This is a genomic window from Dethiosulfatibacter aminovorans DSM 17477 (genome assembly GCF_900142005.1).
Lineage (GTDB): Bacteria > Bacillota > Clostridia > Tissierellales > Dethiosulfatibacteraceae > Dethiosulfatibacter > Dethiosulfatibacter aminovorans.
On sequence record NZ_FQZL01000009.1, the window covers coordinates 57,672 to 115,342 of the forward strand.

Annotated in this window: 52 protein-coding genes, 1 tRNA gene and 1 other annotated feature (2 of these 54 cut by a window edge); of the genes, 46 read left to right on the forward strand and 7 right to left on the reverse strand. The window is 39.1% G+C overall.

Annotated elements, in window-relative coordinates; all coding sequences use genetic code 11:
* The 4 genes from proS to BUB05_RS07490 form a co-directional block, all read left to right on the forward strand.
* Positions 1-285 carry the final stretch of a proline--tRNA ligase gene (proS, locus tag BUB05_RS07475; RefSeq protein ID WP_073048975.1) on the forward strand. 1,161 nt of this gene lie to the left of the window's left edge, so only the last 285 of its 1,446 coding nucleotides appear in the window; its start codon lies off the left edge, out of view; its stop codon occupies positions 283-285.
* A gap of 12 nt (positions 286-297) precedes the next feature.
* Positions 298-1,923 carry a YbaK/EbsC family protein gene (locus tag BUB05_RS07480; RefSeq protein WP_073048976.1) on the forward strand — a complete coding sequence of 542 codons (1,626 nt, stop codon included), beginning with the start codon at positions 298-300 and terminating at the stop codon, positions 1,921-1,923.
* A 96-nt stretch (positions 1,924-2,019) separates the two neighbouring features.
* Positions 2,020-3,873 (forward strand): putative glycoside hydrolase, encoded by a 1,854-nt coding sequence (locus BUB05_RS07485; protein WP_073048977.1) that lies wholly within the window; start codon positions 2,020-2,022, stop codon positions 3,871-3,873.
* Positions 3,874-4,143: 270 nt separating this feature from the next.
* Complete coding sequence (locus BUB05_RS07490; RefSeq protein WP_073048978.1) at positions 4,144-5,160, forward strand: aspartate-semialdehyde dehydrogenase; 1,017 nt, start codon at positions 4,144-4,146, stop codon at positions 5,158-5,160.
* 94 nt (positions 5,161-5,254) lie between these two features.
* Here BUB05_RS07490 and BUB05_RS07495 read toward each other — a convergent pair whose 3' ends face one another.
* On the reverse strand, positions 5,255-5,569 hold the full coding sequence (locus BUB05_RS07495) for a MoaD/ThiS family protein (RefSeq protein ID WP_073048979.1): 315 nt from the start codon (positions 5,567-5,569) through the stop codon (positions 5,255-5,257).
* A 169-nt stretch (positions 5,570-5,738) separates the two neighbouring features.
* Positions 5,739-5,962: a binding site (T-box leader), on the forward strand.
* A gap of 46 nt (positions 5,963-6,008) precedes the next feature.
* Here BUB05_RS07495 and cysK point away from each other — a divergent pair.
* Positions 6,009-6,902: a cysteine synthase A gene (gene cysK / locus BUB05_RS07500; protein ID WP_073048980.1), complete on the forward strand. Its 894-nt coding sequence runs from the start codon at positions 6,009-6,011 to the stop codon at positions 6,900-6,902.
* A 16-nt stretch (positions 6,903-6,918) separates the two neighbouring features.
* Positions 6,919-7,497 (forward strand): serine O-acetyltransferase EpsC, encoded by a 579-nt coding sequence (gene epsC / locus BUB05_RS07505; protein WP_073049099.1) that lies wholly within the window; start codon positions 6,919-6,921, stop codon positions 7,495-7,497.
* A gap of 85 nt (positions 7,498-7,582) precedes the next feature.
* Here the strand turns inward: epsC and BUB05_RS07510 are convergent, their stop codons facing one another.
* The gene (locus BUB05_RS07510) at positions 7,583-8,482 is read right to left on the reverse strand and encodes a fumarylacetoacetate hydrolase family protein (protein ID WP_073048981.1); all 900 of its coding nucleotides are present in this window, start codon (positions 8,480-8,482) and stop codon (positions 7,583-7,585) included.
* A 149-nt stretch (positions 8,483-8,631) separates the two neighbouring features.
* Between BUB05_RS07510 and BUB05_RS07515 the strand changes: the two genes are divergently transcribed.
* Positions 8,632-9,426, forward strand: a complete 795-nt coding sequence (locus tag BUB05_RS07515) for a GTP pyrophosphokinase (protein ID WP_073048982.1) — start codon at positions 8,632-8,634, stop codon at positions 9,424-9,426.
* Positions 9,427-9,461: 35 nt separating this feature from the next.
* Here the strand turns inward: BUB05_RS07515 and BUB05_RS07520 are convergent, their stop codons facing one another.
* Positions 9,462-10,079 carry a hypothetical protein gene (locus tag BUB05_RS07520; RefSeq protein ID WP_073048983.1) on the reverse strand — a complete coding sequence of 206 codons (618 nt, stop codon included), beginning with the start codon at positions 10,077-10,079 and terminating at the stop codon, positions 9,462-9,464.
* A gap of 243 nt (positions 10,080-10,322) precedes the next feature.
* Between BUB05_RS07520 and BUB05_RS07525 the strand changes: the two genes are divergently transcribed.
* The 5 genes from BUB05_RS07525 (at position 10,323) to BUB05_RS18545 (ending at position 15,567) form a co-directional block, all read left to right on the forward strand.
* Positions 10,323-11,723 (forward strand): TldD/PmbA family protein, encoded by a 1,401-nt coding sequence (locus BUB05_RS07525; RefSeq protein WP_073048984.1) that lies wholly within the window; start codon positions 10,323-10,325, stop codon positions 11,721-11,723.
* Positions 11,704-13,068, forward strand: coding sequence for a TldD/PmbA family protein (locus BUB05_RS07530; RefSeq protein ID WP_245819794.1), 1,365 nt, complete (start codon positions 11,704-11,706; stop codon positions 13,066-13,068). The genes BUB05_RS07525 and BUB05_RS07530 overlap by 20 nt, the downstream gene beginning before the upstream one ends.
* Positions 13,069-13,243: 175 nt before the next feature.
* Positions 13,244-13,465, forward strand: coding sequence for a FeoA family protein (locus tag BUB05_RS07535; RefSeq protein WP_073048985.1), 222 nt, complete (start codon positions 13,244-13,246; stop codon positions 13,463-13,465).
* 85 nt (positions 13,466-13,550) lie between these two features.
* Positions 13,551-15,401 (forward strand): ferrous iron transport protein B, encoded by a 1,851-nt coding sequence (gene feoB, locus BUB05_RS07540; protein WP_073048986.1) that lies wholly within the window; start codon positions 13,551-13,553, stop codon positions 15,399-15,401.
* A 4-nt stretch (positions 15,402-15,405) separates the two neighbouring features.
* Positions 15,406-15,567 carry a FeoB-associated Cys-rich membrane protein gene (locus BUB05_RS18545; RefSeq protein WP_175548529.1) on the forward strand — a complete coding sequence of 54 codons (162 nt, stop codon included), beginning with the start codon at positions 15,406-15,408 and terminating at the stop codon, positions 15,565-15,567.
* Between the two features lie 58 nt (positions 15,568-15,625).
* Here the strand turns inward: BUB05_RS18545 and BUB05_RS07550 are convergent, their stop codons facing one another.
* The gene (locus BUB05_RS07550) at positions 15,626-15,904 is read right to left on the reverse strand and encodes a hypothetical protein (protein ID WP_073048987.1); all 279 of its coding nucleotides are present in this window, start codon (positions 15,902-15,904) and stop codon (positions 15,626-15,628) included.
* A gap of 382 nt (positions 15,905-16,286) precedes the next feature.
* Between BUB05_RS07550 and BUB05_RS07555 the strand changes: the two genes are divergently transcribed.
* The 7 genes from BUB05_RS07555 to BUB05_RS07585 all read left to right on the forward strand — a co-directional run bounded on the left by BUB05_RS07555 (position 16,287) and on the right by BUB05_RS07585 (position 26,155).
* Complete coding sequence (locus BUB05_RS07555) at positions 16,287-16,967, forward strand: LytR/AlgR family response regulator transcription factor (RefSeq protein WP_073048988.1); 681 nt, start codon at positions 16,287-16,289, stop codon at positions 16,965-16,967.
* Positions 16,968-17,115: 148 nt separating this feature from the next.
* On the forward strand, positions 17,116-17,814 hold the full coding sequence (locus BUB05_RS07560) for a hypothetical protein (protein WP_073048989.1): 699 nt from the start codon (positions 17,116-17,118) through the stop codon (positions 17,812-17,814).
* Between the two features lie 82 nt (positions 17,815-17,896).
* Positions 17,897-18,256 carry a NifB/NifX family molybdenum-iron cluster-binding protein gene (locus tag BUB05_RS07565; RefSeq protein WP_073048990.1) on the forward strand — a complete coding sequence of 120 codons (360 nt, stop codon included), beginning with the start codon at positions 17,897-17,899 and terminating at the stop codon, positions 18,254-18,256.
* A 155-nt stretch (positions 18,257-18,411) separates the two neighbouring features.
* On the forward strand, positions 18,412-19,656 hold the full coding sequence (locus tag BUB05_RS07570) for an aminoacetone oxidase family FAD-binding enzyme (RefSeq protein ID WP_073048991.1): 1,245 nt from the start codon (positions 18,412-18,414) through the stop codon (positions 19,654-19,656).
* Positions 19,657-19,965: 309 nt separating this feature from the next.
* Entirely contained in the window at positions 19,966-22,707 is a 2,742-nt protein-coding gene (gene secA, locus BUB05_RS07575) for a preprotein translocase subunit SecA (RefSeq protein ID WP_073048992.1), read from the forward strand.
* 44 nt (positions 22,708-22,751) lie between these two features.
* Positions 22,752-23,874 (forward strand): peptide chain release factor 2 gene (gene prfB / locus BUB05_RS07580; protein WP_217683719.1). Its coding sequence is split into 2 segments (ribosomal slippage): positions 22,752-22,826 and positions 22,828-23,874, totalling 1,122 coding nucleotides; the frame shifts between segments, so codons are not numbered across the junction.
* Position 23,875: 1 nt separating this feature from the next.
* Positions 23,876-26,155, forward strand: coding sequence for a Tex family protein (locus tag BUB05_RS07585; protein ID WP_073048994.1), 2,280 nt, complete (start codon positions 23,876-23,878; stop codon positions 26,153-26,155).
* A gap of 46 nt (positions 26,156-26,201) precedes the next feature.
* On the opposite strand, the gene BUB05_RS07590 is transcribed toward BUB05_RS07585, so the two are convergent.
* Positions 26,202-27,239 (reverse strand): FAD:protein FMN transferase, encoded by a 1,038-nt coding sequence (locus BUB05_RS07590; RefSeq protein WP_073048995.1) that lies wholly within the window; start codon positions 27,237-27,239, stop codon positions 26,202-26,204.
* A 196-nt stretch (positions 27,240-27,435) separates the two neighbouring features.
* On the opposite strand from BUB05_RS07590, the gene BUB05_RS07595 reads away from it, so the two are divergent.
* Genes BUB05_RS07595 through BUB05_RS07640 form a run of 10 tightly spaced genes read left to right on the forward strand, consistent with a single transcriptional unit; the run spans position 27,436 to position 34,785 of the window.
* Positions 27,436-27,912: a Na+/H+ antiporter subunit E gene (locus BUB05_RS07595; RefSeq protein ID WP_094762783.1), complete on the forward strand. Its 477-nt coding sequence runs from the start codon at positions 27,436-27,438 to the stop codon at positions 27,910-27,912.
* The gene (locus tag BUB05_RS07600) at positions 27,905-28,159 is read left to right on the forward strand and encodes an MrpF/PhaF family protein (protein WP_073048996.1); all 255 of its coding nucleotides are present in this window, start codon (positions 27,905-27,907) and stop codon (positions 28,157-28,159) included. The genes BUB05_RS07595 and BUB05_RS07600 overlap by 8 nt, the downstream gene beginning before the upstream one ends.
* 1 nt (position 28,160) lies before the next feature.
* Complete coding sequence (mnhG, locus tag BUB05_RS07605; protein ID WP_073048997.1) at positions 28,161-28,451, forward strand: monovalent cation/H(+) antiporter subunit G; 291 nt, start codon at positions 28,161-28,163, stop codon at positions 28,449-28,451.
* Positions 28,451-28,690: a hydrogenase subunit MbhD domain-containing protein gene (locus tag BUB05_RS07610; RefSeq protein ID WP_073048998.1), complete on the forward strand. Its 240-nt coding sequence runs from the start codon at positions 28,451-28,453 to the stop codon at positions 28,688-28,690. The genes mnhG and BUB05_RS07610 overlap by 1 nt, the downstream gene beginning before the upstream one ends.
* Positions 28,687-28,959 carry a hydrogen gas-evolving membrane-bound hydrogenase subunit E gene (gene mbhE, locus BUB05_RS07615; protein WP_073048999.1) on the forward strand — a complete coding sequence of 91 codons (273 nt, stop codon included), beginning with the start codon at positions 28,687-28,689 and terminating at the stop codon, positions 28,957-28,959. Before BUB05_RS07610 ends, mbhE begins: the two co-directional genes overlap by 4 nt.
* A gap of 20 nt (positions 28,960-28,979) precedes the next feature.
* Positions 28,980-29,399: an MnhB domain-containing protein gene (locus tag BUB05_RS07620; RefSeq protein ID WP_073049000.1), complete on the forward strand. Its 420-nt coding sequence runs from the start codon at positions 28,980-28,982 to the stop codon at positions 29,397-29,399.
* Between the two features lies 1 nt (position 29,400).
* Entirely contained in the window at positions 29,401-29,775 is a 375-nt protein-coding gene (locus BUB05_RS07625) for a sodium:proton antiporter (protein WP_073049001.1), read from the forward strand.
* Positions 29,765-31,231, forward strand: a complete 1,467-nt coding sequence (locus BUB05_RS07630; protein ID WP_073049002.1) for a complex I subunit 5 family protein — start codon at positions 29,765-29,767, stop codon at positions 31,229-31,231. The genes BUB05_RS07625 and BUB05_RS07630 overlap by 11 nt, the downstream gene beginning before the upstream one ends.
* Before the next feature lie 9 nt (positions 31,232-31,240).
* The gene (locus BUB05_RS07635; protein WP_073049003.1) at positions 31,241-32,683 is read left to right on the forward strand and encodes a proton-conducting transporter transmembrane domain-containing protein; all 1,443 of its coding nucleotides are present in this window, start codon (positions 31,241-31,243) and stop codon (positions 32,681-32,683) included.
* An 11-nt stretch (positions 32,684-32,694) separates the two neighbouring features.
* Positions 32,695-34,785 carry a complex I subunit 5 family protein gene (locus BUB05_RS07640; RefSeq protein WP_073049004.1) on the forward strand — a complete coding sequence of 697 codons (2,091 nt, stop codon included), beginning with the start codon at positions 32,695-32,697 and terminating at the stop codon, positions 34,783-34,785.
* A 96-nt stretch (positions 34,786-34,881) separates the two neighbouring features.
* Here BUB05_RS07640 and BUB05_RS07645 read toward each other — a convergent pair whose 3' ends face one another.
* Together BUB05_RS07645 and BUB05_RS07650 are read right to left on the reverse strand one after the other, a co-directional pair.
* Positions 34,882-35,289 carry a DUF134 domain-containing protein gene (locus tag BUB05_RS07645; RefSeq protein WP_073049005.1) on the reverse strand — a complete coding sequence of 136 codons (408 nt, stop codon included), beginning with the start codon at positions 35,287-35,289 and terminating at the stop codon, positions 34,882-34,884.
* Between the two features lie 166 nt (positions 35,290-35,455).
* Positions 35,456-35,752, reverse strand: coding sequence for a DUF5320 domain-containing protein (locus tag BUB05_RS07650; protein WP_073049006.1), 297 nt, complete (start codon positions 35,750-35,752; stop codon positions 35,456-35,458).
* A gap of 277 nt (positions 35,753-36,029) precedes the next feature.
* Between BUB05_RS07650 and BUB05_RS07655 the strand changes: the two genes are divergently transcribed.
* The 17 genes from BUB05_RS07655 to BUB05_RS07735 form a co-directional block, all read left to right on the forward strand.
* Positions 36,030-36,608, forward strand: a complete 579-nt coding sequence (locus BUB05_RS07655) for an RNA polymerase sigma factor (RefSeq protein ID WP_073049007.1) — start codon at positions 36,030-36,032, stop codon at positions 36,606-36,608.
* A gap of 15 nt (positions 36,609-36,623) precedes the next feature.
* On the forward strand, positions 36,624-37,919 hold the full coding sequence (locus BUB05_RS07660) for a DUF4349 domain-containing protein (RefSeq protein WP_073049008.1): 1,296 nt from the start codon (positions 36,624-36,626) through the stop codon (positions 37,917-37,919).
* Between the two features lie 197 nt (positions 37,920-38,116).
* The gene (polA, locus tag BUB05_RS07665; protein ID WP_073049009.1) at positions 38,117-40,807 is read left to right on the forward strand and encodes a DNA polymerase I; all 2,691 of its coding nucleotides are present in this window, start codon (positions 38,117-38,119) and stop codon (positions 40,805-40,807) included.
* Positions 40,794-41,411: a dephospho-CoA kinase gene (gene coaE / locus BUB05_RS07670; RefSeq protein WP_073049010.1), complete on the forward strand. Its 618-nt coding sequence runs from the start codon at positions 40,794-40,796 to the stop codon at positions 41,409-41,411. Before polA ends, coaE begins: the two co-directional genes overlap by 14 nt.
* A 150-nt stretch (positions 41,412-41,561) precedes the next feature.
* A complete protein-coding gene (locus tag BUB05_RS07675; RefSeq protein WP_073049011.1) occupies positions 41,562-42,638 on the forward strand; it encodes a hypothetical protein in 1,077 nt (358 codons plus the stop codon).
* A 9-nt stretch (positions 42,639-42,647) separates the two neighbouring features.
* Positions 42,648-44,069 (forward strand): MBOAT family O-acyltransferase, encoded by a 1,422-nt coding sequence (locus BUB05_RS07680; RefSeq protein ID WP_073049012.1) that lies wholly within the window; start codon positions 42,648-42,650, stop codon positions 44,067-44,069.
* 114 nt (positions 44,070-44,183) lie between these two features.
* Positions 44,184-44,268: transfer RNA gene (locus BUB05_RS07685), tRNA-Leu, on the forward strand.
* 218 nt (positions 44,269-44,486) lie between these two features.
* Positions 44,487-45,983: a 4-alpha-glucanotransferase gene (gene malQ / locus BUB05_RS07690; RefSeq protein ID WP_073049013.1), complete on the forward strand. Its 1,497-nt coding sequence runs from the start codon at positions 44,487-44,489 to the stop codon at positions 45,981-45,983.
* Between the two features lie 20 nt (positions 45,984-46,003).
* Complete coding sequence (locus BUB05_RS07695; protein ID WP_073049014.1) at positions 46,004-46,906, forward strand: ROK family protein; 903 nt, start codon at positions 46,004-46,006, stop codon at positions 46,904-46,906.
* Positions 46,907-46,997: 91 nt separating this feature from the next.
* Positions 46,998-47,222 (forward strand): DUF2164 family protein, encoded by a 225-nt coding sequence (locus tag BUB05_RS07700; protein WP_073049015.1) that lies wholly within the window; start codon positions 46,998-47,000, stop codon positions 47,220-47,222.
* A gap of 50 nt (positions 47,223-47,272) precedes the next feature.
* Complete coding sequence (locus BUB05_RS07705) at positions 47,273-48,076, forward strand: sugar phosphate isomerase/epimerase family protein (RefSeq protein ID WP_073049016.1); 804 nt, start codon at positions 47,273-47,275, stop codon at positions 48,074-48,076.
* A complete protein-coding gene (locus tag BUB05_RS07710) occupies positions 48,073-49,278 on the forward strand; it encodes a DNA recombination protein RmuC (protein WP_073049017.1) in 1,206 nt (401 codons plus the stop codon). Before BUB05_RS07705 ends, BUB05_RS07710 begins: the two co-directional genes overlap by 4 nt.
* 20 nt (positions 49,279-49,298) lie before the next feature.
* Entirely contained in the window at positions 49,299-49,787 is a 489-nt protein-coding gene (locus BUB05_RS07715; RefSeq protein ID WP_073049018.1) for a peroxiredoxin, read from the forward strand.
* 299 nt (positions 49,788-50,086) lie between these two features.
* Positions 50,087-52,162, forward strand: a complete 2,076-nt coding sequence (fusA, locus tag BUB05_RS07720) for an elongation factor G (RefSeq protein WP_073049019.1) — start codon at positions 50,087-50,089, stop codon at positions 52,160-52,162.
* A gap of 150 nt (positions 52,163-52,312) precedes the next feature.
* Complete coding sequence (locus tag BUB05_RS07725) at positions 52,313-54,553, forward strand: ATP-dependent helicase (RefSeq protein ID WP_073049020.1); 2,241 nt, start codon at positions 52,313-52,315, stop codon at positions 54,551-54,553.
* A 21-nt stretch (positions 54,554-54,574) separates the two neighbouring features.
* Positions 54,575-56,563, forward strand: coding sequence for an NAD-dependent DNA ligase LigA (ligA, locus tag BUB05_RS07730; RefSeq protein ID WP_073049021.1), 1,989 nt, complete (start codon positions 54,575-54,577; stop codon positions 56,561-56,563).
* Positions 56,564-56,852: 289 nt separating this feature from the next.
* A protein-coding gene (locus tag BUB05_RS07735; RefSeq protein WP_073049022.1) for an ABC transporter permease crosses the window boundary here: on the forward strand, positions 56,853-57,671 show its 5' portion. Its footprint extends 99 nt past the window's final position; only the first 819 of its 918 coding nucleotides appear in the window; its start codon is at positions 56,853-56,855; its stop codon lies beyond the right edge, outside the window.

Sequence of the window (57,671 nt, forward strand, 5' to 3'; positions counted from 1 at the left end):
AAGCTGGAAGAAATGCAGGCGGACATGCTTAAAAAAGCGTTGAAACATAGAGAAGACAATACACATATAATGGAAGACTACGAAGAATATAAAAACAAGCCTGAAATAAGAAAAGGCTTTGCAAAAGCAATGTGGTGCGGATGTGCAGAATGCGAGGCAAAGCTTAAAGAGGATACAGGTGCTACTATCAGATGCATTCCTTTCGAGCAGGAAGAACTCTCTGACAAGTGTCACTTCTGCGGCAAGGAAGCCAAGCATATGGTGTACATAGCCAGAGCATACTAAAGAGGTGGTAAAGTGAATTTGCCCAAAATATTTATTAATACAAAAAAACAGCTGTCCGATTCAACTGATTCAAGAAGCGGGCAGCTTCTTTCTAGGGGAGGATTTACAGCTAAGACATCGAGAGGAGTCTATTTGCTCACGCCTCTAGGGAACAGATTGTTTGACAATATCATGGAACAGGTTGTAGTAATATTTGATGATAGCGGCATCACAAAATGCAGAGTACCTCTTCTAAATCTTAAAAACAAGGTCTGCGATGATTCGAGATTTACTTCAGCGGACAAGGATGGAAAGAATTACCTTTTATCAGATGACAGCTTGTATATGTTTGCAGAAATGATAAAGACAATTGTAAACTCATACAAGCAGCTTCCATTCAATGCATATACCGTAAGAGAAAGGCTTGAAAACAAGTTCAAGCCAGGGCAGGAGCTTCTGAATTCATATGAATACAGCGAAGTGGAAGTGCTTTTTGCTGAAATGACATATGAGGACATTGAAAAGGCTGCAGGAGAAGTTGCGGGAAAAATTATGGAATTGCTCAAATCCTTGAATGTTGAAGCATTCAAGGTTCTTAAATCCGAAAACAGAGGAATGTTTATTGGAACAAAAATGGACTTTGCAGACTCTAAGTTAATAGCGGATTTTTCAGGAGACAAATTTCTGGATGCAGAATACCTTCCAAATAATACTGAGCTAAACCGCGAAGAATCATCCCCTCTGGAGATTGAAGAGATACATACTCCGGATATAGAAACGATAGAGGACTTGGCTGCTTTCCTTGGTGAAGAAAACAAGACCCTCGTAAAGGCCCTTTTGCTGAATTGTAATGGCATAAAGGCAGTTGCCTTTGTCAGAGGAGACAGAACCTTGAGCATTGAAAAGCTTGCAGCAGCACTTGACATTTTGCCTGAAAGGATAGTCCCCATGGACGAAGAAGAAATATTGTCAATAGGGGCATATCCAGGGTCAACGGGACCGGTCGGTCTAAAAAATTGCAGGATATTCATGGACAAGGAAGTCTTGGCAATGAACAATTTCACAGCAGGTGCAAACAGGAAGGATTACCATATCAGGAATGTGAATCATGGAAAAGATTTTACAGCTGATCTGATAGATGACATAATAGTCTGTGAATACGAAGTCAATGAATCTGAAGATTATTTAAAAATAGCCGATTTGGAATTTTTTGGAGATGGTTTTTCGGAAGAATATTCACTTAGATACAAGGACAATGGTTCAAGGGATGCTAATATTGCAATTGGAAGGCTTAAGATAAACATGTATAGACTTATGTCATCTGTGGTATATAATAACTCCATGGAGGATAAGTTGGTTTTGCCTGGAATTGTAGCACCATTTGAATTCTATGTCATTGCTGCAAACAATAAGGAAGATGTACTTGAAAAGGCGGCAGCGGTAGTAGAGATTACAGGTCCTGAAAAGACCATCCTTGATGACAGGAAAGGCAGTATGGGATCAAAGATAAAGGATTCCGAACTTATAGGATGCTCGCATACTGTAATTGTAGGCAAGAAATCAGTTGATGACATATATGAGGTAATAGACAATGGAACAGGAATAAAAAAAGAGTTTTCAATGAAAGAACTCTCCGAATATGTTTCCATAAATTCATAAAAAATATGAAACAATGAATGAGTATTATGATATAATTCTAGCTGATACTATGCAACTCGGTTGCATAATTAAAATAACAACTAAGAGGTGTATTGAATGGTTAAGAGACTAACTGCAATAATACTGGCACTATGCATTATAATGACTCTAGGGGGATGTGGCGACAACAATGCGGATCCTGTAGACAACAATGATACTGTAGATCCGTCAGAAAATACAACAGATGATCCAATAGATGTAGAAGGCCAGGAAGGTAATGCCGAAGACCCTGTTGACCAGCTGACAGAGGAAGAAAAGGCCCGGATTGCATATGAGGCTGCCCTTGCTGAACGGGAAGAGCTCGAGACTGAAAGAAAGCAGGAACTGGGTGAATTCTATATACCTTTGCCTCCGGTAGGTGACGAAACTGAAAAAGTGAAGATTGATGCAAAGGGATTGTTTTGTACCGGAAGTACAGCTGGTAAGAATATTGATACAGCAAATGTAGATGAATATATTGAATATATAGAAGCTGTCAAAGCCAATGACACGGAAGAAATCAACAGGTTGAGTTCCGTGCTGCAAAATTTGAATACCTTGGAAAAGATAATCGGAATTGCAGCCACTACTGAAATAAATGCGGTTGTAATCGATGTAAAGGACGATTCAGGACTTTTGACTTATGAAAGTTCGCTTGAAATTGTAGACAGTGTTGATGCAAACAGGTCTACAAGAATAAAGGATGTTGGAGCTCTTATGGAGGTCCTTGAAAAGTATGACATATATCCTATAGCGAGAATCGTAACATTTAAGGACATGAATTTTGCCTATGCAAAGCCTGAACATTCAATTCAGCTTAAAAATGGCGGGGTCTGGCATGATTACAGCGGCACTCCCTGGGTAAATCCTTTTGACAAGCATGTATGGGATTACAATGTGGCTATAGCTAAAGAAGCGGCTCTGTTGGGCTTCAAGGAGATACAGTTCGACTATGTAAGGTTCCCTGACAATGCAAAAGCCTACAATCCAATCACTAATTTTCCAGGCAGGGAAGGCAGACAGAAGGATGAAGCCATCGGAGATTTTCTTGAATATGCAAAGGCAAGTCTTGAAGATTATAGTGTAAATATCGGGGCGGATGTTTTTGGCCTCATAACGAGAACATGGGATGATTATCCTGAAGACATTGGACAGTCGTGGATAGAAATTGCTCCACATGTTGACTATGTTTGCCCAATGTCATACCCGAGCCACTATGGAGAATATTGGTATGGATATGAAGTCCCCGATGCACACCCATACGGGGTTGTAAGAGGCTCAATGATGGAAGCTCTTGAAAAGAATTCGGCGGTTGCTGATGGAGGAACCATAAGGCCGTGGCTTCAGGATTTCACAGCTACATGGGTTGTGGGACATATATATTATGGGTATACTGAAGTAAGACAACAGATACTGGCGGCCAAGGAACTTGGCATAGATTCATATATGATATGGAATCCTTCTAATGTTTATGATCCTAGAGCCTTCATAGCTTCTGCTGAGGAAAACAGAACAACCTACCCCGTTGATATGGGTGATCAGGACTATAGAGGAAGAACTCCAATGGATGCAATGTTCGAATATTTCAGAGCCGAGAGACATGAGATATTCAGTCAGGTCTTCCTTTTGACTCCTGTTGACGATAGAACCGACAATTTTGATGTATACTATGAAGAAATGTCTACCGACAAGTATGACCTCATAGATTATGATACATTGGGATATGAGGTGTCGGGAGATACTGCCAGGGTTAATGTTTACTACAAGTATCAAGTGACTGAAGGGGAAGCCACCAGATACATTGAAAATGACCAGGATGTGTGGAATCTAGTCAAGGAAGAAGGAATCTGGAAGGTTATAAGGGACATCAAGGAAGTCAAGGTTGAAGAAGAAAGCCAGAATGATGAAACAGGCGATACAACCGTTAATTGACTCCTGGTGACAAATTGAAATGCAATCGGCTTCTGAATTATTCAGGAGCCGATTTTTAATGGTTGCTTTCATGGAGTAAGCAACTTTTTATGGATATAAATTTGCTTATGAGTGTGATTCAATGCGGGTGCAAGGCGCATTTTCCCTGGCGGCAAGCTTTGTTTATAACTCGAAAACAATTGTTTTTTATAAAAACACAAAAAAACCTTTTACAAGTATTTCATTTGTGTTATAATAGCTCGTAAATTACAAAAGTATTCGGAGGAAATTATGAATAAAGTGAACGTGGGTATTTTAGGAGCAACTGGAGCAGTAGGAGAAGAAATGCTCAATGTATTGGCGGAAAGAAATTTTCCTGTCAAGAATTTGAAATTGTTGGCCAGCGCTAAGAGTGCCGGTAAGAATATAAACTGGAATGGAAAAGATTATACGGTAGAAGAAGTCACAGAAGATTCATTTGAAGATATAGACATTCTTCTTGTAGCAGTTGGAAGTGGAGTTAGCAGGAAATTCAGTCCAATAGCAGCTTCGAAGGGTGTTATTGTAGTTGACAACAGCAGCGCATTCAGACTGAATGATGATGTTCCGTTGGTCGTGCCTGAGGTGAATCCGGATGACGTGCTGAAGCACAATGGTATAATTGCAAATCCAAACTGCTCTACAATCATAGCATTGACAGCCATTAACGAGCTTAATAAATACAGCAAGATTAAAAGAATGATTGTATCTACATATCAGGCGGTTTCCGGTGCAGGTGTCAAGGGTCTTGAAGAACTTGAAAACCAGGTAGCGGCACTGGGAGCTGGAAAAGAAGTTGAAATAGATACTTTCCAGTATCAGATAGCATACAATCTTATTCCTCATATCGGACCTTTTTATGACAATGGATATTCAGAAGAGGAGATGAAGATGCAGAACGAGGGAAGAAAGATACTGCACAGTCCCGAGCTTAATGTAAATTGTACTTGTGTGAGGGTTCCTGTTTTCAGAAGTCACTCTGAATCAATCACTCTTGAAACCGAAAGTGAAATTTCTGTTGAAAAGGCAATGGAACTGCTTAAGGATGCTGATGGAGTGAAGCTGGTTGATGATCTGGAAAACAATCAATACCCTATGCCTCTTGATTCATCCGACCAGGATCTTATATATGTAGGTAGAATAAGAAAAGACATAAGTGCAGAAAACTCACTTGTACTGTGGTGTTGTGGAGACCAGGTCAGAAAAGGTGCTGCTACCAATGCCGTTCAGATAGCACAGCTTGTAGTTGAAAAGAATTTAGTGAAGTAGAGCGGGAAAGTAGTTGCTCAAGATATGAAACGAAACAGGAGCTGCTTATTACCGGGATTGTGCCGGGAATGCTGCAGCTCCCTTTATATTGCATTTAAAGTTTTGGTGTCAATATTTTATTGTTAATCAAGTGGTTAGTGTCTGTCCAGTTGCCGCTGGCCGAAATGCAAATACGGTCTTCGGATGCAATCTTTAATTTAAGACTGGAGGAACGGGGTAGAATTTGTCCGTTCAGGAATATATTCACCTCGTCACTTAGCTTGCCATGGTTGTATACCTTTTTGTAGAACATTATTCCAAATTCCGAACATAAATGATTAAGCAAATCTTTCATGGTGCCATTCATTTCAATAGTCTCAACCTGCTTGTGTGTAAGCTCTCTAATGAAATTGACATATCTGACTTCCATTTCAAAATCTCCTTTCGTTTTAGGTTTAAGTTCTTTATCCGTTGTTATTATAGTCCTTTAAAAGTGAACTTTCAAGACGGGTATATGTTTTTTTTGAATAAATTTGATACAAATCCATTGACAAATGTGGAAAAATTGAGTAAAATGATAAAAACCAAGTAAATCAGTAGGAATTACATTGAAGAAGGAAAGTAGCATATAATGAAGTTTTAAGAGAGAGCATCATAGCTGGGAGATGCTTAATGGATTGTATGTGAAGTGCCCTTTGGAGTAGTGCACCGAATACAGTAGGCTGCACCGTGATTCGCACGTTACAGCGATACGGCATGAATGTGCCGGACTAAGAGGGTTTTTCCAATTAGAGTGGAACCGCGAATATACTTCGTCTCTAGCAGTAGACGAGGTTTTTTTGTTTTTTGAAAGTAGAAAGGAGATATGAATGATAATTAGAGACTCACTGAAACTCATCGGCAATACGCCAACGTACAAGATGAAAGACAGCAACATATATGTAAAGCTTGAAAAATTCAATGCAGGAGGAAGCATCAAGGACCGGGCGGCACTGGGAATGATAGAAGATGCTGAAAGAAGAGGAATATTGAAAGAGGACAGCGTCCTTGTGGAAGCGACAAGTGGTAATACAGGGATTGCAATTGCAATGATAGGAAAACTTAAGGGATACAAGGTAATCATTGTGATGCCCGACTCAATGAGTGAAGAAAGAAGAAGGATAATCCAGTCTTATGGTGCAGAGCTTATTCTTACGGAAGGAGCAAAAGGGATGAAGGGCTCCATTGAACTGGCGGATGAAATGGCAGCAAATGATTCCAGATACTTTGTGATGAGACAGTTTTCAAATCCGGCAAATAGGGAAATTCATTATGAAACAACTTCTCTGGAACTGTTGGAAGATGTACCTGATATGGATATATTTGTTGCAGGAGTAGGGACTGGAGGAACATTTTCAGGGATAGCGAAAAGATTTAAGGAACAGGACAGAGAAATACTATGCGTGGCTGCTGAACCGTCCGACTCGGCGGTGATATCGGGAGAGGAACCTGGTCCCCACAAGATACAGGGGATAGGCGCAGGATTCATAACTGATATTTTCCTTTCGGAATACATGGATGAAGTCATAAAGATTGATTATGATTATGCAGAGAGGGAAACTGTAAACTTTGTAAGGGACACTGGAATACTTGTAGGATTGTCAACGGGAGCCAATATAGCGGCAGCGAAAATGCTTGCTGAAAAATACGGACATGAAAAAAAGATCGTTACGATTGCTCCTGATGGAGGAGAAAAGTATATGTCTCTTGGGATATTTGGATAATGGAAAGGAGAATGAAATGAAATTTTTGAAGGAAATAATTTATGATATTGATGCAGCAATTGAAAAGGACCCTGCAGCAAGGAACCGGCTAGAGGTTTTGATACTATACCCTCACATTAAAGCGATAATAGACCACAAGATAGCCAAGGCGCTTTACAAAAGGAAGATGTTTTTCATTGCCAGACTCATATCCAACATATCAAAATTCTTTACAGGCATAGAAATCCACCCGGGAGCCACTATTGGAAAAGGTCTCTTCATAGATCACGGTATGGGTGTAGTCATTGGTGAAACTGCGATAATAGGTAACAATGTCCATATGTACCACGGAGTAACTCTTGGCGGAACCGGAAAGGAAACAGGAAAGAGACATCCTACAGTGGAGGATGATGTTGTAATTGGTGCCGGAGCGAAGGTTTTGGGGAACATATTAATTGCAAAAGGTACGAAGATTGGAGCAAATTCAGTGGTTCTGAGGGATACACAGCCTAATTCTACAGTAGTGGGCATAAGGGCCAAGGAAGTCAGAAGGGAAAGTGTTGTAAACGTAGAGGAGTACCTTGACAAAAAGATCTTTAATGAAATGATTTTATGAGATGAATAATTCGGCCGTGAAGGTTTATGGTGGAAAAAAAGAGAATCGGTAGTTAACCGGTTCTCTTTTTTTGAATCATGCATAATTATAGACACTTTACCTTATTGGTCAAAACTCCTATTTTTTCTACTTCACATTTTACAATGTCTCCATTTTTTAGCATTTTAGGAGGGTCGAAACCCATTCCTACACCTGCCGGAGTACCAGTCAGGATTATGTCTCCAGGATACAGAGTGGTGCTTCTTGAAAGATCTGATATAATATAATCAATGTCAAATATCATTTTGGAAGTTTTTGAATCTTGCCTTAGCTCATCGTTTACCCAGCATTTTATATCCAGGTCTACAGGGTATGGTACCTGAGACTTGTGAATGATATAGGGCCCCATGGGAGTGAAGGTATCAAGGCTTTTTCCCCTGTGCCACTGTCCATGCCTCATTTGGAGATCCCTTGCCGATATATCGTTTACGATGGTGTATCCAAATATGTGGTCAACAATGTCTTCCTTTGCTATGTTTTTTCCTTCCTTGCCGATTATCAGTGCAAGCTCTACTTCGTAGTCTACTGATTTTGTGAGATTTTCATCAATTACAATTGAATCATCAGGGCCTATTGAAGGATAGCAGGTCTTGCTGAAGTATATGGGATATTCGGGAATATCACCCTTTACATTGGGCATGGATTTAACTTCATGGACATGGTCTACGTAGTTCTTGCCCAGACAGAAGAGGTTTCTGAATGAATGTTCTATTGGAGACAATACTTTCACATCATCTATCTGAAGATAGTCTGTAGTCTGGTCAATGAAGAGGGTTATCTTTTCAATATCATCCTCTTTCAATGACTTTATCAAATCGTTCATATCCTTGATGTTGTCAACTTCAAGGATGCCCTCGAGGTTCTCAAGAACAACAACCTTTGACTTATCTATATCCATAACTCCAAGACTTACAGCATCCTGGTACTTGAATCTTAAAAAATACATATGTGACCTCCTAAGTTATAATATTATCAGTATAAATTATATCTTTTAAAAACTCAAATAATTTTATATAATAGACATGAATCACATAGAGGATTTAAGGTAGATTTAAGAATCAAATAAATGGATATTAAATATATGGGGGAAAAGACATGATAAAGAACTGGGACGAATTCCTATTGCCATATGAACAGGCCGTTGAAGAACTAAAGGTAAAGTTTAAGAGTATCAGAAAAGAATATCGCGATATGAATGAATATTCTCCGATAGAATTCACTACGGGCAGGGTGAAGAAAATATCAAGCATTATAGAAAAGGCACACAGAAAAAATGTTGAAATTGAAAGCATTGAAGACATAGCAGGCATAAGGATAATATGCCAGCTCGTTGACGATATCCCTCACGTTGTGGAGCACATAAGGAACAGGGATGGCAAGGACCTTAAAATAATCGAAGAAAGGGACTATATAACCAACAAGAAGGAAAGCGGATATAAAAGCTATCATATAATCATAAGTTATGTTGTGCACACTGCATTCGGAGAAAAGGAGATACTTGCTGAAATACAGATTCGAACTCTTGCAATGAATTTTTGGGCTACTATAGAACATTCAATCAATTACAAGTTTGGGGAAAATATGCCCGAAGAGCTCAAGGAAAGACTTAGGGAATCGGCAGAGGTTGCCGGAAGGCTTGATGAGGAAATGTCCAAAATTAAGTTTGAAATAATGGATGCCCAGGAGGTGTTCATGATAAGGTCGTCTCTTGTAGCCAGGATAATAAAGAAGATTCAGGTTTTATACTTCAGTGGAAATGTTCCCATGAAGGAGATTGAACAGATACAGGAAGATTTCTATACTCTTAGGGAAAGAGGAAGTATTGAAGAGCTTAGAGAGATGAATAGAATGTTGGAGCAAATGCATCAAAGGCTTCATTTAAAAGAATAGATTCCTTTGGGAATCTATTCTTTGTTTTTCATTGGCTATTCGATGGTGTACTGATATTTTATCGATTCATTTTTACTGTCGATAAAGCCGCTTTCTTCAGGGGACTCGTTGCTTGAATAGTCGGCATATTTGGTTTCGACATTGTCAACATACCAGTTCCTGTTTGCCTTTATTATCTTGTATTTTTTGAAAAGTACAATTTGGTCCTTGACTGAATCGGCGTCAGATGATTCTGGAATCTTGACTTTCATGACATAGACGTAGCAAATGTTTTTATCATCCGTATAATATATGTCGGACATGACATGTTCGCTTACAGTGAATTTGTCTGATACATAATAGACTTTTCCCACAAGCATCTGTATTTCACCTGCAGATTTCCCCGAAAGGCTGCTGTAGTTTATGGTTGTATCTGAAGTCTGTATAAAGGGTGTATCTTCAAGATTGTTCTTCTTGTAGTTGTCTGTCAGATATTCGTTTATGTTGTTAAGATAATCATCGTAGGAAATTTGGAAGCTGGTGAACATTTCATCGCTTTTTTCAATGTCTTTTATAGTTGATAGAATATCATTTTTTGCAAAAATAGAACAGCCTGAAATTATCGAACCGATTAGTACAGGCAATAAAATTAAAACAATAACTTTTCTATCCATAACTTACCCCCGAAATATTAACTTTACTTAATAATTTTAACATTATTTTAAATAGAAATCAAATTTCATTTTACCGACAAATATAATATAATTCATGATATAATATCCTATGGGCAATGAGCCTTGGGAAGCACTTGATGTTTCAGTGAAATTTATCATGATAAATATTGACCATGAAAATGACCAAAAATACTTATGAAGTTTTGCTGTAAATATTTAAAATATTGATTGAGGAGTGATATTATGATAGCTGCAGGTCTAATAGATAGAGTCATTGATGCCGCGTTGTCTACAGGAGGGGATTTTGCCGAAGTATTTGTTGAAGACAAGACAAATTCGGGAATAAGCCTCATAGGCGGCAAGATAGAGAAGACCATGTCCGGAAGGGACTATGGCATAGGAATTAGAATATTCGACGGGTTTTTCAGTGTCTACGCATATACAAACAGCATGAATGACGATGACATAATCAACACGGCATTGAAGGCTGCCGCTGCAATAAAAAACAGCAGCAGAACTAAAAAAGCCGGCCTTGAATATATGAAGATAGAAAATTTGATAAACCCTATAGAAATATCGCCTGAGACAGTTAAGAAAAAGAGAAAAATTGAAATCATGAGAAGGGCTTATGATTCGGCAAAAAAATATGATGATATGATTTCACAGGTCACTGTAGGTTTGTCGGATTACAAGCAGAAGATTCTAATAGCAAACAGCGAGGGGCTATACAAGGAAGATACGAGGGTGAGATCCAGGGTGTCAATTCAGTCAATAGCTTCCAGGGATGGAGAAATGCAGACGGGTTATTTTGCACCTGGAGCATCCCGTGGATTTGAATTTTTTGAAAATCTTGATGTGGAATGGTACGGGAATGAAGCGTCAAGGATTGCGAAAACCATGATGAATGCGGAATACTGTCCAAGCGGCAAGATGCCTGTAATCATAGACAACGGCTTTGGAGGAGTGATTTTCCACGAAGCATGCGGACACGGTCTTGAAGCAACTTCTGTAGCCAAGGGCAATTCTGTTTTTGCCGGAAAGCTGGGTGAGAAAGTTGCATCTGATTTGGTAACTGCAATTGATGATGGAACCCTAATGAACGAATGGGGATCTTCAAACATTGATGACGAAGGAAATTCTACAAGAAAAAATATACTTATTGAAAATGGAATATTGAAGGGATATATGATAGACAAGCTCAACGGCAGAAGGATGGACATGGAAGCCACGGGATCCTCCAGAAGGCAGTCATACAAGTTTGCCCCCACTTCAAGGATGTCCAATACCTTCATTGCAAACGGAAAAACAACCAAGGAAGAGATAATTGCCAACACGGAAAAAGGACTTTATGCCAAATACATGGGCGGAGGCTCTGTAAACACTGCAACCGGTGAATTCAATTTTGCAGTAATGGAAGGATATAAGATAGAAAACGGCAAGATCACCGATCCTTTGAGAGGAGCAACTCTTATAGGGACGGGAATGGATGTTCTTCAAAAAATAGACATGGTGGGGAACAATCTTGCCCATGGACAGGGAATGTGTGGTTCCGTCAGCGGAAGCGTACCTGCCAATGTGGGACAGCCAGTCATTAGAGTTTCAGAACTTACTGTAGGTGGAAGGGATGGTGAAGATAATGCTTAAGAAGGGTTTTTCTGAAAAGGTAATGGAATATGGAAAATCAAAGGGATTTACAGACATGGAAATATACTATTCCGCAGGGTCCAACCTTTCAATAAAGGTGTTTGAGCAAAAGATTGACAATTACAGCCTTTCTCAAAGTGAAGGAGTATCGTTCAGGGGACTTTACAATGGAAAGATGGGATATTCATATACCGAGAAGATTGACGATTCTTCAGTAGAGTTTCTGGTTGACGAAGCAATGGAAAATGCCGAAATAATAGACACTGATGATGAGGAAAAAATCTTCGGCGGCAGCAGTGAATATACAAAGATAGACAATTACAATCCAGCACTTGAAGATGTGAAGGAAGAGGACAAGATAAAATTCACTCTCAGAATGGAGGAAGAGGCCAAGAAGCTTGATTCAAGGATTGAATCAATTCAGTACTGCGTATACGGAGATGGTTCCGATGAAATGAGTCTTGCCAATTCCATGGGACTTTCTCTTGAAGACAGGTCCAATGCAGCTTTTGCTTATATCGGTGTGGTTGCAAAGGAGAAGGACGATATAAAAACAGGATTCGGATACAAGGTCACAAACGATTTTACGGAGCTTGATCCCTGTAAAATTGCTAATGAGGCAGTGGAAGAGGCGATATCAATGCTTGGTGCAGAAACTGTAGAATCCGGGAATTACAAGGTTATACTTAGGAATAATGCCGCAGCTGATTTGATAGATGCCTTTTCGGGGATATTTTCTGCCGAGAGGGTGCAGAAGGACCTTTCGCTGATGAAAGGTAAACTTAACACAAAAATAGCTGTTGAAAAACTGACTTTAGTGGATAATCCACATTTAAAGGAAGGTTTTGCATCGTCTTCATTTGATGGAGAAGGACATGCTACATATAGAAAGAATATCATTGAAAAAGGTGTTTTAAAGACCTACATGCACAACCTTAAGACTTCGGAAAAAGACGGCGTTGAAAGCACTGGAAATGCAAGCAGAGGTTCCTACAAGTCGTCAATAGGCATAGCTCCTTCAAATTTATATGTTGAAAAGGGAGATAAGGGACTCGAAGATATGATTAAAGGAACGGATATCGGGATACTGATAATTGACCTTCAGGGACTGCATTCGGGACTGAATTCCTTGTCTGGCGATTTTTCCCTGTCATGCTATGGATACATGATAGAAGGTGGAAAGAAAACCAGACCTGTAAATCAGATTACGGTTTCAGGAAATTTCTTCAATATGATCAATAACATTGAAGAAATCGGATCGGATCTTAGATTTGGGCTTCCGTCTGATGCCTATATTGGATCTCCGTCGATAAAAATAAAATCACTTTCCATAGCAGGAAAATAAAAAATAGGCAGCTGCACCCAATATCTCGTCCAGAGTGGGAATCGGCTGCCTTGATTTTGGGATTTTAAGTAAAGTCAAGTTCGTGATAAGAATACATAGATGTAAAGAAATACTTGTTGACAAACATTATCATTTAGGGTATCATACTTGTAAGAAGATTAATGGAGATGATTCTATGACTAAACTATCAAATTTAAAACCGGGACAATCAGGAATAATAAAGAACATAAACCTTGATGGAAGCGCAAGAAGAAGAATCATGCAGTTGGGGATAACTGAAGGTGAAAGCATAAGAGTGGAAAAGTATGCACCGTTGGGAGACCCGCTGGAAATCTCTATTAGAGGATATAACCTATGCTTTAGGAAATCTGAAGCGGAGAAAATAATTCTGGTATAGAAGGTGGCTGAGCCGCCTTTTTTTTATTAATCAATCGGAATGATTATCTTATCTCTAGAATATTTATCATTGGAGGAAAAGCAACATGATTAAATCTGCTGTTCTTACTGGAAACCCGAATTGCGGAAAGACTACAATATTCAACACCTTGACAGGAAGCTCACAGTATGTGGGAAACTGGCCTGGTGTTACTGTGGAAAGAAAAACCGGAAAACTAAAAAGAAAAAATATGGATATAGATATTGTGGATTTACCAGGAATTTATTCCATAAATCCATATTCGTTGGAAGAAAGGGTCGCCGAGGAGTATATAAGAACCGGCGAATCGGATGTTATTATAAATGTAATCGATGCAACTTCAATAGAAAGAAGTCTTTTTCTGACACTTCAACTTATCGAAACAGGTAAACCTGTGATTTCAGTCCTTAACATGATGGATGTCATAGAAAAGGAAGGAACGGTAATTGATGTCGGCGGACTTGAAAAAGAACTTGGCGTCAGGATTATTCCCGTTTCAGCCAAGAGAAACAAGGGGATGGAAGACCTCATAGGAGGGCTGGAATCCGTCAAGGAGCTAGACAACTCTGCGAAGTTTGAAAAATATTTGAAGAAAGTAAATGATATGAAGGAAAGTGATGAATTTACAGATGACAATATTTCTTCATACAGATACAAATACATTAAGGACCTTGTTGGGAATCATATAGTACCTGGGAGCAACCGGTCAAAGGCTTCCAGAAAAATCGACAATGTATTGACCCACAAGTACTTTGGAATACCAATATTTTTATTGATAATGTGGACAATATACAATCTTTCAATCAACACTGTGGGAGCATATTCACAAGGGGCAGGTGAAAGGTTTCTGAGTTTTATATCCATAAAGCTTGAAGGGTTTCTGGTTTCGGCAGAAGCTAATGAATATATAATAGCTCTTGTTATTGAAGGGATATTAAGCGGTGTGGGTTCTGTACTTTTATTCCTTCCCCAGATAGTGGTGCTTTTCTTTTTCATTGCGCTGCTTGAAGACAGTGGATATATGTCGAGGGTTTCATTCATTCTGGACAGGGTATTCAGAAGGATAGGGCTTACGGGAAAATCGTTCATACCAATGTTTGTAGGTTCGGGATGTTCCGTTCCGGGCATAATGGCCGCCAGGATGCTTGACAGCGACAGGGAGAGGAAAATGACAATCGTACTCACTCCCTTCATATCGTGCGGAGCCAAGATGCCCATATATATAATGTTTGCAGTAGCTTTCTTTCCTGAAAACACCCACTGGATAATAATGGGTATGTATGGCATTGGGGTACTGGCCGTCATGCTGTCAGGATTGTTTTTAAAAAGATTTGTATTCAAGGGTTATAACGAGATATTTATTCTTGAACTGCCTGACTACAGGGCTCCGGTTATTAAAAATGTAATGAGACAGGTGTGGTCTAGAAGTAAATCCTTTGTAACAAAGGCAGGGACAATAATATTTGCCGGATCCGTAGTCATATGGTTCCTTCAGAGCTTCACTCCGACAATGGAGTTGACCGGAAACCCCGGGGGAAGTTTTCTTGGAATAATAGGAACCTTTATGGCTCCATTGTTCAAGCCTCTTGGTTTTTCAGACTGGAAGACATCTGTTGCTTTTTTAACCGGTTTTGTAGCGAAGGAAATGGTGGTAGCAACTCTTGCGGTATTGAGCGGTGCCTCGGAGCATGGAGGTTTTGCACTTCTTGAAGCCATAAGAATGTCATTTACTCCTCTATCGGCATTCTCATTCATGGTTTTCATAGCTCTTGCAGCACCTTGTATTGGAGCAATAGCAGCAGCAAAAAGAGAGTTGAATTCCTGGAAATGGACTGGATTTGCTATTATGTACCAGACAAGCGTTGCATATATAATGGCCTTTTTGGTATATAATATCGGGAATGTGTTCTGGGGGTGATGATTTGATAAACTATATAATTGGAGCTGTAGTTATTATACCGACAATCTATATACTTTACAGTCAGATAAAAAGGGTAAGAAGCGGCAAGTGTTCGGTAAGTGAAAACTGCAACAGTTGTGCTTACAAAGAGTCGTGCAGTGATGATGAAGATGAGGACTTATAGGTAAATTCAAACATAATGAAATTCTCAGGATATCAAACCCTGAGAATTTTTTATTATACTATTGTTTTTTCTCGTCTGTTGAAATAAGATCCACTTCAAGTTTATCAAACTCCACAAATTCAACGAAATCGTCTGAAGAAAAGGTGGCCCTTTTGAATGTTCTTAGTTCGTTGTCATGTTGCATAAGCCACAGAGGAGTGCTTAAATCAAGCTGATAACAGATTTTTTCAACGGATCTTTTGAATTTTTCCTTTGGTGATTCAGTAGATGTATCTATTATATCAATTGATTCCAGGATTTTATTGTTTTTAATGACTTTTCCCCATACTTTAAACATAAACAGCCTCCAAATGTTAGTATCAGCTTAAGAAAGTTGAAAATAAGTAATCCCTTGAAATGTTGGCATTACATAGTCAAGGATACTTTCCTTCGCACCTAGATAAATACATACGTATTTAACGCATCAAAGATGCTTTCTTGATAAGATAATATCAGAAATAATATACATGTCAATACCCTACTTGGTTTTGTATTTACAATGTCTACTTGGTTTTGTGTTTCCAAAGCCGTTGGAAGTTTCGCATGCATAACACCAGTTCATCTTGTGTGTTTATTCCAATTTCCCTAAAAAATAAAAAATGGAATAATAAATAGATGGTATTTTTATTTTAAAAAAGAATATGGTATAATTATTATAAGAAAGAGAAAGGCGGTGCATTATGAAATATAATATTGTAATATTACAAAGTAATGAAATACCGAAACTTAAGCCCATTCTGGATAGTTATGTTGCTGAAAACAATATCAACTCAGAGATCAAGGAAGTTGAGACACTGGAAAGTGTTGAAAAACTCTTCGAAGAAAAGGTTCCTGATCTGGTATTTTTAAGCAATGAATTTACAGCTATTGACACAGCAAGAAAAATCAAGGCGCTAAATGGTGGGACTGCAGTTATTTTTGTTTCTACGAATCCAGACATTAAGATCGGCAAGTATGATGATGTGCTGGACGGGATAATCTACAAACCTTTGAAAGAAGAAGCTATGAACGAAACGTTGAACAAGTCTTTTGAAAAGATGAAGAAAAATCTGAAGCTTTTCATGTTCAAATATAATAATGAAATGCATATTATTCCTTACAGGGACATATTGTTCTTTGAAAAGAGATTATTGAAAATCAAGCTGTATACCAGAAAGGGAGAATATATGATAAAGGAAAGCATGAGAAACTTGCTTTCAAATCTTGATAGTAAAAATTTTGCCAGATGTCACAGCAGTTATATAATAAATCTCAAGAATATTGACACATTGGACAGGGATGGGTGCAGGGTTGCAAACAGTGACAAGACACTTCCGATTGGCAGAAAATACAGGGATAGACTTGTTAAGAGATTCGATTGATTAAGTGGTAATTATCAGAAAACATTGATTTGATAATAAAAATATAGTATAATATTTGATATAATTTCTAAAAGGGGGGTAATTGTATCGAAATAACTCAACCGGTTTTGTAATGAAGCTGGTTTTATTTTATTCAAGGGGGAAATATATGTTAAAAAATGTAAGAAGAACCGAAGTAAGGAAAATTCTTGATTTAAACATGGAAAATGGAAAATGGGAAAATTTGAATTTGGACAAAACTGAAACGACTGAGGAAATCAGTGCGGACAAGCTTTTGCATGATGAAAGCATGCAGTATCTTATTACAAGCTATATTGGAATGCCTTATGAAAATGTGCCGCTTATGTATCCTATGAAAATGGATAAGGTGCAAGGCGAAAACAATGTTTTCATAAAAAAATTGAGCAATATTTTTGAAAGCGTCAGATACTATAAAAACAAGTCAGATTCTACAATCTTATCTCTTAACAACCTTAAGGATAATATTTCAAGAGAATTTGATTCCATGATGGAACTTGGAAACGTTGATAATTTTCTGATAGATTTTTTTAAGATAGGTTTTCAGAAAAGAAGTTTTTCTCAGAAAATCAATGAAGAAGTTGAAGTTTTCGAATATGTCCTTATGGGGGATACAGAGCAGTGTGACTGCGTCAATTTGATAAATTATATCAATGACCATATGTATAATACTGACAACAATTATTTCTACCTGCCTCTTGAAGGTTGGAAAATAGATGAATTCAGGGATAATGGATACTTCAACAATCTTAGTATGCACTATGATAAGATTTTTATTTGTGGTTCAGGGGAAGAATGGACAAGCAGCTCTGCGATTTTTGTTCAGTAGCAACATGTTGTTGACAAATGACAATAACAGGGATACCATATATGAATACACAAAGGATAACATTACTATACGGGAGGGTCTTATGAAAATAGCGGTAGCGAGCAGCAACAACAGTGTGGCTCAACATTTTGGACATTGTGAAGGATTTTATGTATTTGAAGAAGAAAATGGTAAAGTAATAGACACTAAGTTTTATGAGAATCCTGGACACAAACCTGGATTTTTGCCTAGATTTTTGGCTGAACTGGGAGCAACTACAATAATAGCCGGTGGAATGGGCGGTGCAGCCGTTGATTTGTTCAACGGAAACAATATTGAAGTTGTTGTAGGAGCAAGAGGTGATGTCGAAGGAATCGTCAAAGAATATCTTGACGGGAATCTTAAGTCGACAGGAAGCATCTGCAGGGAACATGAAAACAGCGGGGAGTGCGGAGAGCACTAAATATTACACCATCAGCAAAATAATATATTGAGTATTTCACAAAAGGACTGCTGCATGATATGATTTATCTTGTAGCGGTTTTTTTATAGGCTAATGTGCATAACCGATTGAAGTATGATCCTTTAAAAGGATTTTTATTATAAGAGGAGAATCAAATGAAAGACATTAAAGTAGGAATAGTAGGCGGAGGGGCATCCGGCATGATTGCAGCTGTTGCAGCTGCCAGGAATGGAGCTGAGGTAGTAATAATAGAAAGAATGGACAGGGTAGGAAAGAAACTTCTGGCTACTGGAAATGGAAGATGCAATTATACAAATATTTTTGTGTCCCCAGACAGATACCATAGTGCGAATTTGGATATAGCTTTGGAAATCATCAACAGCTTCTCCACTTATGATGCTCAGGATTTTTTCAGAGGGATAGGCATAGAACCTTATACGGATGAAACCGGGAAGGTGTTTCCAATGAGTTTACAGGCATCTAGTGTTGTAGATGTATTGAGGGACGAGTATACAAGATTTGGCGCTGTTGAAAGATGCAGTGAAAATGTTTTAAAGATAGAAAAGAAAAAAAATGGATTCAAAGTAGAAACAGACAGGGAGATTTCAACCTTTGACAGGGTTATTGTTGCAGCAGGAGGAAAAGTAGGGGCCAAATTCGGGTCTGATGGTTCCGGACTTGAGATTCTTGAGAAAAAAGGATACAAGTCCAATGAAACTTATCCTGCCCTTGTAAAAGTCAAGAGTGATTTTCCATATCTCAAGAGTTTGAAGGGATTCAAGATAAATTGCAATTTGAGTCTTTTTAGTGGCAGTGATTGTCTGGAAAGTGACTTTGGGGAGGTGCTTTTTGCGGACTATGGCATTTCCGGTCCTCCCGTACTGCAGCTTAGCGGACGAGCAGTCAAGGAAATCAAATCAGGAAAAAAAGTGCATTTCGAGCTTGATTTTTTTTCTGAAATGAACAAGCTTCAGATGTACGAACTTCTTGAGAACCGATTTCTGACATTGAGACACAAGTCCATAAGAGACAGTTTTATTGGGCTTGTTCATAAAAGATTCATAATTCCTCTTTTGAAAGAATCAAATATTGATGATTTCAATCAGAAATGTACAAAAATAAACAAGAAGAAGATTTATGAAATAATCGGGAATTTGAAGTCTCTGAAAATAAATGTGTTGGATTACCATTCATGGAACGAAGCACAGGTTACCGGAGGGGGGATAATCCTTGAATCAATCAATGCTGACACTATGGAATCCAAAGATGAAAAGGGATTGTACATCACGGGAGAAATACTGGATCTTTATGGTGATTGCGGAGGGTTCAATTTGCATTGGGCATGGGCTACAGGAATAAGAGCGGGAAATCATGCTTCATCTTCGAGTTTTTCAGCTTAAGAAAGTTAGAATATGCAAAAACCAGTGAAGCATTGGTTTTATGCTTCAAGGTAAACTTTCTACGCGTCTTAACAAAGACTTACGTCATTGACGCTGTCAAGCTGCTTTCTTGCTTGAAAATTCAATAAATAGGTGATACAATAAAAATTGCAGGAATTTTCTGCTTTTTTTAGTGGACAAGAAAATTTATCCGTAAATTAAGGTAATATAAAGCAATCAATGAAATAATATGGAATTAATGCATATTGCATAAAAATATTAGGTTAGAAAGTACATTAGTGCGGGATAATCTTTACTGAAGGTGAAAAAATGAAAAAAATGTTTGAGAAGCTTTTTGGTTCTTATTCATCAAGGGAATTGAAAAGGATAGAACCGATAATCGAAGAAATTGAAAGTCTTGAAACTGAAATGGCAGGGCTTACTGATGAAGATCTGAAGAACAAGACAGTTGAATTTAAGAAAAGACTTGACGAAGGATCAACCCTTGACGATATTCTACCGGAAGCATATGCCGTTGTAAGGGAAGCATCCTCCAGGGTTCTTGGAATGAAGCACTACAGAGTTCAGCTTATAGGTGGCATAATACTGCACCAGGGACGAATCGCAGAGATGAAAACAGGAGAAGGTAAGACTCTTGTCGCCACACTTCCTGTTTACCTCAATGCTCTTGCAGGCAAGGGTGTTCATGTAATAACCGTAAACGACTACCTGGCACAGAGAGACCGGGACTGGATGGGAAAACTGTATAATTTCATGGGACTGTCTGTTGGATGTATTGTGAATGGTCTTGACAACGATCAGAGAAGAAAACAGTACAACTCAGACATTACTTATGGTACAAATAATGAATTCGGATTTGACTACCTTCGCGACAACATGGTTGTAAGAAGGGAAAACATGGTTCAGGGAGAACTCAACTATTGTATCATAGACGAGGTTGACAGTATTTTGGTAGACGAGGCAAGAACTCCTCTCATTATTTCAGGAGTGGGAGACAAGTCAACTGATCTGTATCTCAGGGCAAACAGCTTTGTACAGACCCTGAAGGGCAGAAAAAAGGATCCTGATGAGAATATAAGCAAGATGGATCTCATGATGGGAAACATGAAGGAAGAAACTGTTGACTTTGTTGTGGATGAGAAAGGGAAAAGCGTACTGCTCACTGAAAAAGGTATTACTAAGGCAGAGCAGTATTTCAATATAGAAAACCTGGCAGATGAGGAAAATATGGAGCTTACTCATCATATAAACCAGGCCCTTAAGGCGCACAATATAATGGTGGCCGATATCGACTATATAGTAAGAGACGGAGAAGTCATGATAGTTGATGAATTCACGGGAAGACTGATGCAGGGAAGAAGATTCTCCAAAGGCCTGCACCAGGCAATAGAGGCTAAGGAAAGACTGGATGTGAAAAGGGAGTCGAAGACTCTTGCAACCATTACATATCAGAACTATTTCAGAATGTATACTAAGCTTTCCGGCATGACAGGTACGGCAAAGACTGAAGAACAGGAATTCAGGGAAATCTACAATGTAGATGTAATTGAAATACCTACAAACAGGCCTGTTGTCAGAGCAGATGATGCAGATGTTATCTACAAGACTGAAGCTGCCAAATTCAATGCTGTAATAGAAGAAATAATAGAAAGAAACAAGAAGGGGCAGCCTGTCCTTGTCGGCACAATTTCAATTGAAAAATCAGAGCTTCTCAGCAGGATGCTGAAGAAGAGGAATATTACACATAATGTCCTCAATGCCAAGAATCATGAAAAGGAAGCGGAAATAGTTGCCCAGGCAGGACGCTTCGGCAGTGTTACTATAGCCACAAACATGGCTGGAAGAGGTACTGACATAGTTCTTGGAGGAAATCCCGAGTTTACAGCAAGAAACAAAATAAAGGCCAAGTTCCCTGAGGAAATCGCAATGAGAGCCGATGGATACGATGAAACCGACGACGAGGAGGTTTTGAAGGCAAGGGAACTGTACAGGGAGTTAAAGAAAAAAGATGAAGCCGAAATGCTTGAGGAAAACAAGAAAGTCCTTGAGGCGGGAGGTCTTTGTATAATTGGCACTGAAAGACACGAATCAAGGCGGATAGACAATCAGTTAAGAGGTCGTGCGGGAAGACAGGGGGACCCGGGGTCTTCAAAATTCTATATATCCCTTGACGATGACTTGATGAGACTTTTTGCCGGTGACAAGGTAAAGGTACTGGTAGACACATTGAAGCTGCCTGATGACGAACCTCTTCAGCACAGCATGCTGTCAAAGTCAATTGAAACAGCCCAGGGAAGGGTGGAAGGACGTAACTTCAATATAAGAAAGCATGTTCTCCAGTATGACAATGTAATGAACAAGCAGAGAGAGGTCATATATTCAGAAAGAAGAAAGGTTCTTATGGGTGAAGATCTTAAAGACCATATCATGACCATGGTTAAAGAGCAGATAAGTCTTGGAATGGGTGAGTTTACAGCTGAAAAATACCCTGAGAACTGGGATATCAATGGATATGAAGGCTATTTGAGCGAAATGTTTGGAGCCAATATCAAGTTGAAAATTGATGATGTTGAAAGTCTTACAACCGATAAGATGAACGAATTGTCAATGACCCTTGCCCAGAAACTTTATGCTGCCAAGGAAAGGGAATTTGGAGAAGAAAGATTCAGGGAAGTAGAGAGGGTTGTACTGCTTAAGACTGTAGATACAAAATGGATGGACCATATAGATGCAATGGATCAGCTGAGGCAGGGAGTTGCTCTCAGAGCCATGGGAAATGAAGATCCTGTCAGGGCATACCAGAATGAAGGCTTTGACATGTTCCAGGAACTCATTGGAATGATTCAGGAGGATACTGTCAAGTATCTGTACAGAGTCAGGTCACAGGAAAAAATGGAAAGGCAAAAAGTTGCCAAGGAGACCGGAACAAACCTGAACGGCAATGGAGCAAAACCCAAAACAGTAGTTAAAGGCAGGAAAATTGGCAGAAACGAGCCATGTCCTTGTGGGAGCGGCAAGAAGTACAAGAGGTGCTGCGGCAAGGATGCATAAGGAATCGGATTTGGTATAAAAATTTACTTAAAGGAAGTGATTGAATGATAGATTTGTATGAATACAAAGAGAAACTTAAGCTTTTTACAAAAACTATAGAAGAGGTAGGTGTTTCACTTTGACTTGTCAGGTCTGGAAAAGAGAAAATCTGACTATGAGAAGGAAATGCAAAAAGCAGGTTTCTGGGACGATTTAGCAAGGGCTCAGAAAGTTTCAGCTGATCTTAAGAATATACAGAACAAGCTCTCTACATATTATGGAATCAGGGATAAGGTGGAAGAAATCGAACTTATGCTGCAGCTTATCGAGGAAGAAGAGGATGAAGGATATATTTCCGAGCTGAAATCCCTTGAAAGGGAAACCGGTGATGAAATAGAAAAGTTCAGAATTACAACTCTATTAAGCGGTGAATATGATAGAAATAATGCAATACTGACCATACACGCAGGGGCAGGAGGTACAGAAGCACAGGACTGGGCAGAGATGCTCATGAGAATGTATACAAGGTGGGCTGAGAAGTCACAGTTCAAGGTTCAAGTGCTTGACATTCTTTCCGATACTGAAGCGGGAATCAAGAGTGTAACACTTCTTATACAGGGAGAATATGCATATGGATATCTCAAGTCTGAAAAGGGAGTCCACAGACTTGTAAGAATTTCTCCATTTGATTCTTCAAACAGAAGACATACATCTTTTGCATCTGCAGACATCATGCCTGAACTGGATGATGATATTGAAATAGACATCAATCCTGCAGATCTTAAGATAGATACCTTCAGGTCAAGCGGAGCCGGTGGTCAGCATGTAAATACCACCGATTCAGCTGTAAGGATAACCCATGTTCCAACAGGTGTAGTGGTGTCCTGCCAGAATGAAAGGTCACAGCACAAGAACAAGGCTACTGCCATGAAGATGCTTATGGCCAAACTTGTAGAAATCAAGGAGACGGAAAACAAGGAGAAAATCGAGGACATACAGGGCAACTACAACCAGATTGCCTGGGGAAGCCAGATAAGATCTTATGTTTTTCATCCATACAACCTTGTGAAGGATCATAGGACCAATGCTGAAAAGGGAAATATTCAGGCAGTAATGGATGGAGATCTGGATTTGTTCATGAATGAATATTTGAAGATGAAAAGTATAAATAACAAACAGGAGAGCTAAAATGGATATTATAAAAAAACTGTGTGAAGAATTCAACTTGAAGGAATTCCAAGTAAAAAACACTGTGGACCTAATAGATGAGGGTAATACAATTCCTTTCATCGCCAGATATAGAAAAGAAAAGACAGGATCATTGGATGATGTTGTTTTAAGGAATCTTGATGAAAGACTTACCTATATAAGAAATCTCGAGGAAAGAAAAAATGAGGTGGTAAGACTCATTGAGGAACAGGGTAAGCTCACTGAAGAGCTTAAAAAAGACATACTTGATGCAGAGGTTCTCCAAAGGGTGGAAGACCTTTACAGACCATACAAGCAGAAGAAGAAAACACGTGCGACCATAGCCAAAGCCAAAGGGCTTGAACCTTTGGCGGAGATCATAAGGCAACAGGAAGTTGTGGAAGGTACTGCAGAAGAACTTGCCCAGCCATATATAAGTGAAGAAGTCAAAACTGTGAAAGACGCCCTCAATGGTGCCATGGATATAATAGCAGAGGCTGTGTCGGATGATGCCGAATACAGGGAACAAATCCGTGATATTTTCTTGAAAGAGGGGTCGATTTCAACAACTGCCGTGAATGAGGAAGAAAGTACTGTATACGACATGTACTACAAGTTCACAGAGGAGATTTCAAAGATTGCAAATCACAGAATACTTGCAATAAACAGGGGAGAAAAGGAAAAGATATTAAAGGTCAGCATGACTACTCCTGACGAAAAGATAGTGAATTATTTGAAAGACAAGATTGTCAGGAATGAGGATGCAGTTACAGATGAATATCTTAACAATGCCATAGAAGATTCATACAAGAGGCTTATTACACCTTCGGTGACAAGGGAGATAAGAAACATCCTAACTGAAAAGGCTGAGGAGGAAGCAATAAAAGTGTTTTCGAAAAATACAAAAAACCTTCTCTTGGTGCCTCCTGTAAAGGATTCAGTCGTTTTGGCAATCGACCCTTCCTTCAGGACGGGATGCAAGCTTACAGTGCTTGACGAAACAGGGAAGGTATTGGAGTATGATACAATATATCCAAACGAACCTCAAAACAAGGTAAAGGAATCAAAGGCACGAATAAACGAGCTCATAGACCAATATGCCGTTGAAGTAATAAGCATAGGGAACGGTACTGCATCAAGGGAGACTGAAATGCTGGTGGCTGACATATTGCAGGAATCCGGCAAAAATGTTTCGTATACAATAGTAAGCGAGGCGGGAGCTTCCGTTTATTCGGCTTCAAAGCTGGCAACCGAGGAATATCCGGATATAGATGTTTCCATCAGGGGAGCAATATCCATAGGAAGAAGACTCCAGGATCCTCTTGCTGAACTTGTAAAGATAGATCCAAAGAGTATAGGAGTAGGCCAGTATCAGCATGACGTCAACCAGACAAAGCTTGGCAAGGCCCTTGATGGAGTAGTAGAGGACTGCGTAAACAGTGTTGGAGTTGACCTGAATACTGCATCTTATTCTCTGCTTCAATATGTAGCCGGCGTAAACAAATCAGTAGCCAAGAATATAGTTGCATACAGGGAAGAGAATGGAAAATTCCACAGCAGAAACGACCTTAAAAATGTTAAGAGACTTGGAGACAAGGTATACGAGCAATGTGGAGGATTTTTGAGAATCAGTGACGGGGACAACTATTTGGACAAGACGGCGGTCCATCCTGAATCATATGATATAGCGAAGAAACTGCTTGTAAGACTTGGATATGATTTTGAACATTTGGGAAAATTGAAGCTTACAGACTTCAATGAAAGAATATTGTCCATACCTGTAAAGGAAAAGCAGGCCAGTATTGAAATCAAAGGTGGAGGAAGGATGAAAAGCCTTCAGGACCTTGCAAGGTTGAAGGTCAACAAAAAGAAAAAGCCAACAAAGGAAAGGCTAAAAGACAGATACAAGGTTCTTGCAGAAGAACTTGAAGTCGGTCTTCCCACACTTATTGATATCATTGAAGAGCTTAAAAAGCCGGGAAGGGATCCGCGTGATGAAATGCCTAAGCCTATTTTCAGAAATGACGTTCTCAAAATGGAAGATTTAAAGCCGGACATGATAGTTACCGGTACAGTAAGAAATGTTGTAGATTTTGGAGCATTTGTGGATATTGGTGTAAAACAGGACGGACTTATCCATGTTTCGGAAATGAGCGACAAGTATATCAAGTCGCCAATGGAAGTGGTTCAGGTAGGCGATACTGTTTCTGCCAGAATACTTGATGTGGATAAAAAGAGAAACAGAATATCACTGACATTGAAAAAGAACAAGAAGAAGTAATTAAAAATCCCGCAGATTAATCTGCGGGATTTTTTTAGATTTTCAGTTATTCCTTGAATGAATACTTTTCCGATTTCAGTTGAAATATTTCTTGTGCGCCATCTGTAAGGATTATTTCATTGTCCTTTGTAATGAAAATTGCATCGGTATTTTCCTTAGCTTCAATAAATTCAAGACCTTTTTCAAGACCCATGAGGAGTACTGAGGTTGAAAGTGCATCTCCATCAAAAGAATTTTCCGTTATGATGGATACGCTCTTTATATTGCTATCCACGGGGTAGCCGGTATAGGGATTCAGGATATGATGATATTTCACACCGTCCTCAATGAAATACCTTTCATAGTCTCCGGAAGTCACAATGGAAAGGTTCCTTCCTTCCACTATTCCCATATAGCCGCCTGTTGGTTCATCGGGGTCCTGTATTCCAACCTTGAAGTTGCTTCCATCAGGTTTTGACCCTATGAGCAGCACGTTGCCTCCAAGGTTTAAAATAGCGCTGTCTACTCCGAGTTCCTTTGCTTTTTCAGCTGCCTTGTCTGCTATATAGCCCTTGGCTATGGCACCAAGATTTGCATACATTCCTTTACCCTCAATATAAACAGTGGATTCATCATGGTTTATAACAATCTTTTCATAACCGATAAGTTCCAGAGCGGCTTTTATTTCTTCATGAGAGGGGACTCTTTGCTCTTCAGTCCCTATAGCCCACAATGATATGAGGGGGGCAGCGGTAATATCGAAAAGACCTCCTGACAGATTTGAGTATTCTACTGATTTTTCAAATATTGCAAGAGTATCATTTGATACAGCAACAGGTTTTATGCCTGCATTATCTCGTATGAGTGCCAGTTCGCTTCCTTCTTCATGTATGCTGAGTTTATCTTCGAGTTCTGAGATGGTATTGAATATTTCATCAATTGCAGAGTCGTCGTCAGTGCCGTAGAGAGTGAGGGTGATTACCGTATCCAGCATGAATTCACTTTTAGATACCTTTAAATCATCGCTTTTTGAATCGCTGATAGTGCATCCCCACAAGACGAGTGCAAGAATCAGTATTGATGTGATACTGAGTAGTTTTTTCATCAATTAAGTCTCCTTTTGTAATATCTGTAGCAGCTATGGAGATTATACTATTTTAGGACTTGATCTTCAATACAAAATAAAATTTTAACAATGCAAACAATTTTATTGAAAAACATTCTCAAATGTGTTATTATAGCATTGAATTTTTATCCCCTTCAAACATACCAATCTTTATAATTCTCATAGGAGTGATTTAATGCACAATTTAATACATGTCCTGCTTCTGGGACTATGGCTGGTTTTTGCCGAAAGATTTTCCATTGAAGTTTTGCTTGTTGGAATTTTCGGAGTTATTTTGGTTGCCCTGATTAACAAAAAGCTTGTTGAAAAAATACGATTAAGTATAGGATTGAAGAGTATACCATATTTTTTCGAATATCTTTTCATTCTTTTGTATGAAATTATCAAGGCGAATATTCATGTTGCCATGCTTGTTCTTTCACCAAAACCAAAACTGTCACCGTCATTTGTAAAACACAGAATAAGTCTGAAGTCGGATCTTCACAGAACAATCCTGGCAAATTCCATCACATTGACCCCTGGAACCTTGACAGTTTCAATGGAAGATGATGAAATGCTCATACATTGCCTTACAGAGGAATTCGGCAAGTCTATTGAAGAAACAAGGTTTGAAAAGATTCTAATGAAACTGGAGGAACTTTATTATGATTAGTCTTCTGAATTTCACCATATTGATTCTATCGACAACAATATTCCTTTGCGTATATAGAGCAATCAAGGGACCTACAATATCGGACAGGATTATAGCAATCAATCTTGTTGGAACCAAGGTCATATCAATAATAATAATTGTGTCCTTTATTTTTCATGAAAGTTATTTCATTGACGTTGCACTGGTTTATGCACTGATCAGCTTTTCCGCTTCAATAATAATATCAAAAACCATAAAGGAGCAGTGATATGGCAAGAAATATAATAACAGGCTTGTTCCTGCTTTCAGGAATCTTTTTCTTTCTGGTTGGAACAATAGGAATATTGAGATTCCCGGATATTTATACCAGAGCACACAGTAGCGCAAAATGCGACACACTTGGAACGGTGTTCACTCTTCTTGGCCTCTGTATTTACAACGGTCTTGATGCAGTCACATTAAAAATCATAGTGGTTATCGGCTTCATATGGATTACTTCACCAACGGCAACCCATATTATAACCAAGGCACACTATGAAAAAGAAAGAGAGGACAATTAATGGAACTTTTCAGTATAATAATGTTAATATCCTTGATTGTATTTTCAATATCAATATCTGTGATAAAGGACCTTCTATCCACAATCATAGTGTTTATGGTCTACAGCTTGATTATGGCTGTTCTGTGGCAGCAGCTTAATGCTCCCGACCTGGCAATAACAGAAGCAGCTGTAGGTGCGGGAATCACTACATTCCTGTTTATAGCGGCTTTGAAGAAAATAAAAGGAGAGAAAAAATGAGACTTGCAAGTGCGATAGCCATAGCAGTTCTTCTGATAGCGCTTCTTCTGTCAGGTGTAAGTGAACTGCCTCCTTTTGGCAACCCATACAATCCGGACAACAATGAATTGAGCCACTCATATCTTGAAAGAACAACTGAAGAAACAGGAGCGCTCAACATAGTAACGGCAATAGTACTTGATTACAGGGCACTTGATACTTTCATGGAAGCGTCGGTGCTGTTTACAGGAGCATTGATCATACTTTTGCTCTTCAAGAAAGCAGCTTAGTATTTATAAAGAGGTGAAATATGAAATACAAAGATACAATACTTGTAGAAGTATGCAGGCTAATGATACCCATTATCCAGCTTTTTTCCATATACATCATATTCCATGGACATCTTTCTCCTGGAGGAGGATTTGCCGGAGGGGCAATACTTGGCTGCTCCTTCATAATAATGCATCTGGTATTTGGGAAAACATATACCAGAAATCTCATAAACAAAAATGTAATCATGAAAGGAATGAGCATTCCACTTGTCCTTTATGGACTGTTGAAGGGATACAGTTTTCTTTCCTATGATTTGCATCTGCCAAAGATACCATCAGGAACTCCTGGCAACATATTCAGTGCAGGACTGATACTTCCATTGAACATAATTGTCGGAATAGTTGTGTCGCTGATGATGTATTTTGTATTTTCGTTATTTTTGGATGGAGAGGTATGATATGACAGGATTACTGATAAACTATTATGAAACTGCAGCAATAGTACTATTCGGAGTGGGCTTCACGACTCTGATGTTTCACAACAACCTTATTAGGAAGATAATAGGTTTGAATATAATGGATACTGCCATATTCCTTTTTTTCATAGCAAAAGGATATATCGAAGGAGGAGAAGCGCCAATAATAAGGAACGGATTCAAGGGCGTCCTTCACTATGTAAATCCCGTCCCAACGGCACTAATGCTTACGGGCATAGTAGTTGCAGTAACAACAACTGCATTTGCTCTTGGTCTGACAGTAAAGCTCAATGAAAAATACGGAACAATAGACTTGGAAAAAATAATGGAAATGAGAGGAAATAAAAATGACAAATAGCTTTCCCCTGATAAACATACTGGTTTTAATGATAACTTCATTTACAGCCCCCTTGATAAGAGACTATAAAAAGACTTCATTACTTATACTTTCAACAAGCATACTACTGGTTGCCTCAACTGGTATGACCCTTGTGAAAACAATCAGTAATGGATACTATATCCTCAATATAGGACACCCGGATACCTTCCTTGGAATACAGTTCCACATAGGGAATGCGGAAGCTCTGATTTCTTTTGTTTTTGCAATAATAACTCTGATGACTGTAATATACTCCAATTCGTGCATAATGGATGAAATTGAAGAAAACAGGATAGGTCTGTTTTACACACTGGTGAACATACTGGTTGCATCTCTTCTTGGAGTCGTATATTCCAATGACCTTTTCAATTCTTATGTATTTATTGAAGTGTCCACCTTGTCAGCATGCGGGCTTATTGTAATAAAGGACAAAAAGGAAAACATTAAAGCTACAATCAAGTATCTCGTAATGAGTTCAATAGGTTCAGGACTAGTGCTTATGGCAATAGCATATCTGTACTCCATATCAGGGCATCTCAATATGTCTCTTATAAGTGGAGTCATAGCTAATAACCATATGGACTATAAGAACTCCATCCTTATAATACTGACCCTTTTCACGGTAGGTCTTGGAGTAAAAAGTGCACTGTTTCCTCTCCATGGATGGCTTCCGGATGCCCATTCATCAGCTCCGGCTCCATCAAGCGCCCTGCTTTCGTCCATGGTAATAAAGGTGTATATCTTTATGCTCATAAAGATGATATTCAGGATGTTTACCTTGGAAATTGTAGAGAATACAATCATAATGGATGTCATTCTTCTATTGGGATCCTGTGGAATGATTTTCGGTTCTGTAATGGCAATAAATCAAAAAGAGCTGAAAAGAATGATTGCATATTCCAGTATTGCCCAGGTCGGCTATATAGCCTTTGGACTTGGCATCGGAAGTGTAGCTGGAATGACTATAGCTGTTTATCATATTATAGGCCATGCCCTTACAAAATCCGGGTTGTTTCTTCTTTCGGGGCTTATGATAAAGAAAAACAACAGCAAATATATTGAAGATCTGAAGGGGATAGGACGTGAAATGCCTTTTGCCCTGATCCTATTTGCACTGGCATCCTTCTCAATGGTTGGAATACCTGTATTTCCTGGCTTTATAAGCAAATGGTACCTGTCTTTGGCATGTATACAAATAAACAGGATACCTTTGATACTGATTATTCTTGCCAGCAGTCTGTTGAATCTCCTTTACTATTTTCCAATAGTAATCAATGGATTCTTCGGACAGAACAACCTGGAAGGCAAGATATACAATTCGAAGAAGATAGAAACCGCCAAGATAGCGCCTGTAGCAGTTCTTATTATCCTAATGACTTTGACAGGACTGTTCTCAAGCACCATACTTGAAATGATTTCCAAGAGCTTTATTTAGGAGGTATTGATGAAGCTATTAATCTTGACACCAATAATTTTTCCCATCTTAAGTGGGATTTATATTAGATTTTCAGATGAAAAAAAAATAAACAAAACCCTTATAGCATCTGCATTCATCAATTTCTTTCTGACCTTGATCTGTGTATTTTTAATAAAGGATGAAAAGCTCACTATCCTGAGATTCAGTGAAATAATCAATCTATATTTTCTTCCTGATATTTTGGGTAAGATATTTGCAGTTCTTGTATCAACCCTTTGGATATTTACAACCTTCTACTCCATAGATTACATGAGTCATGAAAAAAAGCTTAGAAGCTATTCAATGTTTTTCATGATGACACAGGGAATTACTCTTTCCATAGCTTTTTCGGGAAACCTGATTACCTTGTATCTCTTCTATGAGCTGCTGACGCTGGTAACCTTTCCGTTGGTTATTCAGACAGGGACAGACAGAGCATTGCAGATTGGAAAGAAATATATTATCTATTCATTCGTTGGAGCAACCTTTGTTCTTTTCGGCTTGATACTTCTTTACAGTCAGACCGGAACGCTGGACTTCAAGCCTGGTGGAATAGTTGGAAATATTAAAAATATAGATGCAAGCTATTATCTAATGGTATATCTGCTGCTGTTTGTGGGACTTGGGGTAAAGGCTGCACTTGTACCCTTTCACGCATGGCTTCCAGCAGCAATGGTGGCACCTACTCCCGTGAGCGCCCTTCTTCATGCAGTTGCAGTTGTAAAATCAGGAATATTTTCTCTCATGAGGATGACATACTATGTACTTGGATGGGAACTTATTGAGAATATAGGAGGAAACAGGTATACTCAAATACTGGTCCTTGTTTCAATACTGATGGGATCCTTTCTTGCCATGGGGCGGAAGAATCTCAAGAAAAGACTGGCCTATTCAACCATAAGCCAACTGGGATATATAATGCTGGGTCTGGTGGTGTTTGACGAAAGTTCATTCACTGGCGGCATATTACATATGCTTTTCCATGCTACAACAAAGATAACACTGTTCTTTTGCGTAGGAGCAATAATGCACTACGAAAATAAAACGGAACTGGAGGAAATACAGGGAATAGGGAAAAGGATGCCTGTAACAATGACATGTTTTGCAATTTCGTCAATTTGTCTTATAGGAATTCCTCCGACGAACGGCTTTGTAAGCAAGTGGCATCTGGCCATTGGGGGACTGGAAAGAGGAAATTTCATAGTTCCGGTCATGCTTCTTCTAAGTGCTCTCTTGACTGCCGGTTATCTGATACCTATCATAAGCAGCGCTTTTTTCAGAGGTGCGCCCTCGGCTGAAATTGAAATAAAAGAACCTGGCAATTTTATGCTTGTGCCTATAGTGATTCTGACAGCTATAAACGTAATAGCTGGAATTATGCCTAATCTTCTGATAAATATCATAGACCAGGCTTCTAAATTATTGTTCTAAAGGAGATATCCATGGAAAAACTCTTGCTTTTCATACTGCTCTTCCCATTCATTGGAAGTGTGGTTACGTCTGTTCTGGGCTATAGGAACAACAACATAAGAAACTTTTTAAACATAGTAATAACCCTCATTAACCTGATAGTGATAATATATATGTATCCCATGGTAATAGAGGCTCCCGTTGAATATACAATTCCATATGTCATGGGTACGGGACTTCACCTAAAGATGGATATATTCAGATACATGTTTGTTTTTATTACAGCTTTTGTCTGGTTCATCATCAATGTATATTCGAGCCAGTATCTTATCAATTATATTCACAGGAACAGGTATTATCTGTTTTTCATGATAACATATGCAAGCACCATAGGTGTGTTCATTTCGGAAAATCTAGTGAATCTCTTCACTTTTTTTGAAATCATGTCCATGGCATCTTATCCTCTCATCATCCACGATGAAGATGAGGAAGCTCACAAAGCCGGAGCCACGTACATGGGTATGGCGATAGCCGGTGGTTTGATACTTCTTATGGGAATATTCATACTGTATTCTCATACAAAATCGCTGGACATCGACTATATAGGTCGTGTATTGCCTAACATGGGAGCCATTAAATATCTTATAAGCGCACTCATGATAATTGGATTCGGAGTAAAGGCCGGTATGGTACCGCTCCATATATGGTTGCCGAAGGCTCATCCAGCAGCACCTACTCCTGCAAGTGCCGTTCTTTCCGGTATACTGGTAAAGACGGGTATCTTTGGAATAATCATTACCAGCATATTTCTTATGGATGGAAACAAATATATTTCCTATGCCTTGATATTTTCTGGCCTTGTCAACATGTTCATGGGAGGATATCTGGCGCTGTTCCAGATTAATATAAAGAAGACACTTGCATACAGCTCCATGAGTCAACTGGGATATATAATAATGGGTGTAGGCCTTATGGGAGCAATGGGAGAACATAATGCCATTGCTGTATTCGGCACGCTCTTCCACATATTCAACCATGCCATATTCAAGGTGATGTTGTTCATGGGTGTGGGTATAATATACATGATTACACACAAGCTTAATATAAACGAAATATATGGATTTGGTACCTTCAAGCCGATACTTAAACTTACATTCTTCACAGGCTTCTGTGCGATAATCGGCTTGCCCGGATTCAACGGCTTCACAAGCAAGACAATAATCCATCATGCACTTGCTGAGGCCCTTCATCATTCGAGCCCTGTTCTGGCTTATGGAGCAGAATTCGTTTTTTATCTAAGCAGTGCCTTTACTACTGCATACCTTTTGAAGCTGTACATATCACTTTTTGTTGAAAACAACAGCAGATACTATGCATCTTACAGCAGATACATAAACAGAAGAGCCTTGTTTCCAATGGTAATATCGGCTGCATTGATTTTTGTCATAGGAATAAAGCCAGACTTGTTTTTTGACTATTTCGGAGATATCTACAAGGTTTTCGGCATTCATATGGAGGAAATGGAACACTTCCATTATTTTACATTTGGAAATATTCTATCGTCATTCATTACTATAGGATTGGGAATAGCAATCTATACCAGATTTATTCTTAAAAAGCTGGTTGTACCTGTGAAAGGTAGAAGAAGGCCGGATTTTGTCAATCCTACAACAGAATGGTTTTCGATTGAGAAAAACATATACTTGCCTGTGCTGACGGTTACATACAGAGTATTCAATACAGTATTGAAGGGTCTTGACGATATTCTTCTGTATTCTGTGAAAGGAATAGGAAAAACGGCAAAATACTTGTCGAACATTGAATTTATGGAGGAGTATTCACCAACAAAACGAATGGAGATAATTTGGACGTCACTTAGAAGCAAATCAGCTGAAACGGTAGAAGGAGCAGGGGAGTCAATAAAGCACAATATAAGCGGCAATATAGATGCAATATCCAAGGATATCAAATCAATACAGAATAATGTCAATGGTAACATGACCACATTATCTAAGGATATAAAATCAATCCAGGACAAGTTCAACAGTATAACTTATTCCATCTATCTAGTGGGAGGTTTCCTGGTGATCGTTATGCTCTTTGTCATCATTTTCAGGATGTAATTCAATTAAATCAAAAAAATAAAAAACTGATGTTCAACTATGACATCAGTTTTTTGCAGTTTTGGAGCACGCCCAATAAATAGAATATGGCTGCGGTTATAAACCGTTTTTGTTACCTCTTCCAGCACCTCTGCCGGCACCTCTTCCCAATCCTGCTCTGTTCCTGTTTTTTTCCATGCAGCACGGGGTTGTACAGGCATCCTTGTCAAATTCACACAGTTTGTAGTCTCCACCTTCTATTTTGAAGGCTTTCCCGTTTACTATGCTGTCCGCAAGCTTTCTTTTTACCTCTTCATACATTCTTTGAATGGTTGATCTGGCTACTTCCATTCTTTCTGCACATTCTTCCTGATTCAGTCCTTCCAAATCAATCAACCTTATAACTTCATATTCATCAATGGTTATTACAACCAATTCGGATTCAGTTATTGGTTTTCCTGCCGGCTTGAATAATATTGTTTCCGGCAGTTCGCATACTCTTCTTCTTTTTCTAGGTCTTGGCATTATATCACCTCTTCCTTAATACCTATAGAAAGTCCATTGTATTTATATCCACTTGAAGCATGTGAGCATATTGACTGTAAACTTTCTTGCATGACTTAATAATTGCTTTATTGTCTATAACATTATATTAGAAAAAGAAGGATGAGACAAGTCATCCTTCTAAAATTTATTCACTTTTTTCCATCAGATCTTCAATTTCAGCAAGTCTTCTTTTCAGCATTTCCTTTTCTTCCTTGAGAATAGCTTGTCTATCCACCGGCTGATAATACCTTCTGCCGATACCAGGTCTATATCCTCTTCCCATTCCTCTGCCAAGACCTCTGCCACAACCTCTTCTTCCAAGGCCGTATCCACCGTAATAGCCTGAAGGTGTTGAAATACCTTCCTTGCTTGTACAGTTCCCCAGTCCTCTTCCAGTTGATGGTCCCAATCCTTCAGGGCCTGTTCCATCTCTATATGGCATTTTTAATCCTCCTTCCAATTGGGTATATGTTCCTTACAACTTAAGTATACCACATTTGTGGCATATGTCAATAACTTCGCGAAAAGTTTTTTGTATCCGGATCAAGAATGTCTTTTGAATTGTTAAATAATTGTTATTATTACCCGTTTTATTGTAAATGATTTTTCACTATAGTATAATTGTCTTAAATTGGGGAGGTTTGCCTAGAAAAAAATAATTGGAAATTTGGAACAATAATTAATTATAATCGTCTATATTAACAAATGGGGTGGATATTTTGAATGATGCAGAGATTTTATTGATTAAAATGAGTCAGAAAGGGGACATTGATTCATTTGAAACTCTTATCAAGGATTACAAGAAGGTAGCATACAATATTGCATTGAAATACTTAAGGAACAAAGAGGATGCTGAAGATGTCTCTCAGGAGTCTTTGATTAAGGTGTTCAAAAATATTGGAAAATTCAATATGAATTCATCCTTCAAGACATGGATGTACAGAATCGTTGTCAATACATGCTTGGATTTTAAGAGGAAAAAGAAGGAAAATACAGTTTCTGTCGACCAGCCACTTCATTCAGGGTATGATGAATTCTACATGGAATTGGAAGATGAAAAATCTTCTCCTGAAAATATTGTAGACAAAAAGCTTACATCTGAAATGGTAATGGAAGCAATAGAAAAACTGGATGATGACTTCAAGACTGTGATTATTCTGCGGGATATCAATGATTTCAGTTATGATGAAATTTCAAGGATATTGTCCTGCAATATAGGAACCGTCAAATCAAGAATTAGCAGAGGGCGACAAAAACTGAAGGAAATACTTGAAGAGAACGTGAATGATTATAATTAATTGGATGGTGATCGTATGATTTGCAAAGAATGCAGACAGAAAATTTCACTTTACCTGGACAATGAGCTGACTGAAGAAGAAAAGACGGAATTTGAAAATCATATATCGGAATGTGAAGACTGCAGGAATGAGCTTGAAAAGATAAAAAGAATAGTGAATGAGCTGAACAGCATACCTATGGAGGAGTTGCCGGAAGGCTACTGCAAGAAACTCCACATGAAGCTCAAGGAAGTCCAGCCGGCCGAAAAGAAAGCAAAAAGACGCTTTGGTATAAGGCGGATGTCGGCCATAGCTGCGGCACTGATAGTTGTGCTGATGGTTCCTTTTGCACTCAACAGCGGCAGACTGGGGATGCAGAAGAGTGAAATGGCGATGGACAGTGCTCCTGCCGAGTATTCCATGGAAGTGCCTTCTGAAGAACCGAGAGTGCCGGGAATGGACTATGGAGCAACTGACAACAGTATTACAAAAAGTTTTGACGACGGCGACTATTTAGTAACCGAGGAGATGGACGGTGAGGCCTGGACTGATAGCGTCGAAATTGAAGAAAAGGCGACTGTTTCCGGAAATGGTTACAGGGACAGGGAGCTTAAGATAATCAAAAACGGGTATGTTTCCGTTGAAACAGAGGACTACGATCTGTTTGTGTCACAGGTGAAGGGCAAGGTCGGTTTCTACGGCGGGTATATTGAAGCCTTCGAAACATACTCCAACAACTATTACTACTATGACTATGAAAAGGATGAGAATATAAACCTTAAAAACGGATACATGACGGTGAGGGTTCCTCAGGAGGTTTTCGATGATGCATATGGATTTATTACGGAAGAGGGAGACCTGGTCGAGGTAGTAAGCGAAAGAACAAATGAAACTGATTTGACAAAGTCATACTATGATACTGAAAGCAAGGTTGAGAATTTGGAAGCACAGGAAGCAAGACTTCAGGAACTTTTTGCAAAGGCTGAGAACATACCCGAGATAATGCAGATAGAAAACGAGCTTACAAGGGTAAGGAACCAGATAGACGCATACAGGATCAATCTAAGTGATATAGATTACAGGTCTTCCATGTCGACAATACATATTGAAATAAGGGAAGTATATGACAGGAACAAGATAAAACCAGTTGACGAAAATCTATGGGAAAGAGCCAAGGCAAGTTTCACTCAAACCGTAAACAACCTTATCGATGCACTTGAGGGCTTCGTGGTATTCGTATTTGGATTCATTCCACTGCTCGCAGTGTTGCTTGTAGCTATTCTGGTTGTCTACATCATAGCAAGGGCCATAATAAGAAAAACGAAAAAATAAAATGAAAAGGCGGTAATACCGCCTTTTTCCATGCAAAAAACAATGGGGACGGTTATTTTTGTTTTTTGCATGGAAAGTTTCATTAGACAATAAAAAGATAGTTAGTATAAGGTTTATATGTTAAAATTAATGAATACTGTAATGCGGCTAAAAAACAATCATTGCAAAGTAGCTAAAAAACAAAACGGGAGATATATATGGAGAAGAAGAAATTTTTGATATTAGACGGAAACAGCATACTGTTCAGAGCTTTCTATGCTCTGCCTCCATTGAAAAACAAGAAAGGAATATATACAAATGCAGTCTATGGATTTCTGAGCATGATGTACAAGTTGCTGGATGAATACAAGCCTGATTATATTGTCACGGCCTTTGACCCAAAGAAGCCGACCTTCAGACATGAAAAGTACAAGGAATACAAGGCTGGAAGAGCCAAGGCTCCCAATGAGCTTGTTATGCAGTTCGGTCTCATAAGGGATGTGCTTGAACTTCATGGCATCAAGCATCTTGAGATTGAAGGATATGAAGCGGACGATGTTGCGGGAAGCTTGTCCAAGTTTGCAGCAGCTCAGGGTATAGAGGTGTACATGGTCACAAGCGACAGGGACTACCTTCAGCTTGTTGATGATGATGTGTATGTGCTTATAACCAAGAAGGGTGTAACCAACACTGTCAAGTATACCAGGGAGCTAATGGAAGAAGAATATGGAATGACTCCCAAACAGTTCATAGACCTTAAGGCGTTGATGGGAGACAGCTCAGACAATATTCCGGGAGTAAAGGGTGTTGGCGAAAAGACGGGTATGAAACTTATCCACCAGTTTGAAACCCTTGAAGGAATCTATGAAAATATTGGAGAAGTTAAAGGTAAACTGAAGGAAAAGCTGGAATCTGAAAAGATGCAGGCATATATGAGCAGGGATCTTGCAACCATAGTGACAGAAATTCCCATGGAGTGCTCCATGGAAGATTTTCTGTACAAGGAAGTTGACGGAGACGAGCTTATGGAGATGTACAAGGAGTTCGGATTCAGACAGTTCATGAACAGGCTGAAGTCTGAAGACAAGCAATTGTCACTTTTTTCAATGGGAGAAGGGGATAAGGAAGAAGACAGGAAACCGGAATCTAAAAAGGTAGAAGTTGTTGAAATTGACAGCAAGAAGCTCTACGGTGAAATAAACTCGGCCTCACAAATGGCGATAAAGGTCCTATATGACGGAGAAAGAGCACTTTATTCGAAACCTGTAGCCATGGGTGTAATGATTGATGACAAACGGGTCTTTTATATTGAGGATAATATTGAGGAATCCATTGTGTCAATCAAGGAAATTCTGGAGAATCCGTCTGTTGAAAAATTTAGCCACGATATAAAGGATGAAATTATTTTGTTTGACAAGCTTGGTATAAGCCTGGAAGGCGTGAAATTTGACACCATGATTGGCAAGTATCTGCTGGAGCCATCGGAATCGTCATATTCTATAGACAAGCTTGTGTTTGAATATTTGGATCTTGATATAAAAGGTGAAAAGGATTATCTGGGGTCCGGCAAAAATAAAAAGGTCTTTTCGGGTATTGAACCTGAAGACAGAAAGGAATTTTTGTCCAACCAACTGTCCGGCGTATGGAACATAAAGGATAAAATGGAAAAGCAGATAATGGAAGCGGACATGGACAGTCTGTACAATGAAATAGAACTGCCGCTGGTTGAGATAATGGCATCAATGGAGATATTGGGATTCAAGATCAATACGGAAGAGCTCAAAGCCATTGGCGAGAGGCTGGGCAGAAAGATAGAGATACTTGAAGAGATAATCTACGACTTTGCAGATGAGGTTTTCAACATAAATTCACCAAAACAACTGGGAGAAATTCTTTTCGACAAGCTTGGACTTCCTGTAATAAAGAAAACCAAAACCGGATATTCCACAAATGCCGAGGTCCTTGACAAGCTCAAGTTGAAACATCCAATAGTCTTGAAGATACTTGAGTACAGGCAGCTGGCAAAGCTCAAGTCAACATATGTTGATGGACTGTTGAATGTTGTTGACAAGGAGACAGGAAGAGTGCATTCCTCATTCAAACAGACTATAGCAAGTACGGGCAGGATAAGTTCCACAGAACCCAACCTGCAGAACATTCCCGTCAAGACTGAAGAAGGCAGGGAACTGAGGAAGGTGTTTGTACATGAAGTCGGCAGAAAATTGGTTGACGCGGACTACTCCCAGATAGAGTTAAGGGTGCTGGCACACCTGTCAGATGATGAAAACCTGAAATCAGCGTTCATAAACAATGAGGATATCCACAGAAAGACAGCCGCACAGGTGTTCCATGTTGAAGAGGATGAAGTGACATCAATCATGAGAAGCAGAGCAAAGGCTGTAAACTTTGGAATAGTTTATGGAATAAGTGATTATGGTCTAAGCAGGGACCTTGACATACCTCGCAAGGAATCAAAGGAGTATATAGAAAACTATTTGAATTTCTTTGGAGGTGTAAAGGATTACATGGACAACATCGTCAAGCAGGGAAAGAAGGATGGTTATGTTGATACAATCTTCGGAAGAAGGAGATACATACCTGAGCTGAATTCAAGAAATTTCAATATAAGGGCTCTGGGTGAAAGACTTGCCCTCAACACTCCCGTACAAGGAACTGCAGCGGATATAATCAAAAAGGCTATGATAAATGTTTATTTCAGACTTAAGGAAAACAACATGAAGTCCAGGCTTATTCTTCAGATACATGATGAACTCATCATAGAAGCAGTGGAGGAAGAGCTTGAAGATGTTAAGCTTATTCTGAAAAATGAAATGGAAAAGGCTGCAGAGCTAAAGGTGCCCTTGACTGTAGACATGAATATTGGAGATACGTGGTATGATACAAAATAAAAGACTCATAATAATTACCGGCGGAATAGCTACAGGCAAAAGTACTGTATCCAAGACCTTGATGGAGAGAGGATACAAAGTTCTGGATTCGGACAGGATAGTCCATGAACTGTACAACAAGGGTTCGGTCATTCATGGCGAACTTGTTGAAGCGTTCGGCAGTGGAATACTTGATGACAAGGATGAAATCGACAGAAAGAAGCTTGCAAAAATTGTATTCTCTTCAGATGACAACAGAAATAGAATAAATGGGATTGTACACAAGGCTGTTATTGAAGAACTTGAAAGACAAATTAATAAAAGCGGGGATAATTTGATATTCCTTGATATCCCCCTTGCCATTGAGGAACTGGACCATCTCAAGGAATATGGACTTTCCTATGATGAGATATGGCTTGTATATTCCGACAGGGACACGCAGCTTGAAAGACTGCTTAAAAGAGACAACAGGGGAATGGAGGAATCTGTAAAAATCATAGATTCCCAGATGGACATTGAAGAGAAGAAAAAGCATGCAGACAGGATAATCGACAACAGCACCACATTGGCAAATCTTATGAAGAATTTGGACAGTGTATTGGAAAAACAGGGTGTGAAGAATTAAATAAAAAATGCATATCAGTGGAACTTTAGATAACTTTAAATGGTCTATATAATATGATAAGATATCAGTTATTTAAAGTTTTTCTTTGTCAAGAAGAAGAGGATAACGCTGCAAAAATGAATAAAATGATAGCGCGCAAAGAGGAAAAGTATGAAGCAATATAAAAAAGTCATACTGTATTTTATTTTCTATATGATACTTGTTCAGATGTTTCTGCCTGAAATGGTGGATTCATCAATAATATATGACTATAGGATAGAGTATGATCTAATAAAAAACAAACATGAAAACATAAGGATAGCCCTTGAACAGATAGGTCGGGCAATAAGCGAAGAAGAAGTGGACGATTATATAGTCCTGGTAGGAGATTCTGTAATGTACAGTTCTCCAGGCACTCGAACTCAATCAATCGGATACTATATGGAAAAAATCCTTCAAGAGGATGGAAGGAATATAGGTGTTTTCAATCTGTCAATACCTTCGAATCAGATTGGTGATATATATGCAATACTGCTTTTGATGGATGATTATAATATCTCAAGAGATAATGTTGTCATAGATATTTTATATCAGGGGTTTGTAGGAAGAAATCCTTATCCGGCGCCTGTTTTCTGGTTTGCAGACATCCTTGAGGAAAAGGACCTTGAAGCATACAATCATTGTTACGACCTGGAAGTCATGAATGACAAGATTAGTTCAGTTGGTGAAAAAAGAATTGTTGATGAATTGAAAAAGTCAATTTTCAATAAAATGTCCATTATGAAATACAAGGATATAATGAAGGCAGGGTTTGTGAAGAAGTTCAATGGAATCGATCAAAGTCTGTCAAGTGAAGGAGAGTCATGGGAAGAAAAGGATTTTCTTGTAGGTATGCTGGACGAACCTACCATGTACAGAATTTTCAGCACAAAAGAATTTGACATGACAGAGAAGAACTATCAGATATATTTTCTCGAGAAGATAATGAAGCTTCAGGAAGGAAAGAACACCTTGTTCTTTATGCATCCTGCAAACAAGGCACTTCTTGACAAGGTAAAAGAGACACCTGGATATGATGACAATCTTGAACTGGTACAGGAATATTTTGATTCAAGGGACGCTGAATATTATGATATGACAGGATTTATCGAGAATAACAAATATTCAGACCATCTTCATCTCATACCTGAGGGATATAGAATATTGGCTGAAGAATTGGTAGAAATTACATTCTGCTGGTTTAACTAGGAGGTTGACATGCTGTTTCATTCATTTGAGTTTTTAATATTATTAAGCATTACGGTGCTTGTGTATTATATTTTCCCTAAATCAAGGGTTTATGCTTTAGCCTGGGCAAATTTGCTGTTTTATGGTGCATCAGGGTTCAATTATCTGGTATTATTTGGAATAGTGACCTTCATATCATATTTCCTTGCTTTAAAGCTTCATGAAAGCAAAAACAATCTGTACTATTATCTTGGACTTGGATTGAATCTTTTGAATCTATTGTTTTTCAAGTATTCGGGATTTTTGCTTTCCAATTTGACCAGCCTGCTAAACATCGGATTTCAAAACCAGGATGAATTCATTTCAAGGATAATACTTCCTGTTGGCATTTCCTTCTACACATTTCAGATCATTGCATATATGACAGATGTTAAGAGGGATGAAATAGAGCCTGAAAGATCATTTATCAGGTTTTGGGTTTTTATATCGTTTTTTGGCCAGCTCATAGCAGGGCCAATAATGAGGGGATACCAGTTTCTTCCGCAAATAAATGATGTCAAGAGCTGCATCTGGAAGGAATCCAGGCTCAAGTACGGCATCTATTATATAATGATGGGGCTTTCAAAAAAGTTATTGTTTGCAGACTATCTGGCAACTTATGCAAACAGGTTCTTTGACAGTTATATGAATTTTACCATGTTGGACGGATGGATAGCTGCATGGCTTTTTGCATTTCAGATATATTTCGATTTTTCGGCGTACAGTGAAATTGCAGTAGGGGTAGGTCACCTGTTTGATTTGGACCTTGACATCAATTTCAAGTCTCCATATATCAGCAGGAGTCCAAAGGAGTTTTGGAAGAGATGGCATATAACCCTTTCATCCTGGATAAGGGATTATATCTATATACCTCTTGGGGGCAACAAAAATGGATTTGTCATGCAGTGCATGTTTCTCATGACCGCAATGACCTTGTCGGGAATGTGGCACGGTGCGGCATGGACTTTTATTGTTTGGGGAGCATACCACGGACTTCTGGTTATTTTTCACAATATCTATCTGAGATATTTTTCCGATTTTAGAAACAAGCTGAAAGACAAGAAATGGTACAATGCCTTATCCGTATTTGTTTTTTTCAATCTAACAAGCATAGGATGGGTGTTCTTCAGGGCAAAGTCATTCTCACAGGCAATACAAATAATCGGTAAGATGTTTAATGCAGGCAACTTGACGATTACATCATTCCAGGTGAAATACCTTGTGATAGTCGCAGGCCTCTGTCTCATGCATGTGGTTGAATATCTTGTAAGGAAAAATGAGCAAGAAATTGCAGGGAAAATCCAGAAACATGTACCGGTGCCCCTTCGTGCATTGGGATATACGGTTATGGTGCTGGCTCTTTTGGTCATAGCTCAAACGGAACAAAGCACTTTCATTTATTTCCAGTTTTAGAAAATGAAGGGTTTGTAAAATTATTTGAATAAATTGTTAATTTTTACTTTACAAACCTCTCCTTTTCTATTATAATAATCAAGCGGTCGAAAAAAGGACGCAACAATTAAATATGCGGATGTGGTGGAACGGCAGACACGCTGTCTTGAGGGGGCAGTGCCCAATGGGTGTGGGGGTTCAAATCCCCCCGTCCGCACCAAGAAAATTAACGAGCTTAAGAGCTCGTTTTTTGTTGTTCATTTTACGAGGGATATTTAGTTGTTTGAAAAGATATGGAATTGAGATATAATATTATCAACCTGGAGAACGTTTGTTTGAACAAATGTTATGTATATTGGAAATACAATATGTTATAATGAATTATTCAATATTGATTGAAATTGTTTTTTACAACTAAAAATAGAAGGTGGTATTAAAATGAGATTCCCAAGAAAAAGCGGTATTTTGCTCCATATTTCATCCCTGCCGTCAAAATACGGCATTGGAGACATGGGTGATGAGGCACGTGAATTCATAGATTTTCTTCTGAAGTCAAAACAAGGGCTTTGGCAGGTACTTCCCTTGAATCCTGTAGACGAGTATAATTCACCATACAAGTCACCTTCTGTTTTTGCAGGCAACACTATGTTTATAAGTCCGGAGCTTTTGCTTGAGGATGGTTATTTGCTACCTGAGGACCTGCAAAATGTTCCTGAATTTTCAGACAAGAGGGTTGACTTTCCAGGGGTGGGAAAGTTCAAGGAAGCTATTTTTAGAAAAGCCTTTAATAAATTCAAGCATATGATGGATTTTGGAGAAAAAAGTTTGAAGGAAGATTTTGAATATTTCGTTTCATCAAGTGAATTTTGGATAGATGATTTTGCATTGTATGTTTCACTGTCAAAGATGTTAGAAGCCAGGGACTGGACTAGCTGGAGCAGACATCTCACAGGCAGGGAAGAAAACAAATTGAGTGAGTATAGGGATAAACTCAAAGAAGAAATATTCTATGAAAAGTTTCTTCAATATATTTTTCATAAACAGTGGGATGAACTTAAAAAATATGCGAATGAAAGGGGTATAAGAATAATTGGCGATATTCCAATTTATACAGACCTTGAAAGTGCTGATGTATGGTGTCATCAAGAACTTTTTAAACTGGATTCAAAGGGGATTCCCGTCACTGTGGCAGGCGTTCCCCCTGACTATTTCAGTAAAACGGGACAGCTTTGGGAAAATCCCGTATACAGGTGGGATGAAATGGCCAAGGATGGTTATTTTTGGTGGAGAAAGAGGCTGGAGAATACACTGGAAAAGTTTGATATTATAAGACTGGACCATTTCAGAGGATTTGAAGCCTACTGGGAGGTCTCCTACGGAGAGGAAACAGCTATAAACGGCAGCTGGTCAAAGGGCCCGGGTTATGATTTCTTTTCAAGTCTAAAGGACTGTCTAGGTGAAATGCATGTAATAGCAGAAGACCTGGGTCATATAACAGAAGAGGTTCATGAACTTAGAAACAGACTTGGATATCCAGGAATGAAGATACTTCAGTTTGAAAATCTGGATGATTTTGAAGATGATGCTTTTCTTCAAAATATTGATTCCAATACTGTGTTCTATACAGGGACACATGACAATGATACACTTTATGGATGGTATAAGAAGGAATATGGAGAAGCTGAAGAAGGATATGAAGTTGCGTTAAATGAGTGCAGAATCCTTATAGAGAAGCTTTTCAAATGTAGTGCCGACATGGTGGTTATGCCTGTTCAGGATCTGCTTCTTATGGACAGCAGTGAAAGAATGAATCTTCCCGGAACCAAGCACGGAAATTGGGCATGGAGGCTTTCCAGGAGTCAGTTTGAAAATGACCTTGTAAAAGGACAAACTGAAGCTCTTGCTGAAATGACAATTGATTGCAAACGAAATTGATTGGTTTGTTGGAGGTAGCAATGAATTTTATTGGAATAGATCTAGGCGGTACAAATCTCAGGGTTGGAATAATCGATGAAAGAGGCCGTATTCTAGAAAAAAAGACAGCAACAACAGAGGGAGACAAGGGTCCTGAATTTGTAATCAATAAAATCATTGATACGGTACGAAGCCTAGAAGGATTCTCTGATGCTGTCGCGGTTGGAATAGGAGTGCCTGGAGCCGTAGACTACGAGAATGGGCTTATACCATGCTTTACAAATATACCAGGATGGGAGGATGTTAAGCTTAAAACCTTGTTGGAGGAAGCTTTTGGTAAAAAAGTCTATCTGGAAAATGATGCGAATGCCGCAGGTTATAGTGAAGCCATAATAGGGGCGGGGAAAGGATGCAACATTGTCCAATACATGACCATAAGCACTGGCGTGGGAGGAGGACTGATAATAGACGGAAAAGTAATCAGAGGTCAATCGGGAAATGCTTCTGAAATTGCCAAAATTATCCTTCCCTCAAAATATGACTTTGACAAGGTCGGGGATTCAAATCTGGAAAATCTGGCAAGTGGCACTGCAATCGGCCATTTTGGAAGAAAATTAATAGATGGGGTAGATGACGCCTCTGACGTTTTCAGATTGTATGGAGAAGGGCATTTGCTTGCAATGGATATAATAGACCATGCTTTGGAATCATTGGCCAGAGGGATTTCCAACATATCTTTTGTAGTCGAACCGGATATATTTGTACTTGGCGGAGGAGTCATGAATTCATTGAAGCCCTTTCTAGGGGAATTGATGAACAGGGCAAGGACATATATGCCTAAAAGGATGGGGGAAAGGCTGAAAATAGTACCGGGAATATTGGAAGAGCCTGGGATGATTGGAGTTGTGCTGGTTGCAGCTGAGTTAATTAAGAACACGGATTAAGGCAATAAAACAAGAAAGCAGCATAATTCCAGTGCTTCAAGATATTATGCAGTTTTAACTCTCTTAAGCTAAAAAATGAAAGGTGATTTCTATGAAAAAAGACATGCTGAGTGAAATGCAAAAAAACGAGATAATGAAACTTATTATGGGCTATATGGATGAAGAACTTGATGTAGACATGGGAAACATGCAGGCCATGCTTATGCTTGACTTCATACTGAAGGAGATTGGCCCCTACATATACAAGGCTGGAGTGGACGATGCGGCAAGGTTCATTGGAGACAAGCTTGAGGATTTGTATGAACTGACCATTTAGTATGAAGATTTGGCAGACAGAAGGATAAACTAACAATATTTGGAGATGACATGGACAGAAAAATAGGTATATATTCATGGTTTGGGGTAATGCTTACCATGGAGGACAGACTTAGAGAAATTAAAAAGGCAGGTTTTGATTCAACCATGCTGTGGTGGGGAGACGAAGTGGCTTTTTGGGATTTCAACAAGGAAGAACTTGTTGAGAAAGCAGAGGAAATCGGTCTTTTGATCGAAAATATTCATCTGCCATATTATGATATAAACAGTTTGTGGGAAAAGTCCGGCGATGGAGGAAGGCTTGTAAATGATTACAAGGGATGGATCAAGGATTGCAGTGATTATGGGATTGGAGGAGCTGTTATACATCTGGAGCATGATGGATATCATATAGACGGTACGGATCTTGGATTTGAAAGGTTGTATGAGATTATTGATTATGCGGAAAAGATGGGAGTAGACATTGCTGTTGAAAATACACGCAATATTGAAATACTCAGAAAGGTTTTGAACAATTTCAAAAGCAAGCATCTTAAGTTTTGTTACGATTCCTCCCATGACTGGGTGATCTGTGAAAATCCGGGAGATCTTATACTGGAGTTTGGAGACAGGTTAAAGTATCTTCATTTATCCGACAATGACATGAAAAAAGACAGGCATTGGATTCCTGGAACGGGTAAAGTTGATTGGGAGCTTATTGCCGAAAATTTCAGCAAGATAGGATTTGAAGGGAACATTTCCTTCGAGGTTTGTCCTTTTGATTATGAAGGCAAGGCTGAAGCCATACTAGCAAGCACCTATGGCTTTGGTGTGGATTTGAACAACAAAATAAACAGCAAAGGGAGAAACATATGAGTCTGGGAATTGAATGGATAACATTGTATGTCATGTTGGGGATATTGATAATTTTGTCGCTGATTAATATGACAAGAATATCTTCAATGAAAAGAAACCGGAATGATGAAAAGATGATGTCTGATATCAAGATCATTCAGATGGAAAACAATGGGAAAATATTTGAAAAGCTTCAGAGGAATTCAGTTGAAATGACTGAATCTTTCCTACGGTTTCAAAACAATGTATCCAAGAATGTCAATGAGTCAAATCACAGGCTTACAGAAAGCCTCAACAGCAATTTCAATGCATTGAGTTCAAGAATAGAAGGCAACCTTGACAGAATCGGCAGCAAGGTCGATGAAAGGCTAAGTGAGGGATTCGAGAAAACAAACAAGACTTTCAACAGTGTAATAGAAAGGCTTTCCAAGATAGATGAGGCACAGAAGAAAATCGACAGCCTTTCAACAAATATTGTATCCCTGCAGGATGTACTTACAGACAAGAAAAGCCGGGGAACCTTTGGAGAGGTACAGCTGAACAATATTTTAAAATCTGTTTTTGGAGAGAAGAACGAAAAGGTATTCCAGATACAGAGGACTCTTTCCAATTCTGCTATAGCGGATGCAGTGCTCCATCTGCCCGAACCTGTTGGAAGCATTTGCATTGATTCAAAATTTCCTTTGGAAAATTACAGAAGGATGACGGATAAATCGCTAAGTGAAATAGAACGAGCAAGGGCAGGAAAGGAATTCAAGACCAATGTGAAGAAGCACATTGGAGATATAGGGGACAAGTATATAATTGACGGTGAAACTGCAAACCAGGCCATCATGTTTATTCCTGCCGAAGCCATATTTGCGGAGATAAATGCCTATCATGACGACCTCATTGAATATGCAAGGGAAAGAAGGGTATGGATCACATCGCCTACAACCTTGATGTCCGTATTGTCAACTGTACAAGTTGTTCTTAAAAATATTGAAAGAGACAGATATACCGGCATAATACATCAGGAGCTTAAGAAGCTGAGTGAGGAGTTTACCCGATATAAGAAAAGGTGGACTTCATTGTCTCAAAGCATCGACAGGGTAACAAAGGATGTCAGGGACATCAATATCACCTCTGACAAGATTGAAAAAAGATTCAGTCAAATATCGAATGTGGAAATCGAAACCGGTGATGTCGATCTGCCGGGATTGGAAATAAATGTAAAAAACTGATAAAAAACAAGGAGAGAACCATGGCAAAGAAGAAAATTATTTTTGAAAAGGGAATGGAAGCTCCTGATTTTAAGCTTCCAGGAAGCGACGGCAAGGAATATTCTCTTAAGGATATGATGGGAGACAAGGGTGTCGTGCTGTTTTTCTATCCAAAAGACAATACTCCTGGATGTACAGCGGAATCCTGTGAATTCAAGGAGATTTACGATGAAATCAGAAATCTGGGATTTGAAGTCTACGGAATCAGCAAGGACAGCTTGAAGTCCCATGACAAATTTATAGACAAGTATGAACTGCCCTTTGTCCTTTTGAGTGATGAGGAAATAAAGACCCATGAAGACTATCTGGTATGGAAGGAAAAAAACATGTACGGCAAGCTCAAGATGGGTGTTGTGCGATCCACCTTTGTCATCGGCAGCGACGGAAAGATAATCCAGGAGTTCAGGAACATCAAGGCAAAGGGCCATGCCCTCAAGATATACAACTTCATAAAGGATGAAGTGCTGTAATCAGCAAACGACTACAAGACATGCGATTTTCCGCATGTCTTTTATTAATAGGATGTATGTTGCTGCTTAAGGGCTATTTCCTTTATTAATATTAAGATGATTTATGGGTGAGGTCATGAGCGATGCGATTTCTAGAAATCCGATAATAAGGTCGAAAGGGCATTTCAATTAGTTTCCAAAGGGACTGACTCGTGAATAATAATTTAATAATGTTGGAAAACGTTTTAATTCTAGTTGCATAAGATGGAATTTTCGTATAAAATATAATGAAAGTACAAAGTATTCAAAGGAGGAATATCATGAAGAATTACAGCACGGACAAAATAAGAAACATCGCATTAATGGGACATGGAGGGTGTGGAAAGACAACTTTGGTCGAAGCTATGTTGTTTAATTCCCACGTCTTGAAGAGAATGGGTAACATTGACGACAAGAATACTATTTCTGATTTTGACAAAGAAGAAAAAGAAAGAGGATTTTCAATTGGTACAAGCGTAATTCCTGTAGAATTTGACAACACCAAATTAAATATATTAGATACTCCTGGTTACTTTGATTTCGTTGGTGAGGTATATGGAGCATTACGGGTTGCCAGTGGAGCTATAATTTGCGTCGATGCACCTTCCGGTGTTGAAGTTGGAACTGAAAAAGCATGGGAAATTGCAGAGGAAAGAAGTATACCCAAAGTTATTTTCCTTAACCGTATGGATAAGGAAAACGTTAAGTTCGACAAGGTTCTTGCAGAACTTAAGCTTAAGCTTGACAAGAAGGTAGTCCCTTTTGCAGTACCTATTGGTTCAGAACAGAATTTCAGGGGTTATGTGGATATTATCTCCCTTCAGGGACTTCTTTTCAACGGTACTGAATGTGTGGAATGTGATGAAAGTGAAGTGCCTGAGGAAGCAATGGAAAGGGCTAAGGTGTTAAGGTCTTCATTAATGGAGTCGGTTGCGGAAACAGATGAAGAAATGCTTGAGAAGTTCTTTGCCGGTGAAACATTTACAGACGACGAAATAAGAAACGGATTAAAACTTGCAGTAAACAATGGAGAACTGGTTCCTGTAGTTGTGGGAACATCTGCCAAAACAATAGGCGTCAAGGAGCTTATGCATATTTGCGTAGATTATATGCCTTCTGCTGCAGACACTAAGGATTTTATCGTTACCAAGGGGGATGAAGAGATAGCCCTTAAGATTGACAGAGAAAAGCCTTTTGCTGCATTTGTGTTCAAGACAATTGTAGACCCGTATGTTGGAAAGATATCTTTGTTCAAGGTTATGTCGGGAAGTGTCAAGAAGGATGACGAGATATTTAATGTAAACAAGAACGAGACTGAGAAGATAGGAAGTCTCTTCTATATGATGGGTAAAGAACAGATTGAAACATCCGAACTTTTCGCGGGAGATATTGGTGCATCTGCCAAACTGCAGTTTGCCGAAACAGGTGATACTTTCACAGTTAAGAGCAATCCCCTTAAGTTTCCTCCGATAAATTATCCCAAACCATGTCTGTTCCTTTGTGTCGAACCAAAGTCCAAGGATGATGAAGAAAAGATAGGACAGGCTTTAACCAAGCTTACAGCCGAAGACCCTACTTTTATTGTTGAAAGAAACAAGGAAACCAAACAGCTCCTTATAGGCGGACAGGGCAACATGCAGCTGTCTGTGATAACACACAAGATGAAGAATATGTTCAATGTTGAAGTTGAACTTTCAGATCCAAAGATTGCATACAGGGAAACGATTAAAGGCAAGGCTGACGTGCAAGGAAAGCACAAGAAACAGTCGGGTGGAGCAGGACAGTACGGTGATGTTCATATAATCTTTGAACCAAGCGAGGAAGAGTTTGTCTTTGAAGAGAAGATATTTGGTGGCTCCGTTCCAAAGCAGTATATTCCTGCGGTAGAAAAGGGCCTTAGAGACTGTCTGAATAAAGGCGTTTTGGCAGGCTATCCTGTTGTAAATGTCAAGGCTACTCTTTATGACGGTTCATACCACAATGTCGATTCAAGCGAGATGGCATTCAAGATGGCTGCAACCCTTGCGTTCAGAAAGGGTATCAAGGAAGCGAAACCGGTACTTCTTGAGCCTATCATGTCAGTTAAAATCATGATACCAGATGAATACATGGGTGATATAATGGGAGATATGAACAAGAGAAGAGGTAGAATACTTGGAATGGAACCGCAGTCAAATGGAAAGCAGCTGGTTCTTGCGGAAGCACCTCAAGCGGAAATGTTCAAGTATGCCATAGACCTTAAATCAATGACCCAGGCAAGAGGAAGATTTGAGATGGACTTCTTGAGATATGAAGAACTTCCTTCAAATCTTGCCGGCAAGGTTATTGAAGAAGCAGAACATGAAAATGAGCATTAAACAAAATAAATGATTATAACAAAAAGTTGCAGTTTAAAAGGCTGCAGCTTTTTTTTGTTGTGAGATTTCCGCACGCCATAAAATATATTTTGTGACATGACGGCACATGTGTTAAAATTAAAGGTAGAGTTTAAAAAAGGGTGGTAAAAAATGGATTTAACTAAATTGAATGAAAAACAGCATGAAGCCGTTACACATATAGAAGGACCTGCATTGGTAATAGCAGGGGCAGGTTCTGGAAAAACAAGGGTTTTGACAAACAGGATAGCTTATCTTATTGAAGAGAACCATGTTTCTCCAGGCAGAATACTGGCTATAACCTTCACTAACAAGGCAGCAAATGAAATGAAGGAAAGAATTGCAGAACTGATAGACTACGATGTAAGCAGGATGTGGGTTGGTACCTTTCACTCCATTTGTGTTCGAATATTAAGAAGATGCATAGACAGGCTAGGCTACAGCAGCAATTTTATAATATTTGACAGTGAAGAACAGAAGATAGTGGTTAAGGAATGCATTCTTGAGCTTAACCTGGATACGAAGGACTATGATCCCAATTCCATCAGAAGCATAATAAGCAATGAGAAGAACGGCAGAACAAGACCTGATGAATTCATCAAGGAAAACTTTACGGATTTCAGAAAGAGAAACATTGGAGAAATATACAAGTTATATGAGAAGAAGCTTAAAAAAAGCAACGCCCTTGATTTTGACGACCTTCTTGTTAAGACCCTCGATATTCTGGAGCAGGATGAAGAAATAAGAAATGAATACAGGGACAGATTCGAGTACATTCTTGTTGACGAATATCAGGATACAAACAAGGTGCAGTACATGCTTGTAAGGTTACTGGCGAAAAAGAGCGACTCAAGGGAAAATGTATTTGTTGTAGGAGATGAGGACCAGTCCATCTACGGATGGAGGGGTGCGGATATAAACAATATACTCGATTTTGAGAAGGATTTTCCATCGGCAAAGGTAATCAAGCTGGAGAGAAACTACAGGTCAACACAGACCATTCTAGAGGCTGCAAATGCAGTAATAAAGAACAACACCAACAGGATAGGCAAGAATCTCTGGACAGAGGACAATGAAGGGGCAAAGATCCTTATAAACAAATCCTTTGACGAGAAGTCAGAGGCATTGTTCATGGCTGAAAGAATCTATAATGAAAAGAATATTCAGAGTGTGGGATATGATGAAATGGCAATCCTTGTCAGAACAAGGGCGCAGACAAGAGCCATTGAGGAAAGGATGAGACTTGAAGGAATACCTTACAAGATAGTTGGAGGACAGGAATTCTATTCAAGGAAGGAAATCAAGGATTTGATGGGATATTTGAAGCTCGTTCAGAACAACAATGAAAACTACAGCTTCAGAAGGGTAATAAATGTTCCAAAGAGAGGGATTGGAAAGAAGACACTTGAGCTTTTGGACCAGTTTGCCTCTGAGCATGACATGTCGCTGTTTGAAGCGGCAGAGCTAAGTGCACAGATTGGTGTTTCAAAGAAGGCTTCGGAATCTCTGAAGAGATTTACCGACATGATAAATGAAATCTGCGAAAAACAGGGTGGGATGGACCTTGTGGATCTTGTGGAGCATGTATACGAAGATTCGGGATACAAGGATTTCATGGAAGCAAACAGATCTGTAGAAGGCCAGGCAAGGCTTGAAAATATCAACGAATTCTTTTCGGCCGTAAGGGATTTCCAGGATAGAAGTGAAGAAACTGAACTGGAGGATTTTCTTGCCCATATATCTCTTTTGACAGACATCGAAAAAACCGAGGATGGAGAGGGCGAGAGACTTACAATAATGACTGTCCACTCGGCTAAGGGTCTTGAGTTTGATGTCGTTTTCATAGGAGGTCTTGAGGAAAACATGTTTCCAATAGTAAGGGATGGAAATGATGATGATATTGAAGAAGAAAGAAGGCTCTTCTATGTTGCTATAACCAGAGCCAAGAAAAGGCTTTATATGAGTTTTGCACAGGATAGACTCATATATGGGAATTATCACAAGAGGATGATATCCAGATTCATCAATGAGATTCCTGAAGAACTTGTTAATTCCAATAAAAAGAAGATTCAGATGGAAGAGAAAAAGCAGAACAAGTACAACTTGTTTACAGGAGGTTTTACTGCTCCGGCTAAAAAAACGGTACCATCAACTCCGGCATCATCTTCGACAGATTCTGCAGCGGCTTCATCATCTCAGCAAAGCTTTACAAGCAATGAAAACAAGCTGTTCAAGTCCGGTGACAAGATTCAGCATAAGAAGTGGGGAACAGGTACTATTGTACAGGTGAAAGGCGATGAAATCACTGCAGCCTTCGACAACATGGGTGTGAAGACAATGATGATGCCCTATGCACCAATAAAGAAAATCTAGCAAGAGGCAGGAAATAAAGCGATGAATAAATTGGAAAGAATGAAGGAACTTGTAGATAGACTCAATGATTATGCAATGCATTACTACACCTATGACAGCCCAAAGGTCAGCGACAGGGAGTATGATGCTCTATATGATGAATTGGTTGCGTTGGAAGGCGAAACGGGAAGAATACTTGAATATTCACCAACCCAGAGGGTTGGAGACAGCATTCTTGATAAATTTCAAAAGCACACTCACCTGGGCAAGCTGTGGTCACTTGACAAGGCTCAAAGCTATGAAGAATTGAAAAGCTGGGACACGAGAATAAGAAGAATCCTTAAGGACTCTTCTTATTTTGAGGATAGGGGGTCCAATGACCTTGAATACTTCCTTGAATTCAAATTTGACGGCTTGACGGTTAATCTTACTTATGAAAACGGCATACTGACCCAGGGAGCATCGCGAGGCAATGGAAGCACTGGAGAGGGTATATTCCATCAGATCAAGACAATAAAGACAATTCCTCTCAAAATCCCTTATGAGGGAAGGATGGAAATACAAGGAGAGGGTCTTATGTCGTTGAGTGCCCTTGAGAGATTCAACGCAACCCATGACGAGCAACTTAAGAATGCAAGAAATGCAGCGGCTGGAGCTTTGAGAAACCTGGACCCGAGAGTTACTAAGGAAAGAAACCTGTCTGCCTACTTTTACAATGTAGGATATATCGAGGGTAAAGATTTCTCCAGTCATGAAGAAATGATAGGATTTATCAGAGAACAGAACCTGCCGGTATTCGGTTACCTCAAGAAATTCAATTCCATTGACGAGGTCATTGGGGAAATTGAAGAGGTTAAGGAAACGAGAAAGGATCTTGATCTGCTGACTGACGGTATGGTAATAAAGATCAACGATTACAGCGCCAGGGAAATACTCGGATATACTCAGAAGTTTCCGAGATGGGCTGTAGCTTTCAAGTTTGAGGCTGAAGAGGTAACAACAGTACTGAAGGAAATAATATGGAATGTTGGAAGAACCGGCAAGGTAACCCCTACTGCAATTCTTGAACCTGTTGATATTGGCGGAGCTACCGTACAGCGCGCAACCCTGAACAATATGGACGACATCAGCAGGAAGAAGGTAAGGCTGGGGTCCAAGGTATGGTTGAGAAGGTCAAATGATGTAATACCGGAGATCCTGGGAGCAGTTGATGAAGAACAGGGAGGCACTTCAGAGATAGAAATGCCTGGATGTTGTCCGTATTGCGGAACAGAACTCATAAGGGATGGTGTTCATTATTTTTGCATGAACAAGCTTTCCTGCAAACCTCAGTTGATTGCATCAATAGTGCATTATGGAAGCAGGGATGCAATGAACATTGAAGGCTTCAGTGAGAAAACAGCAAGCCAGCTTTTTGAAGAGCTGGACCTTAAAAGCATTTCAGATCTTTATGACCTTGAAATGGAGTCTCTTGTCGGCCTAGAAAGATTTGGACAGAAGAAGGCGGAAAATCTCCTTAATGCCATTGAATCAAGCAAGAACTGCAATCTGAAGAATTTCATATACGCTCTTGGAATACCAAATGTAGGTATTAAAACTGCTACGGACCTGGCGGAGAAATATGGAAGCCTGGAAAAACTGATGGAGGCTACACACGAAGAATTAATAAATATTCAAGACATAGGAGATGTTGTGGCGGAAGAAATAATAGCCTTTTTCGGTGACGAAAAAATATTGAAAAGCATAAGGAAACTTCTTGAAAAAGGCGTTAATCCGGTCCATGAAAGTGTGAAAAAAAGGGAAGGGTTTTTCAATGAAAAGACGGTGGTCATAACGGGAACCTTTGGAATCAACAGGAAGGATTTGAAGAAGATGATAGAGGAGCAGGGGGGTAAAGTGACTGGAAGTGTCAGCAAGAAGACGGATTTTGTTGTTGTGGGTGAAAACCCGGGATCGAAATATACAAAGGCGCAAAGTCTAGGCATAACAACACTTGGCGAGGCGGAAGCTCTTGAATATCTGAAAAGTTAATTTTTGGACATTCATTATTACGTTTAGTTAACAAATGTTAACATTTTGTTAATTGCAAACCTTAACTTAATAAAGTATAGTTTAGATACGGGATATTTTATTTAATTTTATTCATGAATTATAATAATATTCCGTATATTAAAGTAATTTCATAATTAGAGATATACTAATATTTGGCACAATGTGTTTATTTTAATTATTTATTGATACATATTGTGTCAAAATGTTTTTAGGACAATTATGAGCTTACTTAAACAAATTAACCCAAAAATTATTGGAGGTGTGGAATTTGCTAAAGTATACTTTAAAAAGATTTTTTATAGCAATATTAACATTGTGGGTTATTATCACTATTACGTTTTTCCTAATGCATGCTATACCTGGAGATCCGTTTACAGGTAACAAGAAAATTCCTCCGGAAATTCTTGAAAACATGATGGCCAAGTATGGTCTCGATGAGCCTCTTATTGTGCAGTATGGCAAATATCTTATGAATTTGCTCAAGGGGAATCTTGGCGACTCTATGTTCTACAGGGCAAGATCCGTAAACACAATATTGGCTGAATCCTTTAGCGTATCAGGGAAATTGGGAGGAATGGCTATTACGGTAGGAGCTACTCTGGGAGTTTTCTTCGGTATAGTTGCAGCATTGAACAGAAATAAATTCTTTGACTATTTTGTTATAGTACTGGCGGTTCTGGGAGTGTCTGTACCCAGTTATGTATTTGCATCCCTGTTCCAGTATGTATTCGCATCCAAGCTGGGATGGTTCCCGGTAGCCAGGTGGGGTACCTGGCAGCAGGCGGTACTGCCTGTCATGGCTTTAGGCTTCGGTTATATTGCATACATAGCAAGAATGATGAGAACAAGCATGCTGGATGTGATTAACCAGGACTATGTTAGAACTGCAAAGGCAAAAGGGCTCTCCAGACAGCAGGTATTGTGGAAGCATACAATAAGAAATGCCATACTTCCAATTATTACAATACTTGGTGTTGCAGTTGCAGGTATCCTTGTAGGATCCCTTGTAATTGAAAACATCTTTGGTATCCCCGGACTGGGCAAGCATTTTGTATTGAGTATAAAACAGAATGACTATTATTTGATA

Excerpts from the sequence above, each read along its gene's own strand:
- BUB05_RS07485 (WP_073048977.1), top strand. The coding sequence starts at position 2,020 with ATGGTTAAGAGACTAACTGCAATAATACTGGCACTATGCATTATAATG.
- BUB05_RS07490 (WP_073048978.1), top strand. The coding sequence starts at position 4,144 with ATGAATAAAGTGAACGTGGGTATTTTAGGAGCAACTGGAGCAGTAGGA.
- BUB05_RS07495 (WP_073048979.1), bottom strand. The coding sequence starts at position 5,569 with ATGGAAGTCAGATATGTCAATTTCATTAGAGAGCTTACACACAAGCAG.
- cysK (WP_073048980.1), top strand. The coding sequence starts at position 6,009 with ATGATAATTAGAGACTCACTGAAACTCATCGGCAATACGCCAACGTAC.
- epsC (WP_073049099.1), top strand. The coding sequence starts at position 6,919 with ATGAAATTTTTGAAGGAAATAATTTATGATATTGATGCAGCAATTGAA.
- BUB05_RS07510 (WP_073048981.1), bottom strand. The coding sequence starts at position 8,482 with ATGTATTTTTTAAGATTCAAGTACCAGGATGCTGTAAGTCTTGGAGTT.
- BUB05_RS07515 (WP_073048982.1), top strand. The coding sequence starts at position 8,632 with ATGATAAAGAACTGGGACGAATTCCTATTGCCATATGAACAGGCCGTT.
- BUB05_RS07520 (WP_073048983.1), bottom strand. The coding sequence starts at position 10,079 with ATGGATAGAAAAGTTATTGTTTTAATTTTATTGCCTGTACTAATCGGT.
- BUB05_RS07525 (WP_073048984.1), top strand. The coding sequence starts at position 10,323 with ATGATAGCTGCAGGTCTAATAGATAGAGTCATTGATGCCGCGTTGTCT.
- BUB05_RS07530 (WP_245819794.1), top strand. The coding sequence starts at position 11,704 with ATGGTGAAGATAATGCTTAAGAAGGGTTTTTCTGAAAAGGTAATGGAA.
- BUB05_RS07535 (WP_073048985.1), top strand. The coding sequence starts at position 13,244 with ATGACTAAACTATCAAATTTAAAACCGGGACAATCAGGAATAATAAAG.
- feoB (WP_073048986.1), top strand. The coding sequence starts at position 13,551 with ATGATTAAATCTGCTGTTCTTACTGGAAACCCGAATTGCGGAAAGACT.
- BUB05_RS07550 (WP_073048987.1), bottom strand. The coding sequence starts at position 15,904 with ATGTTTAAAGTATGGGGAAAAGTCATTAAAAACAATAAAATCCTGGAA.
- BUB05_RS07555 (WP_073048988.1), top strand. The coding sequence starts at position 16,287 with ATGAAATATAATATTGTAATATTACAAAGTAATGAAATACCGAAACTT.
- BUB05_RS07560 (WP_073048989.1), top strand. The coding sequence starts at position 17,116 with ATGTTAAAAAATGTAAGAAGAACCGAAGTAAGGAAAATTCTTGATTTA.
- BUB05_RS07565 (WP_073048990.1), top strand. The coding sequence starts at position 17,897 with ATGAAAATAGCGGTAGCGAGCAGCAACAACAGTGTGGCTCAACATTTT.
- BUB05_RS07570 (WP_073048991.1), top strand. The coding sequence starts at position 18,412 with ATGAAAGACATTAAAGTAGGAATAGTAGGCGGAGGGGCATCCGGCATG.
- secA (WP_073048992.1), top strand. The coding sequence starts at position 19,966 with ATGAAAAAAATGTTTGAGAAGCTTTTTGGTTCTTATTCATCAAGGGAA.
- BUB05_RS07585 (WP_073048994.1), top strand. The coding sequence starts at position 23,876 with ATGGATATTATAAAAAAACTGTGTGAAGAATTCAACTTGAAGGAATTC.
- BUB05_RS07590 (WP_073048995.1), bottom strand. The coding sequence starts at position 27,239 with ATGAAAAAACTACTCAGTATCACATCAATACTGATTCTTGCACTCGTC.
- BUB05_RS07595 (WP_094762783.1), top strand. The coding sequence starts at position 27,436 with ATGCACAATTTAATACATGTCCTGCTTCTGGGACTATGGCTGGTTTTT.
- BUB05_RS07600 (WP_073048996.1), top strand. The coding sequence starts at position 27,905 with ATGATTAGTCTTCTGAATTTCACCATATTGATTCTATCGACAACAATA.
- mnhG (WP_073048997.1), top strand. The coding sequence starts at position 28,161 with ATGGCAAGAAATATAATAACAGGCTTGTTCCTGCTTTCAGGAATCTTT.
- BUB05_RS07610 (WP_073048998.1), top strand. The coding sequence starts at position 28,451 with ATGGAACTTTTCAGTATAATAATGTTAATATCCTTGATTGTATTTTCA.
- mbhE (WP_073048999.1), top strand. The coding sequence starts at position 28,687 with ATGAGACTTGCAAGTGCGATAGCCATAGCAGTTCTTCTGATAGCGCTT.
- BUB05_RS07620 (WP_073049000.1), top strand. The coding sequence starts at position 28,980 with ATGAAATACAAAGATACAATACTTGTAGAAGTATGCAGGCTAATGATA.
- BUB05_RS07625 (WP_073049001.1), top strand. The coding sequence starts at position 29,401 with ATGACAGGATTACTGATAAACTATTATGAAACTGCAGCAATAGTACTA.
- BUB05_RS07630 (WP_073049002.1), top strand. The coding sequence starts at position 29,765 with ATGACAAATAGCTTTCCCCTGATAAACATACTGGTTTTAATGATAACT.
- BUB05_RS07635 (WP_073049003.1), top strand. The coding sequence starts at position 31,241 with ATGAAGCTATTAATCTTGACACCAATAATTTTTCCCATCTTAAGTGGG.
- BUB05_RS07640 (WP_073049004.1), top strand. The coding sequence starts at position 32,695 with ATGGAAAAACTCTTGCTTTTCATACTGCTCTTCCCATTCATTGGAAGT.
- BUB05_RS07645 (WP_073049005.1), bottom strand. The coding sequence starts at position 35,289 with ATGCCAAGACCTAGAAAAAGAAGAAGAGTATGCGAACTGCCGGAAACA.
- BUB05_RS07650 (WP_073049006.1), bottom strand. The coding sequence starts at position 35,752 with ATGCCATATAGAGATGGAACAGGCCCTGAAGGATTGGGACCATCAACT.
- BUB05_RS07660 (WP_073049008.1), top strand. The coding sequence starts at position 36,624 with ATGATTTGCAAAGAATGCAGACAGAAAATTTCACTTTACCTGGACAAT.
- polA (WP_073049009.1), top strand. The coding sequence starts at position 38,117 with ATGGAGAAGAAGAAATTTTTGATATTAGACGGAAACAGCATACTGTTC.
- coaE (WP_073049010.1), top strand. The coding sequence starts at position 40,794 with ATGATACAAAATAAAAGACTCATAATAATTACCGGCGGAATAGCTACA.
- BUB05_RS07675 (WP_073049011.1), top strand. The coding sequence starts at position 41,562 with ATGAAGCAATATAAAAAAGTCATACTGTATTTTATTTTCTATATGATA.
- BUB05_RS07680 (WP_073049012.1), top strand. The coding sequence starts at position 42,648 with ATGCTGTTTCATTCATTTGAGTTTTTAATATTATTAAGCATTACGGTG.
- malQ (WP_073049013.1), top strand. The coding sequence starts at position 44,487 with ATGAGATTCCCAAGAAAAAGCGGTATTTTGCTCCATATTTCATCCCTG.
- BUB05_RS07695 (WP_073049014.1), top strand. The coding sequence starts at position 46,004 with ATGAATTTTATTGGAATAGATCTAGGCGGTACAAATCTCAGGGTTGGA.
- BUB05_RS07700 (WP_073049015.1), top strand. The coding sequence starts at position 46,998 with ATGAAAAAAGACATGCTGAGTGAAATGCAAAAAAACGAGATAATGAAA.
- BUB05_RS07705 (WP_073049016.1), top strand. The coding sequence starts at position 47,273 with ATGGACAGAAAAATAGGTATATATTCATGGTTTGGGGTAATGCTTACC.
- BUB05_RS07710 (WP_073049017.1), top strand. The coding sequence starts at position 48,073 with ATGAGTCTGGGAATTGAATGGATAACATTGTATGTCATGTTGGGGATA.
- BUB05_RS07715 (WP_073049018.1), top strand. The coding sequence starts at position 49,299 with ATGGCAAAGAAGAAAATTATTTTTGAAAAGGGAATGGAAGCTCCTGAT.
- fusA (WP_073049019.1), top strand. The coding sequence starts at position 50,087 with ATGAAGAATTACAGCACGGACAAAATAAGAAACATCGCATTAATGGGA.
- BUB05_RS07725 (WP_073049020.1), top strand. The coding sequence starts at position 52,313 with ATGGATTTAACTAAATTGAATGAAAAACAGCATGAAGCCGTTACACAT.
- ligA (WP_073049021.1), top strand. The coding sequence starts at position 54,575 with ATGAATAAATTGGAAAGAATGAAGGAACTTGTAGATAGACTCAATGAT.